The organism is Anaerobacillus sp. ABA4_114, from assembly GCF_056159065.1.
On record NZ_JBSWUM010000001.1, the window covers coordinates 3,505,724 to 3,563,394 of the forward strand.

Genomic DNA, 57,671 nt, shown 5'->3' on the forward strand with positions numbered 1-57,671 from the left:
TCTGCTATTATCTCCCTAGCTGCCTCATTACTTTTAATAGTAGGGGGCAGCGTGGGTTTTTATTATTTATATGACCATTATGACAGTACCACTGTCAACGCCACTTCTTCCTTAGGAGAGGAGTCTGAGACAGCAAGCTCTAAAGAAGATAGTGAGGATTTAAAAAGCATCATTCATGATACTCAGAAAAGCGTTGTGCAGATCAACGTTCAGTTGAAAGACGGAACTTCTTCTGGTTCTGGCTTTTTATATAACAATCTTGGTGATGTGATTACAAATGCGCATGTCGTTGAAGATGCTGAAAAAATCATCGTAAAAACATCCGATGCCAAACAATTCGAAGCGCAAGTAATCGGTATGGGTGAGACAATCGATATAGCTGTCTTACGGGTTCCTGGTCTGAAAGATGCAGAACCTTTACCTGTCGCAGAAAAAAGAATGGCTGAAGTAGGTGATGATATCATTGCTCTCGGGAGCCCACTTGGCTTACAAAACACCGTTACCACAGGAATCATCAGCGGCCTCGACAGAGAGTTCATTCTTGAACCGTATCGTTATGAGAACATTTACCAAATCTCCGCTCCCATTACAGACGGAAATAGCGGGGGTCCTCTTATTGATGCGAATACAGGTGAAGCGATCGCAATCAATTCAGCTGGTACTGAATCCGGAGCGATCGGGTTCAGTATTCCGATCAAGAATGTGATCGAACAGCTTACATCCTGGTCAAACGATCCAGTAAAAGTAACTGTCGACGATGAGAGCCAAGAGTCTGTCTCGACTCCACAAGGACTCACTGGCGAAGATTTTGAAGAAAATGCACAGTACTTAATCGGGTATTTTTACGAAAGCCTCGCGACACAAGATTATGTAACAGCCTACTCTCTTCTCGGCAGCCGCTGGCAAAACGAAATGCCTTACGAAACATTTAGAAGCGGGTATATTCGAACCCTCGATGTAGAAGTATCGAACATGGCGGGCACGCTGAATGAAAACAATGAAGAAGTAAAAGTAACGGCAACGATCGAAGCGCAAGAGCGGACTGATGATCAAAAAACAAAAACATCTATGTACAATGTGACCTATCAAGTGGGTTATGAGAACGATCATTTAAAGATTCTGAGTGGCACAGCGAAAAAGCTTAAATAAGAAATAAAAGCATGGGGTAAACCCCATGCTTAGCTTGTCGAGGAACCTATTTGCGGTGCTCCCGATACCGTAGTCGATGACGATCGCATGCTTTCCGCGGACGAACGTCCAAGCCCGAGGTGAAAACCACACCCCGGTCTCGGCCGCCCGTACGACCGCAGGAGTCCGCGATCGTCTCTCCTACTTGATGAGAGTTGATCCAAAACGAACGTTCCGTCCAATGGTTTAACAGACAGATATTTCACTATCCATCAACATTAATTAGAATGGAAATGATCAACTACTTTCATCTAAACACCGAGACTTTCTCTACACACTGAGCATGGGGCAAGCCCCATGCTTTTTAGTTTGGAGGATAGAATCCTTCTTGTGAAATGAAGATGTTTCCTTCACTAAACTTCTCTAACAAGCGATTCTTTATTTTTAGGTAGGTCTTCCGATCATACCAATCCCCTAAATTGTGTTCTTCAAACAATTTACGAATTCCGAGCTGTTCAGTCCTTTTTCCACCGCTTCCATCTCCCATAAAGAAATCATCGAGCGTAACTCGATTTACAGCACGATGCAGTTTCTCCGGGAAGTCCTCTGAACATGGTAATAACGGTGCGACTGCAGCTTGAACGGGTACACCTGCCTCTCGTAATTCTTTTAATGCCTTCAATCGCCCTCCTATCGGCGGCGCTTGAGGTGCGAAAATCTTCCTTACTGACTCTAAATCAGTCTCGACCGTGATGCTGACGAGAACTTGATTGCCAAGCTTTTTCAACAGGTCGATGTCCCTTGTCACAAGAGGTGACCTTGTTTGAAGAAACAGAAAATCTGGTGTCTCTTCAAGCATAGCTTCAAGAAGGCTTCTAGTTAATTCTGTTTTGTATTCAATCGGTTGATAAGGATCTGTAGAGGAGGACATAAAGATCGAGACTTTCCCTTTTTTCTTTGCTTTTGGAATCTCTTTCTTTAATAATGCGACTCCATTTTCTTTAATGTCCACCCACTCTCCCCAATCTTCCTCTCGAAACAAAGCGATCGGCATTCTCCTCACATAGCAATAGGAACAACCAAATGCACAGCCAGCGTAAGGATTCAGCGTATGACTATATCCATTTAAAAAACCGCTCCCCTTCGTCAAGATCGTTCGGGACGTACGGCTTTGAATGGAAGGCTTCATTCTATCCCTCCTTCTAGCAAGAACGTAGGTTCTTATCTCTATACATAAAAATCCCCGAAAATGGAGAATATAAACATCGAAAGGTGGTTACGTATTATGAAGATGATAGTACCTCTACTTCTAATGATGGGTATCCTAATCTCACCAAATGGAACAGAAGCAGCTCTCCCAGTTAAACTCCTTCAAGAGGAATGCCCTAATCTTCAGAAGGTGAATAACCCGAGCTCAATCCAAGAACTTCAGGCAAAACTACAGGTAGTCGTTCCATCACTTATGACCCAGGACCCAAATGCGAAAAGTTGGCGGGTGTTGTCCACAACAAAACTAAATCGTTCTTCTCCTTACTATAAACCGGCTGTAAAAGCATGTAGCAAAAAAACTGCCGATCAAAGCTACCTTGTCGATGTTCTTGTGACGAAGAAATCGACGAACTTCCCTGTTCATATTCACCTATTTGCAACGAATCAGGTTGAAAAAGGCTGGCAGCTTTGGGGATTGACGACGTATTGATGTAAACGTCCGATGGACAGTTTAACCCCGATCAGGAAACTGATCGGGTATTTTAATGCATATATCTTTCTAGGAACTCTTTAAATAGACTCGCTTCTCGTGAAATATGGTGATAGACCATATACGTATACACTGTCGGGAGCTTAATTTCACTCGTTTCCACTTCTAACATCCTTCCTTCAAGCAGCTCTCTTTGAACCGCAGACCTTGGCAGAAAAGAAAATCCAAGCCCCTCTTCAATAAAACGCTTGGTTACATGCACCTGAGAGACCACCATCGTCCGAATTCCTTCATACCTTGCACGTAGTTCGATCAATAGCTCTTCCCAATACCCTGGGTGAGAATACGTAAGCAATGTTGTATGGTTACAATACTCCTCAAGACTTAATGGCAAGCTCGTTTCGGCATCACCACCATCATGAGGAACGACGAGCACAATTGGATCTGGCCCCATTTTTTCTGAGGTGAGATGCTGCTGTATGGCAGCCATCCTCGATAACCCTAAGTCAGCTGATCCATCAGCTACACTATCTCCAATATCAGTAGACTCACTCACCTTTACCACAACTTCTATCGAAGGGTGCTGTTTCATAAACTGCTGCAGGACGTAAGGCAAAAGGGTCGCAGCTAGTAAAGGTGATACAGCGATCGTTATCTTCTTATCGTACCCTTGATTCCACCCTGACATATGTTGAAGGCTGCTATTATAGTGGTCGACCATTGTTTTTGCATAAGGTAGGAACTGTCTTCCTGCTTCAGATAGCACCACACGTCTCCCGTTCTTCACAAAGAGCTTACTGTTCAGCGCTTTTTCTAATTGTTGAATATGTACCGTTACAGTGGGTTGAGCGAGATATAACTTCTCAGAAGCTTCTCGGAAGTTTTCATAGGTGGCTGCAGCAACGAACGTTCGAAGCCAGTTCAGGTTCATTTCTTACCCCTCCAATCAATTACGATTCTCTATCAATAATACCATTATTATTTATTAGTCATAATGATAGCGAAACGATACACTGAAAACAAGAATATAGATTGGAGTTGATGATATGGTTCATGCTGGATTAAAGGGAATTGTTGCTGCTGAGTCAGAAATCAGTCTTGTTGACGGTGAAAGAGGCCAACTCGTCTATCGTGGGGAGTGGGCTTCCACTTTAGCAAAAGAAAAGTCGTTTGAGGAAGTCGTTTATTTCTTGTGGAATGGGTCATTTCCAAGTGAAAAGGCTCTTAAAGAATTTTCTACTAAACTTCTAGAAGCAAGATATCTCAAACCTTATCAAAAAGACATACTAGACCGACTACCTGATAGTATGGATATGATGGCTGTGATTCGAACAGTAGTTTCATCCATGGGTAACAAGGCGGACACGTTTCCTTCCACCGAACAAGAAGGAATCAAAATCGTGGGTCTCATTCCAACGATTATTGCGTATCGCTACAGATCATTGCAAGGAGATCCGATCATTGAACCAGATGCTTCGCTCTCGCATGTTGCAAACTTTTTGTACATGCTAAAAGGAAAAACGCCTGATGAAAATCATGTAAAAGCGCTGTCAGCTTATTTTGTCTTAACGATGGAACATGGTCTGAACGCTTCAACCTTTACTGCCCGTGTCATCGCCTCAACAGAAAGTGATCTCGTATCAGCGATTGCTGGTGCGATCGGTGCAATGAAAGGACCATTGCATGGTGGTGCTCCTACTGGAGTGATCGACTTACTTGAAGAGATCAAGAAAGAAGGAAGTGTAGATCGCGTCTTAAAAAGGAAGTTAGAAAATAAAGAAAAGCTAATGGGCTTCGGCCATCGAATCTATAAAACACGCGATCCAAGAGCTGCTGCGCTCAGTGACATCACTTCAAATTTCTATGATGATGAGGAATTTAAGCTAGCTCATGAAGTGGAGAACAAAGCTGTTGAACTACTAAAAGAGCATAAGCCAGGAAGAAACCTTTATGCGAATGTAGAATACTATGCAGCTGCTATCCTGCGCTCGATCGAGCTTCCAACAGAATTATTCACTCCGACCTTTACTGCAGCAAGATGTGCAGGCTGGGTCGCACATGTCTACGAACAAAACCAAAACAACAGCATCATCCGCCCTTCCTCCACCTATACTGGGGAAATCCCTGCGGAGTGACCTTCCGGAGTTACGTAGTGACAGGCACCGCCCGGTATTTGTCGAAAGGGAAACAAAAAGAAGCGCCAGCCCGGCGCTTCTTTTAATCTATTACCCTTTATAAGGAATCGGATCAGTTGAACCTGCTTCTTCAAATCCTTTTAATCGAAGACGACAGCTATCACATTCCCCACAAGCTTCTTCTTCTCCGTTGTAACAAGAAGTGGTCAACTCATAAGGCACTTCTAACCTTAACCCTTCTTTAACCGTTTCAGCTTTCGTTAAATCGATCAATGGCGTCTCGATCACCATGTTACTACCAGTTGCTCCTGCTTTTGTTGCAAGGTTTACCGTTTCATTCATACTCTCGATAAACTCAGGGCGACAATCCGGGTAACCGCTATAATCGACCGCTGACACCCCGATATAGATGGCCTCCGCTCCAATCACTTCAGCATATGCTGATGCTAGCGAAAGAAAGATCATATTCCTTGCAGGCACATACGTTGCAGGGATCTCATCTTCATCCATGTCAGTTGGAACATCGATCGACTGATCTGTTAGTGCACTCCCACCGATTTGGTTCAGAAAGCTAATGTTTACAATGCGGTGGTCTGGTGCTTCATAGTACTCAGTCACCTTCTTAGCCTGCTCGACTTCACGATTATGCTTTTGCCCATAGTGGAAGGAAATCGGATAAAGCTCATATCCTTTTTCCTTTGCCATTCCCATACAGGTCGTACTATCAAGTCCACCACTCAATACGATGACTGCTTTTTTACTCAATCTACACACCTCTTTTATTAGGATCCCAAATGATTTTATGAAGCTGCATGCTGAGTTTTACTCTACTCAGTCCAGCATCGAGTATCTTTTGAACGAGTTTATTCGGTGGCATCGTTTCCCACACAGGACTATAAAGAACCTGACCTTTATCATGATGCTCAGCCACAACCTCCGTCGCCACATCGAAATCTTCGTCAGACCCAATAACGAACTTGATTTCATCCTGTTCATCGAGCAGGGCGAAATTATCATGAAGCATACGATGCTGCTCACCGGAATCAGGAAGCTTATAGTCCATCACAAAGCGAACCTTGCTTTCCCACTCATCATTTTCACTTCTCACTTGTTCATATGGCGCAAGATCGATTGCACCGTTCGTTTCGATGTGAATATCTTCAATATGCGGAAGGTCTACCATCGCTTGTAAGAGAGCATAGGACTTTTCACGATGAATCAACGGTTCGCCGCCCGTAAAACAGATATGCCTGCTCTTATACTGCTTGATTTGATCGATAATATCTGAAATCGTGGCCGTGTACTCAGCCTTATCAGGTGCATAGCTATAAGGCGTATCACACCAAGTACAGCGAAGGTTACAATGAAACACTCTTACAAAAACAGTTGGAAATCCGGCCCTAGTCCCTTCTCCTTCTACTGTTTCAAACACTTCAACCATCGGAAGGTTCCAATTCATATATTCTGATCGTTCAGGTAATGTCCACTTCATCATTCTGATTCCATCCATTCTCGCTTCAATGTTGCGTAACTTGTCGGTGTTTCATACAGAACGAGCTCTTCGAGACGCTGGCCATTATCTCGCATTTCACGGCTATCAAGAGCAGTATCGAGCTGTTCCCAAATCCAAACGATCATGTTCTCCGCTGTTGTATTCATGTTTGGAAGAACTTCATTTAAATAATGGTGATCAAGCTTTGAATCGATCACATCTTTAAACAATGCTTTGATCTCACCGAAATCTACTGAAATACCGATTTCGTTGACATACCCGCTAATCGTAATAACTAATTTATACGTATGACCGTGCATACTTTTACACTTGCCTTCATAACAGTGTAGGTGGTGTGCTGCGTCAAACGTAAATTCCTTTGTGACAGCCACACGCTTATTGTGATATTTTAATTCGCTTTTTTGAATATCTTCTCCAAGCAACTCTACTTTCTTAGGAATCATAAAAGACATAAAAAAAGCTCCCTTCTTTTATTCATTAGAGGGAGACGCATGAAAAAACCTTCTTTCAACGAGAAGGCATACTACATTTCATGGGTCCCTAGTTTTGTTTTACGAGAGGAGGGAATTCCGAACTCTCCAACCTGATAATAATATCATAACACGTTTTTTGAGAAAAGCTTCTGGTAAATCTCTCCCTTATAAGAAATATAGCAGGTAAAAGCAATTGCATTACAAATGAATTTCAATCATGTAAACTTGTATTGGACGACTATCTATAGGAGGTGACATATCATGAACCAAAACCAAGGTATGATGGAAGGAATGGGTATCCTTTTCGGTTTATTCGGTTTCCTTTACATGGCAATTATTTTATTTATCGTGATCTTAACGATCGTCTTTATCTTTAAAGCAATGGGATTCATGAAACGAAAAACTGCTTCTGACCAGGAACAAAACGAACTACTTCGACAGCTCGTTTCAAAGCAAACGAAGACGCATGACCATGATTCAACAGGTCATTGATGTGAAAGCCCACCTTTAGATAAGGAGGCTTTGTTTGTCAAAAACAATAGTTAAAGCCGTCCTTATTGGACGGCTTTCGCTAATTGCTCGCGTATTTATCTACGAACCGCTCGATTCGTTTCACAGCTTCTTGAAGCGATTCAAGGGATGTTGCGTAAGAGCATCTGACATACCCTTCGCCTCCCTCTCCAAATACATGACCAGGTACAACCGCTACGCGTTCTTCATGCAGCAGTTTCTCCGCGAACTCATCCGAAGTCATCCCTGTTGATTGAATAGATGGAAATGCATAGAATGCACCTCCTGGCATGCGGCAAGATAACCCCATCCTGTTAAATGATTTCACAATAAAGTTCCTTCGCTGACGATAACTACGCTTCATACGCTCTAAATCTTCACGACCATTACGTAGTGCTTCAAGTGCGCCATGCTGCGCGATCGTTGGAGCACACATCATCGTATATTGATGAATCGTAAGCATTACCTTCAAAATTTCTTCAGGCCCAGTCACGTAACCAAGTCTCCAGCCGGTCATCGCAAAGGCTTTTGAAAACCCTGAAATCAAAATCGTTCTTTCTCTCATTCCAGGTATTCTAGCGATACTGTAATGTGGTTGATCATACGTAAGCTCAGCATAAATCTCATCAGATAACACGAGTAAGTCGTGATCTTCAATAACTTTGGCTACATCCTTCAATTCATCTTCTGTCATCGTTGCGCCTGTTGGGTTACTTGGGAAACAGATGAGCACTGCCTTCGTCCGCTCTGTAATCGCTGACTTCAACTTCTCAGGTGTAAGCTTAAATTCATCTTCCTCCACCGTTTCAAGAGGCACAGGTGTCCCTCCTGCAAGGGTAACTGCAGGTGAATACGCAACGAATCCAGGCTCCACGATAATTACCTCATCGCCAGCGTCCAGTATGGAACGAAATGCTAAATCGATTGCCTGACTTGCCCCAACCGTGCAGATGATTTCTGACTCAGCAGAATACGAAAGTGCGAACTGTTCTTTTAAGTAAGACGAAATCTCTTGACGTAAATTCAACAAACCCGCATTAGGGGTATAAGCCGTATAGCCATTTTCTAAGGAAGCATAGCCAGCTTCACAAACATTCCATGGTGTTACAAAATCTGGCTCACCAACACCAAGAGAAATGACATTATCCATTTGAGATGCGAGATCAAAGAACTTACGAATGCCAGAAGGTTTTAGCTTCGCAGCATTTTTTGAAACATAGTCGCTTTGAACCTGACTCATGGTGACACCACAATCCGCTTATCTTTCTGTTCAGGCTCAAAAATAACACCATCATGCTTATATTTTTTCAACAGAAAATGAGTCGTGGTCGAAAGAACAGAATCAAGCGTAGACAGCTTATTTGAAACAAAGAACGCTACTTCTTTCATCGTTTTCCCTTCGATTTGAACGGAAAGATCATAAGCACCCGACATCAAGTAGACAGTCTTCACTTCAGGAAAACGATAAATACGTTCAGCTACATCATCGAACCCAACGTCTCTTTTTGGCGTTACCTTGACATCAATCATCGCAACAACACCATCTTTTCCTGCCGCTTTATCCCAATTGATAACGGATGAATAGTTTAAAATAATGTCTTGTTCCTCTAGAGAAAGAATACTCTTTTCCACTTCCTCTACGGGTAAGTCAACCATATCAGCAAGCACCTCCAACGGGATGCGAGCATTATCTTCAAGAATTTCTAGGATTTCAATTTCTTTTTCATTCACGTTAGTTCCCCCAGTTCACTGCATTTTTTCTACTATATCATGCTTGAAAGGTAATTTCATCAGTGATGCAATGCGTTAAATCCATAAGCATGACGGTTAATCAATAACACCTGACTCTAAGATTTCGACGTTTGGTTTAACTTTGATAGTGAGACCTGGATACTGATCTTCCCAATTGGAAAAGTTAAACTTCCTCGTTTGGCTCCGTGCTCGGTCCCCAAGTGCGAGCGGGTCGATCTCTAACTCTTGAAATTTCTTAATTAGCTTCAAACCATCTTGTTCAATTTTCTCTTCAAACTCTTTCGCTATCATCTTCTTAATTTTGTCGTCTAGTTTTTCTCCAGTATACTGAGCAATATTGGCTTTTATATTCACTTTGATCGACACGTCAGGTGAAGTGTTTCCATCATCAATTTTATAAACCACTTTAGACTTCACTTTATGAAGCGTAGCATAATTCCCATCTGAAAGAGAAACTTCAAACAAACCTGCTTTATGGTTTTTATTAATTAAGGTAAACATAAACATTTCTTCTAGGTTTAGCTTCCCAACCATCTTTTCCCCTTTAAATAAAGCTAAACCAGAAATAAAGATTTCTTCTTCATTCCTCTCTAGAAGTGGCATGTAAGGGTCCATCCCTTTTCCATAGTATTTATAATCAAATAGATGAAGATTGTTCTGTGGCATATTTCCATATTCAATCGATTGTCTGATTAAGATTTGTAGGAATGGTCCGATTCCTTGAAGGTATTCATACTCATCTTTAATTAAGTCTCCCGCGCTTCCTTCAACTACTCCTATATACGTTAAACGCCCAGAGGCAGGATCGCGGAGAAAACTATCTAGCACTCTTAAAACACCATTCTCTGCTTGTTCTTCTCCAAATAACATTACAGCCATCTTTCCAATTGTAAGCGGCTTTGGAACCCCGCTCAATTGGTTTCGAAGTCCTTTTGACGTATGTGCTTCTGCCTGAAACGTTCTCGTTTCCACTTCCTGATTTGGTTTAAACCTTTGAAGAGATATGGTCCCTTTAATCTTTCCTTCGCTCCCTTTATCATATCCAGCAATGAACACGACAGGTACTTCATCGATAATTTCAGTTGAAACACAAGCCGTTAGGAGCAGACACATCATGAGTAACACAATTAACCTCTTTTTCACCTCGTCACCTTCCTTCGAATGACACTAAACAAGAAGATGACTGGAATATAAATATAGAAAAAATACGTACCGATTGAGGCGGTGAGCGTATTTAGCATGTCGATCTGTTCACGGGTAGCAATCACGACACAAGCTATGAAAACGATTAGCAGCAAGACAATTGAAAAGTGCTTTTGCTTAATATGTAACGTTTTCTTACCGATTCTTGTTGCTGCCCAAATGTTGAGACAGATGTTAGGAAAAATAACAAAGCACCAAAACGTAATGCCGATATACTCAAACCGCTCAACAAAAGGAAGTTCAACTACTTTCCAAGAAATTAACGTAGACCAAATCGTTTGTTGAAGCTGCTCACCACTATAAAAAGCAATGGAGATCACCATCACGATGAGGTAAATGATTGTAGTCCCCATGATCCCAATATGAGCCCAGACCTTCGATTTTTTAGGATCCTTAAGAAAAGGGTAAGCAAACAATAACATTTCAGCTCCTAGAAAGCTCAATGTCATTTGCTTTGTTCCCATTGCAAATTCCTTCAAAGAGTGATCAAAAACCGGCAGCAAATTCGTAAAAGATGAGAACTTCGCTGGTGACATCGCTGTGAAAATTAACCACAAAGGAAAGATCACTCCAAAAAAAGAAACGCCGACTACTGTCCGAAATCCACCCGCAAGCACATAGTATGTTAACAACAAATACATAATCGCTGGAATCCACGTTTGTAGCTCAGGAAACATCCATGCCTGAATGACTTCAATAAAGGTTCTTAGGATGATAACAGCTCCAAGTAATAAATAAAACATTAGCAGTAGATTCAAGAATCCTCCAATCCAACTCCCAAACCACTTCTTCTGTAAATCGATTATGTCCTCAGTACCCTCACCTAAAATGACGTACATCATCCACACAAATAAATGAAAAATCAGCCCGGTTATAAGAACGACAATCCATGCATCTTGCTCTGTATATTGAGTGATGTACCTTGGAAAGCCAAGAATACCGACGCCAACCTGATTGCTATGAATAATAAACATCACTAGAAAAGAGGAAACAAGAAGATCTTTTTTACGGTTATTTTCCAAAATTCTCACCCTCTACTGCTCATCGAAGTCAAGTGAATTCCGCTTTTTTTCCTTCTTATCAAAAAACCTTGAAACTTTTTCTGTTCGAAAGAAATGAGCCCTCTTTTTTTGCATTACATAAGGTAAGCGAAAGAACGAATCATACCAATCCATAAGCCTCGGCGGATATAGCGGAGCAAGATATGGACTTCCGAATGAAGTAAGTCTAATCAGATGAACCAGAACAAATAAACCGAATAAAGCAATTCCTATCAAACCAAGAAACTGTGCAAATAGAATTAATGGGTACCTTAAGAATCTAATCGTATTCGTCATTCGATATACAGGGGTTGTAAATGACGCAAGCGCAGACAGCGCTACAATAATAAGAAGGATATTACTTGTAAGGGATGCTTCTACGGCAGCCGTCCCAATGACGATACCTCCCACGATACCGAGAGTCTGTCCGACTTTAGAAGGCATTCTCGCTCCTGCTTCACGCAAGAGGTCGATGGTGATCTCAAGGAATAGCACCTCGATAACAGGGATAAATGGAATGTCACTTCTTGAAGAAATCAACGTTGCAAGAAGTTTAGAAGGGAACAATTCAAAATGGTACGTTAACACAGCTACATACAAAGGGGTTGCAACGATCGACATTATAATAGAAAACATTCTGATAATCCTAAAGAATGATGCAATGTTCCATCCTAAATAATAATCCTCGAATGATACTAGAAGTTGTCCAAAATTAATCGGACCGATCAATGCATTGGATGATCCCTCTGCAAGAATCGTAATTGCTCCGTAATTCAGGTGCCCAGTTATTCTGTCTGTCCGTTCCGTATCGATCATTTGTGGAAAAACGGAAAAAGAGTTGTCTTCTAACATTTGTCCAAGGAAGGATGAGTCTGCTATTATATCGAAATCTATATCCTCAAGTCGTTGCATGACTGTATTCACATTTTGTTCTGATGCAATATCTTCAATGTAGATAACAATTACTTTGGTCTTTGAAACAGTTCCAATCGTTACCTGCTTCATTCTTAGTTTGGGATGAGGGATTCGTCTCCTAATCAAGTTCATATTCGTTTGAAGGTCTTCGATTAAGCCCTCTTTTGGTCCCATGACACTGAACTCGATCTCAGGAGCAGATAAGTCTCTAGATTTTGTAAGACTTAAATCCATCAACAATACATTTGAATCGTTGGATAAGCGTACAGCTAAATAACCATTCATCAAGCGCTCTTGTATTTTTTTTGCATCCGATGTGATCTCTAGGTTCTGGATTGGAATCTTAGACTCTAGCTCTTCAAGTGATTTCATCTCGCATTCATTAAGCTTCGGCAGCACATTTCGATGAAGCTGTGCTGGATCAATAATGGAAGCAAAATAAATGATCGTATAAGAAATTGCACTCCTCTTGTTATGATAAGTCACAAAATCCGAAGACTTACTTAGGTCCTCTAACATTTCATCTAATGTCATCTCTTTTTTGAATGATGCTTTCTGAAACCACTTCACGTCGATCAGCTCCGCTGCTAAGTCTCTATTAGGTAGCATGCGCATTTCTATCTACGTTATCCAAATACAAAAGCCAGGCACTTAAGTGCCTGGCTCAAGAAAGTTCTTTATAAACTGCTAAAACTTTTTTTCTTTGCTCTTTATGATCCACCGATGGCTCTGGATAGTCTTTGCCAATCATGCAGTTACTTTCAACCTGCTCCTCATGAGACATCTTTGATGGGTTATGAATATAAGCCGAGGGAACATCTCTTAACTCTTCGACATATTTCTTAATAAACGTTCCATCCGGATCAAAACGCTCACCTTGTGTAGTCGGATTAAACACTCTGAAGTAAGGAACAGCATCGGTTCCAGTCGATGCTGCCCACTGCCAGCCGCCTGCATTTGAAGACTCATCATGATCGATCAGTTTCATTTCAAAATGCTGATCTCCAAGTCTCCAGTCGATCATATAATCTTTGGTTAGAAACGAAGCCGTTATCATCCGAAGACGATTGTGCATCCATCCTTCATTGTTTAATTGCCTCATACCAGCATCAACGATCGGAAAACCAGTTTTCCCTTCTTTCCATTTTTGAAGGCGTTCTTCATCATTATTATTCCAAGGAAGGTCACGATATTTTGAATGAAACTCTTCTTCTCGTAACGTAGGAAAGTGATAATGAACCATCCCATAAAAGTCTCTCCATGCAAGCTCTTGTATATATGCTTCTACTCCTGTATTATCTTTTTCTGCAACTAAGTGATATAACGTTCGTATCGAAAGACAACCTGTTTTTAAATAAGGAGATAGTCTACTCGTACCAACCACATAAGGAAGGTCCCGATTGTTGTCATAATCCTTTAATCGATCACTTACAAACGCCTCGGCACGCTTCCGAGCGTTTTCTTCCCCTATGCCCTGCCACTCTCGGTCGCATTGACTCAGCAAGGAAGAAAACTCTTCTGAAGACTTTTCATCAAGTTCCTCATTAAATGATCGTGCATACTTCTTCAGCATTTCTCCGTCGATTTTTACGACCTCAGGTTTCTTCTGCTTACTCCATTGTTTGTAATAAGGGGAGAAAACCTTATACATCGTCCCGTCATCCTTCTTAACTTCCTCTCCTGCATGCAAGTGATAGTCCTGAAAATCATGCGCCTCAATCCCTTCACTCTCAAGCCATTCTCTCACCTTTTCATCTCTCTTTGCTCCATAGCCCACATCATCTCGATTGAAGAAAACAGCTTTTACCTCTTTTAACTCGTTCGTTACTTTTTTGAATACATCAACTGCCTCTCCATACACAACCTGAAATGGCAGCTTCATATCTAAACAGCGTTCTTGAAATTGCTTCACCGTCTGGAAAAAATAATCATGATGCGAGTCGATCGTCTGAGTAAAATGAGGATCCAATTGAAACACCCCAACCCAACGTGCATCATGTTCCTCACAATATTCGATCGCTCTATGTAATGCTGTATTGTCCTCTAATCTAAAATCCCGTCGAAACCAAACGATCACGATATCCTTCATCTTCTCACCTCTCTTTGTTATCGTACCGTTTTTATTCCCTAAAAGTGAAATTCTAATAGGCTTTGTGTGCTTTTGCGTGTGAATGTGAAGGGGTATGGTGGAATTGTGTTATTGAGATGGGGGATTTTTAGCGGATATCAGCGAAATATTTGATTTATCGGCGAAATCGGGGGGAGATATCAGCGAATTTTTCGTTTTATCAGCGAAACAGGGACATTAATCAGCGAAATTTTGATTTTATCAGCGAAGCGTTGTTTGTAACTTTTGATTAGTCAAAAGCACAATCAGATAAAATCTTTTGGGGGCTGAAATCGGGGCGATATCCGCGAATTTTTCGTTTTATCCGCGAAAAGGATAGATATATCCGCGCTTTTCAATTTATATCCGCGAAATCGGGCCATTTATCCTCGATTCTGAGAATATATCCGCGAAACCCCTTTTCAAGAACCCCTGATGACTCAACACCACATTCAGACAAAACAAAAAAGCCAGAGCTCTATGCTCTGACTTCTCTCTTGCCTAGCGACGTCCTACTCTTGCAGGGGGAGAGCCCCCAACTACCATCGGCGCGCGAGCTTAACTTCCGTGTTCTCATACGGGGCGCGATAAGCGGCGAACTTCTTCGTCAGCTGCGCGATGCTGGATCCTCATAGATCTCCGAATATCTACTCCGGTCCAGCCTCACTTGCTTCCTCGAATTTCTTGCTTCTCCCACCCCTACGAAGCTTTCGAAGATGCCCTTTTCTGTCTTCTCAATGAAGGCACTCACCTTACGGTCCGCGATACAAACCAAAAAAGCCAGAGCTCAATGCTCTGACTTCTCTACTTGCCTAGCGACGTCCTACTCTTGCAGGGGGAGAGCCCCCAACTACCATCGGCGCTGAAGAGCTTAACTTCCGTGTTCGGCATGGGAACGGGTGTGACCTCTTCGCCTTCATCACTAGACTATTCAGGTATTCCCTGAAAACTAGATAGCACGCAACATCGTATTCCAATTTTTTAGGTTAAGCCCTCGATCGATTAGTATTCGTCAGCTCCACGTGTCGCCACGCTTCCACCCCGAACCTATCAACCTCATCATCTCTGAGGGATCTTACCAGCTTGACGCTGTGGGAAATCTCATCTCGAGGGGGGCTTCATGCTTAGATGCTTTCAGCACTTATCCCTTCCACACGTAGCTACCCAGCTATGCTCCTGGCGGAACAACTGGTACACCAGCGGTGTGTCCATCCCGGTCCTCTCGTACTAAGGACAGCTCCTCTCAAATTTCCTGCGCCCGCGACGGATAGGGACCGAACTGTCTCACGACGTTCTGAACCCAGCTCGCGTACCGCTTTAATGGGCGAACAGCCCAACCCTTGGGACCTACTTCAGCCCCAGGATGCGATGAGCCGACATCGAGGTGCCAAACCTCCCCGTCGATGTGGACTCTTGGGGGAGATAAGCCTGTTATCCCCAGGGTAGCTTTTATCCGTTGAGCGATGGCCCTTCCATGCGGAACCACCGGATCACTAAGCCCGACTTTCGTCCCTGCTCGACTTGTAGGTCTCGCAGTCAAGCTCCCTTGTGCCTTTACACTCTGCGAATGATTTCCAACCATTCTGAGGGAACCTTTGGGCGCCTCCGTTACTCTTTAGGAGGCGACCGCCCCAGTCAAACTGCCCACCTGACACTGTCTCCGCACCGGATCACGGTGCTGGGTTAGAATGTCAGTACAGCCAGGGTAGTATCCCACCGACGCCTCCACCGAACCTAGCGGTCCGGCTTCTATGGCTCCTACCTATCCTGTACAAGCTGTACCAAAATCCAATATCAGGCTACAGTAAAGCTCCATGGGGTCTTTCCGTCCTGTCGCGGGTAACCTGCATCTTCACAGGTACTATAATTTCACCGGGTCTCTCGTTGAGACAGTATCCAAGTCGTTGCACCTTTCGTGCGGGTCGGAACTTACCCGACAAGGAATTTCGCTACCTTAGGACCGTTATAGTTACGGCCGCCGTTTACTGGGGCTTCGATTCAGAGCTTCTCCCGTAAGGGATAACCCCTCCTCTTAACCTTCCAGCACCGGGCAGGTGTCAGCCCCTATACATCGCCTTGCGGCTTGGCAGAGACCTGTGTTTTTGCTAAACAGTCGCTTGGATCTTTTCACTGCGGCTCCCCTGGGCTATTCACCCGAGGAAGCACCCCTTCTCCCGAAGTTACGGGGTCATTTTGCCGAGTTCCTTAACGAGAGTTCTCCCGATCGTCTTAGGATTCTCTCCTCGCCTACCTGTGTCGGTTTGCGGTACGGGCACCTCTTTCCTCACTAGAGGCTTTTCTTGGCAGTGTAGAATCAGGGACTTCGGTACTTAAATTCCCTCGCCATCACGACTCAGCCTTCACGGTGAACGGATTTGCCTATTCACCAGCCTAATCGCTTGGACGCGCATATCCAGCAGCGCGCTCTCCCTATCTTTCTGCGTCCCCCCGTCGTTCAAACGGAAAGGAGGTGGTACAGGAATATCAACCTGTTATCCATCGCCTACGCCTTTCGGCCTCGGCTTAGGTCCCGACTAACCCTGAGCGGACGAGCCTTCCTCAGGAAACCTTGGGCTTTCGACGGACAAGATTCTCACTTGTCTTTCGCTACTCATACCGGCATTCTCACTTCTAAGCGCTCCACCAGTCCTTTCGGTCTGACTTCGCAGCCCTTAGAACGCTCTCCTACCATTGTCGTAAGACAATCCACAGCTTCGGTGATACGTTTAGCCCCGGTACATTTTCGGCGCAGCGTCACTCGACCAGTGAGCTATTACGCACTCTTTAAATGATGGCTGCTTCTAAGCCAACATCCTGGTTGTCTAAGCAACGCCACATCCTTTTCCACTTAACGTATACTTTGGGACCTTAGCTGGTGGTCTGGGCTGTTTCCCTCTCGACTACGGATCTTATCACTCGCAGTCTGACTCCCGCGGATAAATCGTTGGCATTCGGAGTTTGACTGGATTCGGTAATCCGGTAGGGACCCCTAGTCCAATCAGTGCTCTACCTCCAAGATTCTTGCCGCGAGGCTAGCCCTAAAGCTATTTCGGAGAGAACCAGCTATCTCCGGGTTCGATTGGCATTTCACCGCTACCCACACCTCATCCCCGCATTTTTCAACATGCGTGGGTTCGGGCCTCCATTCAGTGTTACCTGAACTTCACCCTGGACATGGGTAGATCACCCGGTTTCGGGTCTACGACCACGTACTCCTTCGCCCTATTCAGACTCGCTTTCGCTGCGGCTCCGCCTTCTCGGCTTAACCTTGCACGGGATCGTAACTCGCCGGTTCATTCTACAAAAGGCACGCTGTCACCCATTAACGGGCTCCAACTAGTTGTAGGCACACGGTTTCAGGTTCTCTTTCACTCCCCTTCCGGGGTGCTTTTCACCTTTCCCTCACGGTACTGGTTCACTATCGGTCACTAGAGAGTATTTAGCCTTGGGAGATGGTCCTCCCGGATTCCGACGGGGTTTCACGTGTCCCGCCGTACTCAGGATCCGTCTCGGAGGGCAGCGGATTTTGACTACAGGATTGTTACCTTCTCTGATGGACCTTTCCAGGTCGCTTCGTCTATCCGTGCCTTTGTAACTCCAATGAGACGTCCTACAACCCCAGAGGGCAAGCCCTCTGGTTTGGGCTGTTTCCGTTTCGCTCGCCGCTACTCAGGAAATCGCGATTGCTTTCTCTTCCTCCGGGTACTGAGATGTTTCAGTTCCCCGGGTATGCCTTTTACTTCCTATGTATTCAGAAGTAAATACCATCCCATTACGGATGGTGGGTTCCCCCATTCGGAAATCTCCGGATCAAAGCGTACTTACTGCTCCCCGAAGCATATCGGTGTTCGTCCCGTCCTTCATCGGCTTCTAGTGCCAAGGCATCCACCGTGCGCCCTTAGTAGCTTAACCTTAGATTTCGCTAGAAACAGTGTTCTAACGTCATCGATGCACATCGTTAGATGTGACTAACTAAGTTATAACGCAAAAAATAATAATTATTGGATGTCGTTGTTTGTGCTATCTAGTTTTCAAGGAACATGAAAGAATACAATCATTCTTTCAAAACTAAACGAAACGCTCATGCAAGTTTGGCAACCAATGTTGCCTCGTAATTCTCCATAGAAAGGAGGTGATCCAGCCGCACCTTCCGATACGGCTACCTTGTTACGACTTCACCCCAATCATTTGTCCCACCTTCGGCGGCTGGCTCCAAAAGGTTACCTCACCGACTTCGGGTGTTACAAACTCTCGTGGTGTGACGGGCGGTGTGTACAAGGCCCGGGAACGTATTCACCGCGGCATGCTGATCCGCGATTACTAGCAATTCCGGCTTCATGCAGGCGAGTTGCAGCCTGCAATCCGAACTGAGAACGGCTTTATGGGATTCGCTTCACCTCGCGGTGTCGCTGCCCTTTGTACCGTCCATTGTAGCACGTGTGTAGCCCAGGTCATAAGGGGCATGATGATTTGACGTCGTCCCCACCTTCCTCCGGTTTGTCACCGGCAGTCACCTTAGAGTGCCCAACTGAATGCTGGCAACTAAGATCAAGGGTTGCGCTCGTTGCGGGACTTAACCCAACATCTCACGACACGAGCTGACGACAACCATGCACCACCTGTCACTCTGTCCCCCGAAGGGGAACGTCCTATCTCTAGGAGTGGCAGAGGATGTCAAGACCTGGTAAGGTTCTTCGCGTTGCTTCGAATTAAACCACATGCTCCACTGCTTGTGCGGGCCCCCGTCAATTCCTTTGAGTTTCAACCTTGCGGTCGTACTCCCCAGGCGGAGTGCTTAATGTGTTAACTTCAGCACTGAGGGTGGAACCCCCCAACACCTAGCACTCATCGTTTACGGCGTGGACTACCAGGGTATCTAATCCTGTTTGCTCCCCACGCTTTCGCGCCTCAGCGTCAGTTACAGACCAGAGAGCCGCCTTCGCCACTGGTGTTCCTCCACATATCTACGCATTTCACCGCTACACGTGGAATTCCACTCTCCTCTTCTGCACTCAAGTCCCCCAGTTTCCAATGGCCCTCCACGGTTGAGCCGTGGGCTTTCACATCAGACTTAAGAGACCGCCTGCGCGCGCTTTACGCCCAATAATTCCGGACAACGCTTGCCACCTACGTATTACCGCGGCTGCTGGCACGTAGTTAGCCGTGGCTTTCTGGTTAGGTACCGTCAAGGTACCGCCCTGTTCGAACGGTACTTGTTCTTCCCTAACAACAGAGCTTTACGACCCGAAGGCCTTCGTCACTCACGCGGCGTTGCTCCGTCAGACTTTCGTCCATTGCGGAAGATTCCCTACTGCTGCCTCCCGTAGGAGTCTGGGCCGTGTCTCAGTCCCAGTGTGGCCGATCACCCTCTCAGGTCGGCTACGCATCGTGGCCTTGGTAAGCCGTTACCTTACCAACTAGCTAATGCGCCGCGGGCCCATCCTACAGTGTTAGCCAGAGGCCAACTTTCAACGTTGCATCATGCGATGCTACGTGTTACCCGGTATTAGCTCCGGTTTCCCGGAGTTATCCCAGTCTGTAGGGCAGGTTGCCCACGTGTTACTCACCCGTCCGCCGCTGAGAAATGGGAGCAAGCTCCCATTTCTCCGCTCGACTTGCATGTATTAGGCACGCCGCCAGCGTTCGTCCTGAGCCAGGATCAAACTCTCCGATAGAAAAGTTCAATCTAGCTTTAAAACAATGTTTGTTTCCGTAGAAACAATTTCTTGCATGGCGTTTCGTTCAGTTTTCAAAGATCGATTGTCATTCTATTAAACTTCCATTTTGTCTATCTCGTTTGTTTCAGCGAGTGACAACTTCTACTTTAACAGTAGTGTCGGAATGTGTCAACACTTTTTTATAAGTAATAAAAAAGGTTGATGTCGTTTTTCGAAGTGACAAGATATATCTTATCATCCCCTGCAAGCTTCGTCAATAACTTATTCCAAAAAAATATCTCCCTCATATAGGGAGGTGCTCTTGCCTGTGAGTGGGTGGTCTTCCTTTCTATCAAGAAACAGTTTCATTACAGCCTTCTTCTATATTATCAATGCTATCGTAATCTAAAAGTCTATTAACTACTAGACTTGAAAATATAAATGATGGTGAAGAGAACACTTATCGTTAAATGCTGATCCACAAGATGGACAGCTTGAGTTAGATGTAAGGTATTGATTAATTGTAAGCTCAGTCTTACAACTTCCGCATAGCACTGCGAATTCGTTCCATTTGTTCACTGGCCATAACTGTATATCATGAGATACGGTTTCTTCATGGCATTTAAAACATGGGAAATACGAATCGCAGCAATAAAACTTAATCGCCACGATGTCTTTCTCACTTTGATAATGTACGCATCTTGTTTCATTGTCTAAGGGCTTTCCCTTTATCTCCGTTTCTTTCAAAGTAACCCACTACTCCTTTTCTATAATCGCTATTCCAAAAGAATATTTCGTTCCTTCTCGCGGCGGCTCGAAAATGACACCACGCTGGTAATAATAGTCTACTTTCTTATATGGAGAGAGTAGTTCCCTGAACTCCTCCTCTGTCAACTGATGGATATGGAAGGGTTCGTTCGTCGGCTTCCCTCTTCCTCTTCCAAAAGGTGTAGAGACAATTAATGTTCCACCGGTCTTCAACATCTTCATTAGATTTTGTAAAAACTGCCGGTCATCTTCTACGTGTTCTAATGTTTCAAAGCTTACGATCGAATCAAACTGGCCAAGCTTAGAAGGTAGTTTGGGATCTAGCGCATCTGCACACTCATACGTCACGAGGGGATGATGATAACGACCTCTGGCATATGTTATTGCTTCGATGCTTCGATCAGCCCCAACCAACTCAGTAATGATAGACTTGTTTTTCTTTGCCAGATACTGACTTCCATAACCACTTCCGGATGCAATATCCAACGTCCTTCCTTTCACAAATTCGCTTGCAAAATAATACCTGGCTAGATGTTCGAGCAGCATCCCGTTAGTCGGCTTCATCGTATCAGGAATAATTCGTTCCCCAGTATTCTCTAACAACATGACACCCCCTTCTTAGTTTGATCTTGAGTGAAACTCTTTGTTTATTTTTTCCACAACGGGGTACGGTATAAAGTGAATTATACCCCGTACGCGCGTCATAAAATATAGCTACATGCTTTACACTTCTAAAGATAACCCTCAACTAGTGCTTAAAATCGAAAGTTAGCTCGTTTTCACTAGACTATATCATCCTTTAATTGAAAGCAATCGCTCATCTTCATTTATCATTTTGTATTTATGAAAGGGTATTTTCATAAATTGTGGAACTTACCAATTAAGGAAAACAAAATCATTAAGATAAATGGGGGATTTGAAATGGAAAAAGAAAGCGGTCTAGATACAAACAACCTCAAGCTTATCTTTCGCCATCTATCAGATCTTATTTTTCTTATCCGTGTTGTTGATTTACAACACTTTGAGATCGAAGCCATTAATGAGGGGTACCTAGCAAACTACCAAACGACGAAAGAAGATATTTCAGGAAAACGAATCGAAGAATTTTTAGGTATGGATCAGGGCATTAAAGCGATTCGGCGTTTTCAAGAAGTCATCATTCGAAAAGAAACGCTGCACTTCGAAGAAGCCTATACCTTTCCTGAGCAAGGATACCGTATGTTCGATATCACGCTCGTTCCTATCATTGAAGGAAATACGGTCGCGAACCTTATTGGAACAGCAAAAGATATTACAGAAAGGCGATTAAATGAAGAGCAGCTTGCTCAATCCGAGAAACTATCCGTTGTTGGTCAGCTAGCCGCTGGAATTGCACACGAGCTGAAGAACCCCCTCACATCATTGAAGGGTTTTTTAAAATTAATCGAATTCCAGAACAAAAATCAAGATGTTGAGCGTTATATTAAAGTAATGGACACAGAGTTTAATCGGATCGAACAAATCATCGAGGAATTCTTAATGTTAGCGAAGCCTAACAAGGTCAATTTCAGCTACTATCATATTGACCACATTATTGAAGAAGTGATCGAACTATTAAATGCACAGGCAAACATGGAATCGATCATCTTAACGACAGAGTATCCTGACAGTCTTCCACCTGTTTATTGTGAGAATAACCAGCTGAAGCAAGTGTTTATCAATATTATAAAAAATGCGATCGAAGCGAGTAACGATGGTGAAAGGGTGGTCATTAGCGTAGCCACTTTTGATGATCATATCGAAGTATGTGTTAAAGATTTTGGCGGAGGGATCCCAGAAGAGGATATCAAGAAAATAGGTTCACCATTTTACACAACAAAAAAACAAGGAACTGGCCTAGGTCTTGCTATTTGTAAACGAATCATAGACAAACATAACGGAAAATTTTCGATAGACAGTGCAACCGGCCAAGGGACGAAAATAACTGTCTGCCTACCCATTCACCATACTTAAAACACCACCTTGCCGTCATCGACATAGGTGGTGTTTTTCTAATGCATTCGTTTCTAGTGTGAACGTGGAGAACTTTCAATAGAAGAAAGGTCTTCCTGAGCAGCAAACCAACCCCGAATTTCGTTTACTACTTCCTCTGGCTTTTGCCAGTGAAGAACATGCCCCGCATCTTTAATGGCGGTTATTCTACATTCACTTTTTATCGCGCTTCTCATGGAATCTACTGCATCCACCCTAACCGCTTCTCCTTCTTCTGGTAACGTTCCTCTTAACAAGTAAACCGGAACAGAAATGGTATCGAATACTTTACTAGAAGGTTCATTATAGAGCGCTTTCATAATAGCTCTTGCTGTTTGCTCAGTTGTTCTCATCCGAACGCCATCGGTATCAGACGTCATGTCTGCATGGACCATTCTTTGTAGTGCTTCTGACCATCTTCCAACTTCCACTTTCTTATTATCTTCGTATTCTTCAATCGATCGAAAATGAGAACCATTGATCCAATCAGACATGCGTTGTAAGTGCTCATCGAGATCTGCAGATGGTTCATCTGACGGAGAAAGATATCCTCCATCCAGCATGACAAGTCCTTTCACATCCTCTTGATACAACCTTGCATAATGAACAGCGATCGCAGCCCCCCATGAATGTCCAAGCAAATAAAACGGTCTATGGGACACTTTTTCAATGACCGCCTTCAGCCACTCTGTAAAGGGTGTGGATAGGTAGGCGTCATCTTCCATGAAAGCATCAGTTTTACCATGACCAGGTAAGTCAAATGATATCAAATGAAATTGATCCTTCAACTCTTCTGCCAACTCGATAAACCCTAAAGCATTGTTCGTTAATCCATGCAGACAAATGATCGGAGGATTTTCTGGATTCCCCCACTTATAACCATGAATCGATTGGCCTTCTACGTTTATCTCGAATTCTTTCATCTATACCTTCCTTTCATACTTCCCTTGCTAACCATAATTCGACTGGAAGGGAATCATCCCCTCTACGTAGAAAACAAATTAAGAAGAATGCACTACTCGATGTTTACACTATTGGGGGACAATTATGAGGATACGAAAAGCATTTGTTGAAGATTCGACTGATATTGCAAGGGTTCACGTAAACAGTTGGCGTACAACTTATCAGGGAATAGTACCTAGCTTATTTCTTGATTCACTCGATATGAAAGTGCGAGAAGCGCGCTGGAAGAAAGGGTTAGAAGACGGAAAGAGTATATTTGTAGCAGTCAATGACAAGGACGAAATCGTCGGCTTTGCAAATGGCGGTAAGAATAGGAGCGAAGATCTCCCTTATGATGGTGAACTATACGCGATCTATTTATTAGAAAGTGCACACCGTAAAGGAGCTGGTAAAAAACTCCTATGTCATGTAGCGAAGGAACTAAAAGACGAAGGACATCAATCTATGCTTGTTTGGGTACTTAACGGAAACCCTGCTGACCAGTTTTACCTTCATTTTGGCCCAAGCTATGTGATGGAGAAAGACATTACGATTGGAGGAGAAGAGCTTCTTGAAACCGCCTATGGCTGGAGTGATATAGATGATATTTTGTCCGTGTGTTCGTAACTGTAAAAAGGTCGCAAAGCATGCGACCTTTTTAACAGAGCTAAAACAAATCTAGTTTTTCAATACGACTGACCGCTTCTCTCAACCTGTCTTCTGAGGTCAACAGACCAGCTCTAACATACCCTTCACCATATGTTCCAAACCCATTTCCTGGTGCTACAACTACTTTAGCTTCTTCTAATAGGTAGTCAGCAAATGTCTCTGAAGTAAACGATTCAGGAACTTTTAACCAGGTAAAGAAAGAACCAGCTGGCGCCTTTACATTCCAACCTATGTCCTTTAGCCCTTCGATCAACACACTTCTTCGGCTTTCATACATGTGATTCAAATCTTCCACACATTTCTGTGAGCCTAAAAGGGCTTCTGCAGCTGCCTCTTGAATTCCACTGAACAAACTAACATAGAGGTGATCTTGTAATAAGTTGATGCTCTGGATAACGGATGGATTTCCGATCGCAAAGCCTACTCGCCAGCCTGCCATATTGTACGTTTTGGACATCGTGTAGATTTCAATCCCGACGTCTTTTGCACCGTCTACTTCAAGAAAACTTATCGGTTTCTTCCCATCGAAGCCAATCGCTCCATAAGCAAAATCATGAACGACACAAATATCATGCTCATTTGCACGCTTAATCGTATCCTCAAAAAAAGACTCTGTTGCTTGTGCAGCAGTCGGGTTATTAGGATAGTTTAGAAACATCAGTTTTGCTTTACGAAAATCTTCTTCTGAAATCGCTTCATAATCTGGTAAAAAATCATTTTCCTCTAATAGAGGCATGGGATGCATCTCTGCCTCGGCCATCGCGACTCCTGACCAGTAATCCGGATAACCTGGATCAGGCATCAATGCTTTGTCTCCTTTATTCAATAAGCATTGACTCACTTCTACCAAGCCTGCTTTTCCACCAAACAAAACAGCTACTTCCTGTTCAGGATCAATCGTCACATCAAATTCCCTTTTATAAAATTCAGCAATAGCTTGCTTTAGAAAAGGTTGTCCTCTGAACGGTGGGTATTTATGATATTCAGGTTTTTCAGCAGACGACTGCAGTGTTTGAATAATGTGCTGTGGCGTTGGTTGGTCAGGATTACCTTGTCCTAAATTAATGATATCGTGTCCTTCTTCTTTATACCGGTTCACTTTAGCGGCTAGTTTTGCAAAGAATTGTTCTGGTAATCTCTTTAATGCGTCCGATTGCTCAAACTGTTTCAAACAACTCACATCCCATTTATAATTTTCTATAAATTCTAGTAATTTATGTTATCTTGAATCTTCGCTTCTGTAAAGTCATGACGTAGGATTCCCTATAGGGATGGTTCATAAGACATAAAAAAACAGAGGCAAACCTCGCCTCTTTACCAATTAGTAGGATAGTACCCTAAAGGCTTACTCGTTCCCCCAAAAAATGCATGCTCGTGTTCAGTATGGGAAAAAGTTTCCCCATCAAATTCATGATAATGTCCTCCACCAGGTAACGGGATAGGAGGTCCAGTTTTTATACTGAAACGATGCTGATGATGATTTTGCATCGTCACCCCTTCTAATCTATGAACGTGCTCATCACGATCATTTCCACTCGCAGGGAAACTAAAGCCAACGACATGATGATCGTGATCCTCTTTCTCAGTCGTTTTCGTCTTAAAATGATGGGTATGTGCAAAAGGAAGCTGCATTCCTTTGTTCATCTTTCGACCACCTTTTTATCATTATTCGTTTTGGCTAAAAGGAAACAAGCCTCTTGAATAGAAAAAGAAGTTAAGTACAGCTATCATATGAAAAGGAAGAGGTGACTTATGCGTTCATCCCTAATGGTTTATGGTCATCGGGGCTCAGCCGGTACTCACCCAGAGAATACACTCGTCTCGTTTAAAGCTGCAGAGAAAGCAGGCGTTCACGGGATTGAGCTTGATGTGCAATTAACGAAGGATGGCGTTCCAGTCGTGATTCACGACGAGAAGGTAGATCGAACAACAAATGGTGTGGGATGGGTGAAAGATTACCAATACGAGGAATTATGTAAGCTTGATGCTGGCGGGACTTACTCAAAGCGATTTCAAGGTGAACCCATTCCAAGTCTAGATGACGTGTTAGCTTGGATTAAGCCGACTTCTTTACGGTTAAACATTGAATTAAAGACCGGTTATCTGCCATATCCAGGAATAGAAAACAAAGTCATCTCTCTTTTACACCATCATCAGCTAACCGATCGAACCGTTCTTTCATCGTTCAATCACTATAGCATTCAACGTATTAATCAACAGGAGGATAGCATTGAAACAGCGATTCTCCTCTCAGATAAACTTGTTCACCCATGGGAATATATGAAAAGGACGGGAGCAAAAAGCATTCATATCGAATACCATGCTTTGGATGAATACCTAATGGAACATACAACAAAGCTACAGATTCCTGTAAGAGTTTATACGATCAATTCAATCGATAGAATGAGTAAGATTGAATCCATGGGATGTGAAGCTATGTTCACTGATTATCCTGCAGTTGCTATTCATCGTAACGATTAGGGCTAATTCACTAAAAATGTGCGATAGCCTACTTCCGATTCACCCAGTCACGACATAGGTTATTACTGAACCAAAGAAAACAACGAAGGGGTCGTTTTATATGGGTGGATATGGATACAACCAGGGATTTGCTCTAATCGTCGTGCTGTTTATTTTGCTAATCATCATCGGAGCTTCTTGGCTATACTAAAAAAACAAGCCGGCTAAACGCTGGCTTGTTTTTTTAGTTATTTTACGTTTGGATTTGCCGTGACATTTCCAGGTGTGCGTGATTCACTTCCTGGAACGGTTGTTTGTTCATCAGTATCCGTTACTTCTTGACCTGCTTCCTTTACTTTCGAACCTATTTCTTGTAATCCCTCGCCAGCTTCTTTCGCAGATGAAATCACTTCACTAGAATCCTCTTTCACTTGGTTTACTTGATCCACAACCTCATCGTTCACTTTCTCATAAAGCGTTTGAGCATCATTAACAGCTTCCTTCAACACTTCTGATGCTGACTGGATACGGTCCATCCAATCATTCTTAAATTCAGATGGGTTTTCCTTTACGTTCGTGTACAACCCTTTAGAAGAATCGACCGCATTACTCGTTGCTCTCTTCACCTTTTGGCGTGTAGTGGAATCTAGCATCGCAACCGCTCCTCCAACGATCGCTCCTACTACGATACCTTTCATTAGTTTACTATTCTTTTCTTCATTTACAGTGGTCGTTTGCATGGGTTCTTCCTCCTGTATAAATAGATTGTTATCTACTAACTCTAATTTCTCTCTTTCCCTTTCCTTCAAAAGCTAAACTAAATTGTGGAAGACAAAAATCACTTCGCTTTCCTAAAATCCTCTGTTATAATAGACTGCGTTGTATGAGAGCAGTTCGAAACCTTCCTGCTATAACAAAACTAAGGAGGAATTTTTTTATGAATAGTATGGATAAAGCCTGGCTACCTTCTTCTGGTCCTATGCCAAGACCAGAAAGTGTAGAACAAGCTCGTGAAGTAATAAAGAACGAATCGTTCGATGCCCCGAATGTACAAGAGATCACATTCAACGCACTCGAATTTACAGCTGTTTGCCCGAAAACTGGACAACCTGACTTTGGTAGAGTTGAAATCTCTTACGTACCAGATAAAAAGTGTATCGAATCTAAGTCGTTAAAATTTTATCTTTGGTCGTATCGAGATGAAGGAAGCTTCTGTGAAACATTAGCTGCTCGTATCGCTGATGACGTGGTTTACGCGATCGATCCTCTTAAAGTTACGATTACAGTGTACCAATCAGCTCGCGGTGGTATCGAATTGAAAACTACTGCAGTAAGAGAGAAGGCTGACGCTTAATATGAAGCCTCAGCAAATCGACCGCAGTCTTGTCCTGTTCAATGTGCTATTTGCAACCTCAATCGTAATTGCGAATGTACTAGCAGGAAAAGTCGTCATGATAGGAAGTTTTGTTATTCCTGCTGCAGTCGTAATGTATGCATTCTCTTTCCTTTTCACTGACATTATTCACGAACGATTTGGGCAGGAAGAAGCTAAGCGGACCATCCGCTATGGATTCGCTGCCCAAATCTTTGCCAGCATCATGATTTTCATCGGCATGTTGCTCCCTGTCGCACCGTTTGCTTCAGATACACAAGCTGCCTATGAAATTTTACTCGGACAAAATTATCGGTTCGTACTCGCTAGTCTTGCTGCATATCTTGTATCTCAGCACGTTGATGTATATATTTTCTCTGAAATCAAGAAACGGACTGCGAACCGACACAAGTGGATCCGAAACAACGCAAGTACAGCTGCTTCTCAGCTGATCGATACAACGATTTTTATAACGATTGCTTTTGTAGGTACCGTGCCAAATATTTGGGTCATGATACTATCACAATTCGCTATAAAGATGGCTCTTGCACTTCTTGATACTCCGATTTTTTATGCGTTAACGAAGATCGATTCAAGAAGAGAAGAAAGGTTTCATTCAGAAAAGCCTCTAGATGTTTAATCATCTAGAGGCTTTTTTTATAGTGCTTTTTGGTTTGCTAAGGTCATCGTTGTGGTTTGAAGTTCACCGTCACGAAAATAAGTGACTTCCATTTCATCTCCAACTTCTTTATTAGAATATAGATACTTTCTTAGTTCTGCAGAGCTTGTAATGTCTTGATCATCAAGTTTCACGATGACGTCTCGCTCCTGTAAACCAGCTTCAGATGCAGGAGATGATGGAGATATGCCCATCAGTACAACTCCGCCCTTCACATCTTCAGGAAGGTTAAGTGTACCCGTCCAATGTTGCTTCGGAACTTCAGCTAATGACGCCGGCGTCACTCCCATTACAGGTCTCTTTACTTCCCCTGTCTTTTCAAGCTGTTCAATAATCGGTTCAGCGACATTGATAGGAATCGCAAAACCTATTCCTTCTACTTGTGTTTGAGCGATTTTCGATGAGTTGATACCGATAAGCTGTCCTTGAATATTAATCAATGCGCCCCCGCTATTACCAGGGTTGATAGAGGCATCAGTCTGTATGACGTCTGCTGAATAATCCGGCTGACCGTTGTTATCGAGATCGACCGGAATCGATCGGTTCGTATTACTGATGATTCCCTGAGTTACGGACCCTTCCAGAAAACCGAGCGGATTACCTAAAGCGATCGCAGGTTCTCCTGTCTTCAAGTTTTCAGACGACCCAAACTCTGCTACGGTATCTACTTTGCTGCCATCGATTTCAAGCACGGCAAGATCTAAGAGAGGATCTGCTCCCAATAGTTTTGCATCGAGCTTTTCTTCATTATTCAACGTCACTTCAAGCGAAGATGCACCTTCAATTACATGGTTATTTGTTACAACGAATGCACTACCGCCTTCTTTTTTATAAATGACCCCTGACCCAGAACCAGCCGCTTGACCTTCCTGACCATCCCCGCTATCAAGAGAAAAGCCATCTTCATACTTTGTAATACTAACGACAGAACCTTGTGTTTTTTCTACCGCTTTTGTAATATCCGTTGAAACATCATACGAAACGTTAGAAGTAGCGGACTGTTCTTCAGTGTTTTGCACAGAAGGTTGGCTCATTGTTGGTACGTCAGAATTAGTAAACAGTGGTGCTGCCACAAGCATTACAGAAGCCCCGATTACGGCACCGAACGTGCTAGGCAAAAACCAGCTCATGCCTCCCTTAGCCTTCCTTACCTTTCTTGTTTGATTATGATCATCATAGTATCCCATTACTATGTCACCCTTTCTCCCCTTTGAACTGTTTATATACACATTGTAACGACTAGTCATACTTCTGTAGGGAATATGAGAGCTTTTTCATATTCTTTGATATTTGTCGTATTTTTGTATATATTTCCCGGGAGATTATGGGTGAAAACGTCGAAACTAGTAAACCCCTTACTGTTTATTCAGCAGGGATCGGGACCAGGTGAATAGTAGCAATCCGACTCCAATAACAAGCTGTAAAAGGATTACGAAACCATCCCAAAAATACATCGTTTGAATTGGGTGAGTCAGGTGTTCTAGACTTGTCTTTACGACGTAATATAGCTGTGGAATAACATAGAAAGTCAACAACAATATGGATAACCCTACCCCACCGAAATAAATGAGCCTATAAAAACGAAATGTAACCTGTTCCCGTTTTGACTGGTCAGCTTTATTTTTCTGATTAAGAAAACTTTTGCTCCTCTCCATTAAGTTGTAGCAACCTGTAGCATTTTCTAGTACATAATAAAAGTCCGTTTTCATATAAACACAGCATTGGTATACAAACTTAATAAATAAATCCAACATTATGAGAGAAGCAACAGCTTGTAACAGAGGATTTTGCGAAAACAATTGAATCATTATGGCAACGAAAACCAAAGCAGTATCAAAACAGATTCCAGAGAGGTAAAGCAGATTTCTTTCTTGTTTATTTAATCGCCAAGCATGCGTCATATCTGTTTCGATTACAACTAGGAAAAGCCTGTGATTTATGGAAAGACCTGTCGAAAGTCCCTTCGATCGCACTGCCAATACGTGTCCCATTTCATGAATAACGATTAAAGTGAGCGAGACGAACAAGTAAGTTAATGTTGAAACTGCTAAACTATCAGAAACAAATAAATCATCAAAATGAGGAAATAATTCTGGGTGTATAAGTAATAGTGTGACATTCGTGAGGAAAAGAAGTAAATACATCTTATGTGTACTAGGATTAAAGAAAATTTTTGCAACTTCTGGAGAAATACGATTTAGTAAAGACTGCTTTCTTGAACTACTCATTTCACCTTTCTCATTACCTGAAACGAAGTTCAACTGAGTTAACTGCTGTGCAAATTCATATACATCGATGTCGTCTTGAGGAAACTTCTCCAACAAGATCCTCTCAACTTCATCTAATGTCTTACCTTGATCGAGTAATTTTAAGGCTACTACTGCAGATTCATTCATCTCATAATACTCTGCAGATTTTACGTTTTCGACAATATACTCGTTTTGATTACTATGTATTTGAAACTCGTTTAACTGTAATGACGATTCATTATCCATACAGAACTCCTTTCAAAAAAAGAGGGTGCAAAAAACGCACCCTTCCTTACCAACCTGGCGGTAACCAGTTACACCACCAGCAAGTCGTTTTCACCTTATTGAGTTTGCGAATTTTCATGTTTGTTTTCACCTCCTTTAATCCTAGGTTTTTCTAATGACGTAGCATGTTTTTGCTGATAAGCAGACCATTCAGGAAATACCCTTTTAAATAGCTCCACCATTTCAGGATCAAATTGAGTACCCTTACCTTCAATTATTTGATTGTAAGCTTCATCAGGTGACATCGCTGGCCGGTAAGATCGTGAAGAAGTCATAGCATCAAAGGCATCTGCAACCGCCGTTATGCGTGCTAAGATCGGAGTTTCTTCTCCTTTTAAACCTTCCGGATACCCTTTTCCATCCCATCTTTCATGGTGGTATTTTACAACATCTAGACAACTTTCAAGTCCCTTTATGCCAGAAAGTGCTTCTGCTCCAACTGTAGGATGGCTTTTGATAACTTGGTACTCCTCGTTATTCAATCGCGTCGGCTTCATTAAAATGCTGTCTGGAATATTCACTTTACCTACGTCATGAAGCAAACATGAATAGTTATAAGTGATGAGCTGTTCTGTTGTAAAACGTCCCATATTTTTAGCTAGAATCGTTGAGTAAGCAGCTACCCGTTGACTATGACCACGAGTATAAGGATCTTTCAACTCTAGTGTAGCTACCACACCCTTTACTATTCCTTCAAGTTGATCGTCAAAAGTCGTTTGTATAGCTTGTACATATGACAAAAAACGTCTTAGTAGAATATAAGCAATTAAAACGACTACAACTAGTATGAGAATAGGAAGAAAGATGGTTTGATCATTTAATATTAGACCTATCAGTAGATACTTAATAAGTGTCCCAACTGAAACAAACCAAAAATACGTTTTGTTTACAAAAATAGGACTGAGCAATACGATTAATAGTTCACCAATATTCCCACTCCTATATGGGTAATCATTTCCATAATAAATCATTAAATCATTTACTAAGTTAATGATTGTAAAACCTACGAAGATCATATATTTAATGCGATATGCCAATTCACCTTTTAAATAGTAGATAATGAATGGAATGAATGATAATTCAATGATGAAATACCATATCCCTAGACCTTCATGTAATGTGTCTGGTGTATCAACATTTACAAGTTGACTCAAGATAACACTATTAAACAAATCATATGATAGTGAAACTATGTAAAAGAGCCAAACGAACAGTATGACCGCTCGTTTTTCCTCTGATAATAATGTTGAGTTTACAAATTTCCTCATAATCGCTACCCCATTTTTCAGTTTGTCGAAGGTAAATATATATGGAATGTTGTCCCTACGTCCGGTAAGCTTTCTACCTCAATTCTTCCGTTGTGTTCCTCAATAATTCGATAGCTTACCATCAATCCCAAGCCTGTACCATTTTCTTTTGTAGAAAAAAACGGTTCGTGTAGTCTTTCTATATACTCATGCGGGATTCCATTGCCTTCATCACTGAAAGATAGTTTAATTTCACTCTCACTATAATTATCGGCAGTAATGTTGATTATTCCACCATGAGACATCGCATCTATAGAATTTCTAATTATATTTATAAAGACTTGCTTTAATCTATTATCATCACAACATACAGTGGGTAGAGTATTCTTTACGTTCACATTGAATGTTACATTACTAGCTTCCGCTTGATTCATTGTAAGTTTTACAACATAATCGATAATTTTTTCGACCTTCATTTCTTTAAATGACAATGCGTTAGGCTTCCCAAGAAATAATAGATCGTTAACAATTAAATTGATCCTTTCAAGTTCATCCATCATGATAGAAGAATGCTCTGCATCAATATCTTTTTGGTACTGTTGCAATTGTAAAAACCCTTTAATAGACGTTAAAGGATTTCTAATTTCATGCGCAATACCAGTTGCAACCTGTCCCATAAAGGCTAATTTCTCATGATGAGCCAATTTTTCATAAGCGCTTTCAATCGAATACACAAAAGACAGGGATCGATTTAAATATACATATGTAATGATTGATATTAACCCTAGTAATGTAATCGGGTAAATAATCTCTAAAGCCAACACGATGCTACCAACGATTAAGTATTTTAAAATTAACCCGATAGTAACCCACCAGAAATATGTTCTATTTAAAAAAATGGGAGTGAAAAACACAAAGAAAATCTCCATTACTCCACCACTAGAGTATGGGATGTCGTAAATTGAATAAATTATAATTTCAGTCATAAGCGTTACACTTATATAAGCTATAAAAAATACATACTTAACGGTGTAACTTTTACTAATCTTAATTAAATAAAAGCCTACTATTATTAAAACGACTTCCGTTAGAATATAAATCCACTCATCGATATCGACACTAGGAGTGCCTGGGTTAGTAGGGAGATTTGGTTCGATAGCAAATTTATACACTCCAGTAACAAGGGTTACCAATGTAAATAAATATAAAAATAGTTTAGTAGCCTTCCTATCTTGTTCTGCTACGATTTCTCTTAATGATGCTGCTTTCATAACTACTCCTAACACTGCATTCAAGGCAGTACCAATGTATCTCAAACACTCTTGATTATAGCATATTATTCGACAATAATTACCAAATCCCTATTTAAATTTCATATTCTATTTGTAAATTTACAGTGCTGAAATGTACTGTGTTGTGGGATCGACGACAAATAAAAAACCCCACTAACGGGTGGGGTTTGACGTTCAAATATATTTATTCTTCTTAATGAATTTCTCTTCGGTTATTTTATCTTTCGCAATATTTTGTTGAACCTTTAGTCTTGATAAGCCTAAGCGTCTCATCACTGAATCGATATTCTCAGATTCAGGATGTTCTTCTTTAGATTTATCAGAAAAGACCCAGCTTACAAGAGCATTCGCCATTTCAACAGCATAGCCTTTATTGCGATAATCTGGTATCAAGTGGTATCCAACTTCTAGATTTCCTGATGCGTCGCCAGTATTCTTGAATCCCATCGTTCCTATTACTTTTTCATCAGACGTATGAATAAGGATTCCTTCCCACTTGCAGTTTACCTTGGATAAATCAGAATCATCCAGGTGAAATGGTAGAAAGTCTTCAAACTGAACGTTTTCAAATTCTCTAGGAACTTCAACGTGTAATAATTTCTCTAGTTCTTTCTTATTCGCCATCGCTTTAATAAGATCAAAGGAAAATGGAATAATGGTCAGACGATCGGTCTGAAGGTAAGGCATTTTATTTCAAAAGTCCTCCTTGTGAGTTATTTTCAATGAAAGTGAAAATGACTTTTATCACTATACCTTACAGATTTACTTACTGTAAACCATACCCTTACAAATCCTTAATAAACGAAATTTTCTCTATTTATGTTGTCCTTTCTCTTATAGGTTATGCAGGACAAACAAAAAAGCTGCCACAAAAGTGCGGCAGCCTAGTTAGATTTCTTGGAGTCTTTCAACGTATCATCTTCTTCGATGTTAGCCAGGTCATTGTTTAAGATTTCTTTGTACTTTTCGGCCACTTCGATCGAGATGATTTCATCTTGCTCTAGTTCTGTAATTCGTGCATGCTGTGCGTATAAAGAATGTTTCTTCAGAGTGATAAGCTGACTCTTTTTAAGATGAGTATGTTCTTCTAAAAGGCGATCAAGGTTATCGTGAATCTCATCGATTTCTTTTTCATAGGTAGAAAGCATTTCTCCATAGACAGGCTCAGGAATGAAGAGCTGTGATTTTATCTTTTGAATTTCAGAAATCCCCGCTTCATGTCTATGTAGGTTTGCAACGATATCTTCGTATTCTTTTGAGCCGCTGTGCTTGGCGCGCAATCCAAAATAATTGATCAACGGCTTGATCGTAATTCCTTGAACGACTAGAGAGAATAGCACGATGCTAAAGGTAAGGATCAAGATGGTTTCTCTTCCATCGAAATCACCTGGCAAACTTAAGACTAGAGCGATGGATAATGATCCTTTTAACCCACCCCAGTTAAGAACGTGTCGCCAAGATGCCGGTAATCCTTTTACAAACATCGTACTTCCATAAACTGCGATGCTTCTACCGACTAATACGATTAAAAGCGCGAGGCCAATGGTTCCCCATTTATCCGCAAATTCAATTCGCGTAATTTCAAGTCCGACCATTAAAAAGACGATTGAATTCGCAAGCAATGCTGCAACATCCCAGAAGTTATTAATATTTAACCTTGTCGTTGGACTCATTCCAACTTTTGAACCAAAATTTCCAAAAGTGAGTGCTGCTATAACCACGGCAATAACACCTGAGACGTGGATACTCTCTGCTGCAATATAGGCACCATAGAATAAGATCACGCTAAAAATAATCTCGAGGGGATAGTCGTCAAAGTACTTTGTGAGGATTGAAACTGCATATCCAAACCCTCCACCGATCAATAGACCACCAGCTACAACTTTCACAAACTCTAACACACCACTAGTCAGTCCACCCCAGCCCATATCCATATAAGCTAGAAGAGAAAATGCAGAGATTTTGAACAACACAACCGCAAGTCCATCGTTAAATAAGCTTTCGCCTTCAATCGTTGTAGAGAGTTTATGATTTACACCCATACTTTTAAAAATGGAAAGCACGCTCACCGGATCTGTCGCGCTCATTAATGCCGCAAATACAAATGCAACAGGAATGGGTAGATCCAGAAGATAGTGCGTTGAAAACCCGATAACGAGGAAGGAAAGAAATGTCCCTCCGAATGCAAGGGCAAGAATAGGCTTCTTGTTTTCGTTCAAATGAGAAAAAGGAAGCTTTAATGCAGCCTCACCGAGCAATGCTGGTAAAAAGATCGTTAGAATAACAAAATTAAAAATATCCCCCTCCGTAATGAACATCTTTAACGGTTCAAGTACAGGAATATTCAATAAGCCAATTAACGTTCCGATTATAACCAGGGCGATCGGATAAGGCTGTTTTAGTTTTTTTGCAACTGCTGTTATTCCAGCTGCCATAATCACGAGAATCAGGCCAAGTTCAAAAATATGATGCAAGTCTAAATGTTCCATATCTTCCCTCCGATTCTTTATTCTGTTTATATTATAACCAAATCATATGTAGTATGGAAAATCACGGAAGATTTCACCAATGGTATTCTTCCCACCTAATGATGAATTCACACAAAAGAAGAGCCCCACTTCGGGACTCTTCCTTCCATCACTCTTTTTAATTCACACCAACTTGAGACCAAGCACTTGCTACTGAGTTATACGTTGAGCCAGTTCCATAAAGATCAGATGTTGCTTGAAGCAATGCAGAACGAGCATCACTAAAGTCAGTAGATGGAGTCATGTATAAGCTAAGCGCACGATAGTAAATTTTTTCTGCTTTAGTTTTTCCAATGCTTTGGATTGTTAGATAAGCCGCTTTGTTTGGAATCCCACTGTTCGTATGAACTCCTCCGTGATCAGAAGAAGTATAGTAGTAGTCATCCATGTGAGACGGCTGGCCATATGCCTCTGGATTAGACATACTTCTTAGTGCATCTCCTGGTGTTCCAGGTGTATAAACATCCTCACCCATCAGAAAATCTTCTGGTTCAACGAAGTAACCGAAAACATCGGACATGGATTCGTTAAGTGCACCAGATTGATCTTGATAGATTAGACCAGCCGTTCTTTCAGTGACTGCGTGAGTAATTTCGTGCGCTACGATATCGAGTCCGCCTGAAAGTGGATCAAACGTTTGGCCATCGCCATCACCATATACCATCTGAGAACCGTTCCAGAATGCGTTATTGTAGTTCGAGCCGTAATGAACCGTGGAACGGATCGTGGCACCATTGTTGTCATAGCTGTTTCGGTTATGAGTATTCTCAAAATAATCATAAACTACACCAGCGTTATAATGCGCACTAACATCTGCACCTTGAGAGTTAGCTGTGAAAGCATTATTACTATCTACAGAATAGCTACCCGGGAGTGAAGTGCGATAATTCGCAGTTCTCGTCTCAATCACACCGCTCATAGGCTTTGTTACATCGTATAGATAGTACGTCCCGTTAGCATAGTACGTATTTAAAGATTTATATTTTCCAAGGACATCATAACCATATCCACTTGTAGCGCCTTCAGTTACAGCGTTATAAGCATCTACAACTGAGCCATCTCGAGCATCAACGAAGATTTGCCAGTTCGCTGGGTAAGGATCGATAAACTGAAGTTGCACTTTATAAGTAAGGTAGTACTTATCGTCCTTCTCAACAACAACTTTCTCGCTCTTTTCTATTTGATCTGATACTTTGGACTTTCTAACAAAACTAGGGTTTTCACTTACAACATTACTAGGTTTGACATCGATGTGATCCCAAGCCTTTGCAATCGCTTGTTTATCAGAAAGCTTTGCCTTACTACTACCTTTAAAATTCTTTTCAGCATTAGGATGTAAATCGCCGTTAATCGCTACAATATTATCGTTTTTATCCGTATGTACGATAAATTTCGCTCCGTCAATTTCTTCTCCCTTAACAGTTTGAACATATTCATAATGCGTCATGCCCAAGTCATCTGTAGATTCGTTAATCAACTTTAAATTCTTTTGATTAACATTGAATAGCCCTTCGTTAGATTTTAAAAACGCTTTGACTGCTTTTTCATTCCCTACTTTGTCTTTTGATAGTTTACCAGATAGAAATGAAGGTACGTTCCTTTCCTTTTCCCACGTTTGTTTCACATTCTCCATTTTTTGAAGTGCGTTTTTTTGATCTAGACTAAGATCCTTATCAGAAGCTGCTGAAGCGGTTGGAAGCGCTGATCCAAAAGCAAGTCCAGTGGCGAGTGCTACTACCATTCCTTTTTTCATACTGCTTTCCTCCAATTCAAAATGTTTAGAATTTTTATTACATTAGTAGAATATCACAGATATTTTTACGTTTGTATTGGGAAATATATAGAAAAACACAGGAATATTACCGATGTTTCCATTCACATTTCCCAATAACATTCATCAACACTTGGTGATATAATAAATCTACAGCTCTCCCGCACTGGAAAAATTTAACTTTTAAACACACAAAAAAGACGAGCTTATTGCTCGTCCATAATTTATCAGGAATATTTCCTCTACATACTAGGTAACTCTATTCCACTTGTTTGTAATAAATAGGTTTCTACATCCTTACCTGGAAGCGGTCTACTGTAGTAATACCCTTGAACATCGAAGCACTCTAACCGTTTCAGCACGTCAATCTGTTCTTTTGTTTCTACGCCCTCGGCAATAATCTCTAAGTTTAAATGTCTCGCTAAAGAGATGATCGTTGTGACGATACCTAAACTACTAGAATTATCAATCAACCCTTTGATAAATGATTGGTCGATTTTCACCCTGTTGATAGGTAATCGCGTTATGTAATGCAAAGAGCTATACCCTGTACCGAAGTCATCCATACTTACGCCAACGCCTATCTTCCTTAGCTTCTGTAGCTTTTGAATCGTGGTGTGCTCATTAAACATCGCCATACTTTCTGTGATTTCAATTTCAAGCGATTCTGGTGAAATGCCTGCGTCTTCTAGGTTTTTCATGATTGTACAGACGACGTCCTCCTGATAGAAATGACGCTGAGATATATTCACTGACATGGTATACCTCTCGCAGTATTGCGTTTGCCATACTTTTAACTGTTCACAGGCATTTTTTATAACGATTTTTTCAATAGGAACAATCAATCCCGTTTCTTCCGCTGCCTGGATGAATTCATTCGGAGCAATCAACCCGATCTTAGGATGAAGCCACCTAACGAGTGCTTCGAAGCCAATGACGCTGCCTGTCACTGTATTCACTTTCGGTTGATAGTAGACGATCAACTCATCTTGTTCAATAGCCTTTCGAAGATCGTTCTCTAACATGATTTTATGAAGCGTTTGATTACTCATCTCTTCTTGATAAAACGCATAGTTGTTCATATCCTGTTCCTTAACATGATACATCGCCATATCAGCGTATTTGAGCAACTCTGCCCCTTTCTTTCCGTGAGTCGGATAAAGAGCGATCCCGATGCTTGCCGTCAACAAGCATTCTTGATTCTCTATCATTAGAGGAGATTGAAATGCATGTAAGATAGAAGCTGCGACTCGTTCGACATCTTCCTTCTTACTATAACGCGGAAGAATGATGGTAAATTCATCTCCACCTAATCTTGCCACAAACAAACTTTCATCTAATACTTCTTCCAACCGTTTTCCGATGGACTGGATAACCAGATCCCCGAAATCGTGACCGAACAAGTCGTTGATCCGCTTAAATCTATCAAAATCGATTAACATTATAGCGAATGGTGAGGGAGCCTTCTGATTTAGGAGAGACGTAAGCTTTTCGTTGAAATAACGCCTATTCGGTAACCCCGTTAATTCATCATGATATGCAAGGAAATGTATGGTTTTTTCAGCACGCTTTTTCTCTGTAATATCCTTTGCGATGCCGTACACACCTACTATTTCCCCTCCAACATTAATTGGTACGGTCGAGATATGTAACTCTTTAATCTTATTTCGTTTTGACTTTATTTTGATATCGAATTGGTGGACTTCACCTTGCAGTGAACGGCCGAACATCCCCTTAGCAAGATGAACCTCATCCCTGACTACGACTTCATGAAAGAACTTTGTTTTTAACTCTGGAATCGAATACCCTGTGTACTCAGCAGCTACATAGTTTACACTCGCAAATTTCCCATTCTTATCGATTGAAAACACAGCATCTGGATTGTGATGAAAAAGCGTTTTAAACTGCTGTTCGTTTTGTACTAGCCGATCGGTTTGTTCTATTTGTCTAGCGATTCCGTATCGATCTGGAACATATACTAGAATTCCTAAACAGATGTAATTAAAAGCGAGCGCTATCAGATACGGTCCAAATGAATTCTCTTCTTTAAGGTATAAACTTTGATCGACCATCCCAAAAAACAACAGGTATGGTAAACAAGAAAATACGATACTTGCAGCGAAACTCCCTGCAAATAACCAAATGCGATAATACCGCTGATTACCATTTAGGTTCAACAATAATAAGAAACGTACGATACATAGCGAAAAAGCAAATGTAATGATAATAAATAAGATGATATGGATCGACTGAATGGAAAGCGACTCCGAAAAGAAGACAAGGTTGCCAAGGATCAATGTGGTTAGGATCGCACTAGTAATCATCATAGAGCCAATCAAATGATACTTAGGATTCATCTTTTTGTTGATGAACAGTTTGATAACAAGATAAGAAAACAATGAGCTCAACAAGATCGATAGAATGGCATGATACAAATAGACTTGTACAGAACCCGGGATTGAAATGGATAAGTTGAATAGAAGGTTGATCATATACTGTGATAACCCGAGTATGACGGACGCAAGCACAACGGTTTTTCTAGTTTTTCGTATAGGCTTTTTATTGTAGTTCAGAAATAGAAAAACACCGCCATAAATGATCAAGAATGAAATCATAAAACCTGCAATGTATAATGCGTATTCGATCGTATATAGTTCGATTATTGAGAACATGAGGACCCCCGACAGTCTGCTGGCAACTAGGCAGCATTTTCTTTTCTGGTAATTAACAAACACGTAATGAAAATCTTTCTGAAAACATACATATTAAAACAACCCTGAACAAGCAGGTGATCGCACCATGCTAAAGAAAATAGTAGCTGTTTTTGTTGGAAGTATAATGGTCGGAGTAGGAGTCAATGGGTTTCTTGTCCCTAACCATCTAATCGATGGGGGTATGATTGGAATTGGGTTAATCTTTAAATATATATGGGGGTTCGAAACGGGACTCACGATTATATGTTTAAGTATTCCACTTTATGTATATGCCTTCCTTTATTTTCGCCCTTACTTTTATAATAGCCTACACGGACTATTACTCTCCTCTTTCTTTATCGACGTCCTTTCTCCCATGCGCCATTCCTTTCAATACCCTTCTTTAATAAGTGCTATGATAGGAGGGTTTTTTGTAGGTTCAGGAATTGGGATCATGCTTAGATTTGACACAAGCACAGGCGGGACGGACCTTTTAGCACAGTTTATATCCAAAATTTCATCTCTAAATGTAGGAGTCATTATTTTCCTTATCGATGGTCTCGTTATTATTATCGGCTCAAAAACGATCGGTTTGAACTCTACGATGTATTCTGCTATCGCTATTTTGTTTGTTGGAATCGCTACAAGCTTACTCACAATAAAAAAAGAAGCTACATAAAAGCGCTGACTCCATTAGGAGCCAGCGCTTTTTTACTTAATTACTAACTTTTAAAACACTCCAGTAGTGCTCACTAAGAACGTCTGCTATGGCTTCAACTGTGCGACTTAGTTCTTCGAGGTTGTTATCTACTCCTCCCATTTCAATCAGCATCGCGTTAGGAGAAATGTCCTGGTTATACACACCATCTACACGCTGACCTTTCTTTCCGATTACGCCTCTGCTTAAGCCAGGGTACTTTTCCTTCAGAGAATTATGAAGCTCTTTTGCAAGCTTTAGGTTCTTTTCATAGTTTGGGTTCTCTTCACCGATGACAAAAACCGTTCTAGCATATTTCTCATTATTGATGGTGACCGTCGTATCATCCTTCCGTAGAGCATCTCTATGGATATCGATAAACATATCAAAATCTGAATTACTACTCATAGCAGATTGAACGATGGTTCTCGACACATCGTACGCTTTACCGTGCTGCCAGCCTTTTTCATTCAATAATGCACCTATATTCGACTCATCGACTACTGTACCGATCCCTCTGTTTTCAAGCGCTTCTCCTAGCATTTTTCCTACGAGAGTTATGTTTGTTTTCCCGTCGTTTGCAAGGTCTCCATTCTTATTGCCTTCGAGGCCTAGCAATGGTAAATATGACTCGTAACTATGGGAATGATAAATGAATGCGACATCCTTACCGTTCGTCGTTTGAACAGGAGGTGTTACAGGTTCCTTCGGATCTTGGATCGTAAGTTTGTCAGATGGGACATCCCTTTCTATAAGCAGATCATTAAGGGGGGGTACTGACTCAACAGGTAAGTTAGCAAAGCTCGTCCCTTCTCCTGCCACGTGAATCTTCGCATCATACAAAGCAAAACCCGGAAGCTCACTACCAAGGAGACTTCGGATGTCGCCTGGTTTGATGCTCGTGATAAACTGAAACGCAACAAGGGATAATGCTGGCGGTTCACTTCCTTCGGGCAGTACTTGCGTTAAATAATGATTTTCCGTTCCCATCGCATAAATGATCGCCTCATTTGAGAAGCTCGTTACCCAATCGTGCATCATCGATGAAGAAAATCGATATTTTGTTTCGGACGAAGAGATAAACCCTGCAACGATAAATAAGCTGATTAAGCTAATGATCATAAGGAATGAAAGTGTTCTAAGCATACTGTTACTAGGATTCTGAAAAAGTTTAGCATTTTGTTTCATACGCTCTCTCCCCCACCGTCTTCTTACTCTATGTCTATGAAATCACCAATTACATTAGAAGATTTTTTTACTAGTAATAGTAGAAACGTATATGTTTCAAAATAGATGCAAAATATATTTGATAATTGAATGTGCGAAAAGTATGATTAAGATAGGATAGGGGAGGTGAACAGAATGGGAAAATCATCGGCGTACATTGCTTCGACAATTTTGTTCCTAGCGATCGTTGTAGGCTTTACATACTGGCTAACAACAACGGAAGAACATGCCGGCTCTGAAGGCGGTCATGGCGAGAAAACGGAAGAATCTGCTGGGGAAGATTCAGCAGGAGGAGAAGCAGAGAAAATCTACTCTCAGAACTGTGCTTCCTGTCACGGTGGAGACCTTGGTGGAGGAGCAGGTCCTGCACTTAATGCTGTAGGTGGCAAGTATTCTAAGGACGAAATCCTCGACATCATCAAGAATGGTAAAGGTGGCGGAATGCCAGCTGGTTTGATTCAAGGTGAAGAAGCTGAGATGGTTGCCGCATGGCTAGCCGAAAAAAAATAGTATTGTAATAAAAAGCTTTCTGTTTCTTCAACAGAGAGCTTTTTATCATTTCTATACGATGTTGTGATCAAGCCATTTTGAAAGCGCTATTATAGAATAGCTTGAATTCAAGATGTTTTTGTTGAGTTATCAGCTCTCGCCGTGTATAATAAAGCTGTAAAACATTATACGAACTATCTTCGGGGCAGGGTGCAATTCCCGACCGGCGGTGAAGGAGCAATTTCCTTAAGCCCGCGAGCCTGTTTTTTGGGCAGGATCTGGTGAAAATCCAGAGCCGACAGTACAGTCTGGATGGGAGAAGATGGTGGAGTAGCAAGCTTTCTATTGAAAAAATAGACGATAAGCTTGCTTATTTCCCCATGCCGACTACCATGAGCCCCATACTCATGGTTTTTTTCGTGCATAGGGCCACATCTCCTTTTCGATGGTTCAAAAATCAAAGGAGCAATGTCATATGAAAACTGTATCAAAGACACAGCGCATGATTGTTGTCGCAATGTTCAGTAGTATCTCCTATCTATTGATGCTACTAGATTTTCCGCTACCTGGATTTCCTGTTTTCCTACAGATCGATTTCAGCGATATTCCAGCACTCTTTGTGGCGATCCTTTATGGACCTGCCGCAGGTATACTAGTTGAAGCCATAAAGAACCTTATTCATTACGGTATACAAGGAAGTTTCACTGGTGTCCCTGTAGGTCAACTCGCTAACTTTATCGCAGGTGTATTCTTTATCGTACCGACTTCCATTGTATTCAGGAAGTTTAATCAGACTCAGAAAGGACTTACGATTGGGCTTATTCTAGGTACTCTATTGATGTCAGCAATGATGGGATTGTTGAACTATCTCTTGATCCTACCGGCCTATACGTGGTTCATGGGGTTTGAGGCGATGTCTGACTCAGCTCGTCAAGCACTGGTTCTAAAAGGAATTACGCCGTTTAACCTTATAAAAGGTTTCATTGTAGCTAGCATATTCATCGCATTCTTTATTAAGTTAAAACCCTGGTTTGCAAAACAAACGAGGCTTGCCTAATAAATTCGAGCGCGTATCCACACCGGATACGCGTTTTTATTTTGACCTATTTTCCAATTGAAGGAAAACTCCTTTCGTTTGTTGAATACGTAAAAAAAGTAGAAAAGGAGGCTCCTACTATGGTAACCATCGATTGGCTTGAAAAGTCGACCATTTTAGATTTACAACAAGCGATGTTTGAAGGGACGATAACATCCTACGAGCTTGTTTGTTTATACTTAGAACAAATCTCAACGTACAATTCCGAAATTAATGCAGTGTTGGAAATGAACCCTGATGCCTTATTCATTGCAGAAGGACTTGATCGGGAACGACATATACAGGGACCAAGAAGCCTCTTACACGGAATCCCTATCCTACTGAAAGATAACATCAATACAGGTGACAACATGCATACAAGTGCAGGTTCTTCCCTCCTTTCCAATTCATTCGGGAGAGATGATGCGTTTCTTGTTAAGAAACTAAGACGTGCGGGAGCGGTTATCATTGGGAAGACCAACATGACCGAGTGGGCAAACTTCATGAGTGACTCGATGCCGAATGGATATAGCTCGAGAGGCGGTCAAGTTTTAAATCCATATGGACCAGGATCCTTGGACGTTGGAGGTTCGAGCTCTGGCTCAGCGGCTGCAGTTGCATGCCATTTCGCAACTGCTTCTATCGGTACTGAAACAAATGGATCGATCCTTAACCCTGCAAGCTCAAACTCAACTGTTGGGATTAAACCAACTGTTGGATTGGTGAGTAGACAAGGAATCATTCCGATCTCATCATCTCAAGATACTGCAGGACCCATTACGAGAAACGTTACCGATGCTGCAATTCTATTAGGTATTTTAGCAGGACAAGATGAGAAAGATCCTTCTACTCTTAGTGCACCCTCTCAAAGTGACTATACGCCTTATCTTTTCAAACCTACCTTTGAAACCATCAAGCTTGGCGTAATAAAGAATGGATACTATGACGAAATGCATCCTGAAGAACAAGAGCAGTTTGATTTTGCTATTAAAGCATTACAAGAAGCAGGTTGTTCTGTCTCCGAATTTAAAGAGATCGTTTCCGATCAAGAAAAACTAGAAAATGACTACAACGTGCTTTTATATGAATTTAAAGCAGGTATCAATGCATACCTTGCTAACGAAACAAGATCTGAAACCAAGCTCAACTTAAATACAATCGTAGACTACAATAATAAGAATGAACAGACAATGAAATATGGTCAGTCACTCTTACTCGAGGCAAACGAAACGAGTGGCACATTAACAGAACCGGATTATTTAAAAAGTAGACTTAAAGACATTAAACAAGCAAAAGAAATGGGCCTAGATGCATTGTTTAATAACGAAGGTTTGGATGCGATAGTATTCGGCGGCAGCTATGGATCTACACTCCCTGCAAAAGCAGGTTATCCATCCATCACTGTTCCAGGCGGGTTTACTTCAAACGGCAAACCGTTTGGGATTACCTTCACAGGACCATCCTTTAGTGAACCTCAACTTATTAAACTCGCTTACACATTTGAACAACTTACAAAGCACCGTGAAGCACCAAAAACAATTACCAAACCTGTTAGCAACTAAAAAAAGAGTCGGGCAGCAGCCCGACTCTTCTTTCGTTTACTATTCGATCGTTACCCACTTAAGTGTAGAATCTGCACCAAATTTGTGGATATGGTAGTTCTTAACATGTTCTTTCATCAAGATTGCGCCACCGCGCTGGTAAGTAGGAACAATTGCCGTATCTTCTTCGATAAGGATACGCTCAGCTTCCTGCATCATTTCCCAACGCTTCTGCTGATCCGTTTCAACTTTAGCATCTGAAACGAGCTTGTCATACTGTTCGCTAGAGTAATCCATACGGTTGTATGCTCCGTCAGTTTCAAACATGTAAACGTAAGTCATTGGATCTGGATAGTCTGGTCCCCAACCACCAGTTGAGATATCGAAGTCACCTGCATCTTCAAGATCAAGGAACTGCTTCCAAGGCTGTTTGTTGATTGTAATTGTAAGTCCATCTAACTTAGACTCAAACTGCTCTTTTGCGTATTCAGCAATTTTAGAAGCAAGCTCTGAATCAGTTGTTAGGAATTCAAGATCAACTGAATCTTGTCCAATCGCTTCTAGACCTTTCTTCCAGTATTCAGCAGCGTCATCTGCTGTTTTGTCAGCAAGGTAGCCCTCTGGAGCTGGTGCTCTGAAATCTTCACCATCTTTGAATAAGAAATCTTTTGGAACAAGGTAACGAGCAGCAATTGAACCGTTGTTTAGTAAAACGTTTACTAGACCATCACGGTCATATGCAAGGAATAGTGCCTTACGAATGTCATTGTTCGCTAGCGCTTCATTCTTTTGGTTCATACGAAGGAAGAAGATCGCTGTATCAAGAATTGTAGAGAAATCTTCTCTTCCCTGGAACTGATCAACAAAGTCTGCACTTAGACTAGCACGATCGATTTTTCCAGTTTCGTAAAGGTTAACGCGTGTAGCTTCATCTTTAACGATTTTATAGTTTGCTTCTTCAAGCTTTACAGTGTCAGCATCCCAATAGCCATCGTTCTTAGCAAGCTTCCAACCTTCACCATGGTTCCACTCAGCAAGAGTAAATGGTCCGTTGTAAAGCATAGTATCTGCTTCTAGAGCATAGTTTTCACCTTGCTCTTCAGCAAATTTAGAAGGCTGTGGATAGAATGAAGCAAATGTTAGAAGGTCGAAGAAGTAAGGAACCTTCTGAGTAACAGTAACTTCAAGAGTCTTCTCATCTACTGCTTTAACTCCAAGTTCTTCAACTTTACCGTAAAGCGGGTCACCTTCAGTTACGATTTCATTTCCATTTTTGACACCAGCTGTTCCTAGCATTGAAGCGTATCCGCCCAATGTATCAGGGTGAATGATCTTCTGCCAAGAGTAAACGAAATCTTCAGCTGTTACCGGTGTACCATCAGACCAATTCGCATCGTCACGAATCGTAAATGTATAAACCGTTTCCCCATCCTTTTCTTCAACCTTAGGCTCTTCAGCAGCCATACCAAGGACAGGTTTATTATCCTTATCTAAACGATATAGACCTTCAAATACCTGGTTCATTACGTTGAATGCTACAGTGTCAGTTGCCTGTGTAGTATCCATCGTTGGGATATCCTGTGTATCCGTAAGATTCAATACCTGTTCTTTGCTTGTTTCTTCAGTGCTTTCTGAATCTCCTGATGCTTTTCCTTCACTGTTTGTATTTCCAGAAGTACTGGAATTACCAGAACAAGCTGCAAGGAAAAGGCTTAACAACATGATGACTGAAAGCAGTAGAGAAAACTTCTTTTTCATTGTTTTACCCCCTATTTGTTTTGCCATCCAGGTAATTGGCTTGATTTCTTTCTTTTCAATATGGAAAAAGGAACGATAATGAGTGCAATAACAGGGAGGTCACCTCACTCATTGCTATGTACGCCTAAACCCACTTCAAAGAATGAAATCCGACTAGTTACCTGAATGTTTAAACTTATTGTAAATTTCAAAAAACTTTCTGTAACCATCCAATTTAGTCAAATTGACACCAACCAATTTGTAAATTTATGTTATAAATTCATGCAAATGGCTTATTCTCCTTATATATCAAGGACTTTTGAGCTAAAAAGTTTTTTAAAAATTTATACAATTTTCTTTAAATTTCTCTATAATAGTGTATGAGGTGATAAAAAATGGCGAGACTCATCCTAGATTTTGATAGTAAGAAGCCACTTTACAAACAAATTGTAGAATACTATCAGAATGCCATCCTGAATGGCTACTTGATACCAGGTACTCTTCTTCCTACTGAACGCGAACTTGCGATACAACTGGAGGTAAACCGGAGCACGATCACGACTGCTTACGCAGAATTAAGAGCGAATGGTTTAATCACTTCTAAGCAAGGTAGCGGTACGCGCGTAAGCGAAGAAGCTGAAGATCTTCTCCCCAATCACTCGATCACTTGGAACAAATTACGTAATCATCACTTAAACGAAGACAGCGTTGTTTTTAGACAAGTGTACCAATATATGAATGAACCCTCATTTATTAATTTGATGTCAGGCACTGCCGCCTCTGATCTTTGTTTAGCAAAAGAAACAAAGGAATTAATTCCTTTTACAATGAGAGAGAGCAATGGACGATCCGTGACTTCAAGTATTACAAGCTCTTTATGTCAATTCATCAAAAATGAAGCTAACCCGGAAAACATGGTTCTTACTTCGAGCATCGAGCAGTCCATACTCATCGCACTCAAATGTCTACTCACACCAGGCGACACTATTGCTGTCGAAGCCCCCGCTAAATTTTCACACATTAATATGTTATTGACTTCAGGTATAAAAGTGATATGGTTCTCAAATGACAACCCTTTGACAGAGCAGCTGTTACGAAAAGAAAAACTTAAACTCGTCATAACGAGCCCACTATACAATCAGAGTAACAAAGCATCGACGAGCAAAAAGCGAACGGATCTATTGCAGTTATGTGAAAGAGCGACTATTCCGATGGTGGAAATTATTGAAGCACCACTACTCATCCATTCTAAAATCAGTTCTATCCCTACTTATTATGAACTAGCTAGTGATCGTAAATTTGTCATACAGATTGGCCATTTCACTGGGATTGCTCCTGGGATTAGCATCGGATGGATCATAGGACCATCTAATGTGAAGCTACGTCTTCAAGAGGTTCAAATGCAGCTCGGTCTTATCCCCCCTCCTGTTCTATTGGAACTTGTCGATAATATTTTGAGTTCAGAAGTGATGATGTCCCATCTCGATGATGTTTTAAAAGAATTGAATGATCGAAGACACCACCTCCTATCGATAATCGAGCCGTTCTCAGAAAATATTACGATTGTGGAAAAAGGTGATCCTACTTCCTTGTGGATCGATATAAAAACCCAGGTGCCTGACAAAGAAATTGTTAAAGTATTTCTAGAAGAGCGTTTGCTGATTCTTCCGCATGCTGGAGCCAACGATACCGTACGAATCAAAGTACCCCTCTTCTATGTAGACCGAGAACCATTACTTGAAGGTGCCAGAAGATTGGTTGCTAGTATGAACAAAATTCTTAGGCGAGAGTTGGTACAAGCTTAAGCATTCTTTCACAATAAAAAAGTGTGTTGCTTTTACGCAACACACTTTTTGCTATTTCTTTTTCTTCTTCCTCTTGGAATCTTGCGGCTCGCCTAACTCGATACCAGTTCCCTGTCCTTCAGGCTGAGAAGAAGGAAGGCCTGTTGTAGATGGATTTGCTTTTCGCTTTGCCATACGACTCACCTCCACTCATAGCATGTCCGGAGGAGTGGTCTCTTATGAAAGAAGACTATGGAATTCTATGCCCTGTTCGTTCATAAAAACCTCGATTTGGAGTTTATGATGATGATCATGTTCAACAAGTCCTTTTATATAGCTCGTTAAACATAATGGATAATTATCGATATAAAAGGTATGTTCCCATTCTTCGAGCGTAAATTCATTTAACTTTGCTACAACGTTACGACGTTCTAGAATACATTCCTCAATCAAATCGTCCATTGACTTACCTGACTTCGCATACTTTGAGGCTTTTAAATTGACCGATTCAGCACTAACTGATGATTTTTTTAACCTCTCTTCTTTCTGAATATATGGGAGTCGCTCTTCTAACAGGTACGTGTCCCATACACGAAGGTGGGCTACAATTTCTGCAACCGACCACTTATTCGGCTTAATCGGCGTGAAAAATGTATCATCACTTAACGTCTTGACCGTTTGAATTAACCAGTCTGGTAAAGAAGCATATTGAGCTAAAACAGAACGTTCAACATCCATCATTTTGCTCCTCTCAGCATAAGATTACCTGCGGTGTTGCCTTGTACGATCTCCAGCTACTTTCTTCCATTTCTTTCGTTCTTCGATTTGAGCCCTCTTATCCGTTTGCCTTTCCAAATAAGCGAGTTCCCGCTCAAATTTCTTGTAATTGTCGAACCGCCTTTGCTCGAGACTTCCTTCTTCAATTGCAGAAAGTACTGCGCACTTTGGTTCCCCGGTATGTGTGCAATCTCTAAAGAAACAGTTTTCGGAAAGTGCTTCTATATCTTGAAAGCTGTTCGTCATGCTGCTCGCATCCCAAAGCTGGAGTTCTCTCATTCCGGGGGTGTCGATCAGTATTCCGCCTGTTTCAAGAACGATTAACTCCCTGCTGGTCGTCGTATGTCTCCCCTTTCCATCATCGTCTCTGATTCCCTGAACTAGCTGAATGTCACTACCATATAACTTATTGATTAATGTTGATTTTCCTGCTCCAGAAGATCCAAGTAATGCAACGGTTTTCCCGTCACTCACATATGGTTCTAGTGCTTCAAGCCCTTCACCGGTCGATGAACTAACAATGTGAACAGGCACTCCGATTGCAATTCCCTCAACAGAATCTGCTTTTGTGTCAGCATCATCACATAAATCAGATTTACTTAAAACAATGACTGGGTTAGCCCCACTTTCCCACGCCATGACAAGGTAGCGCTCGATTCTTGCTAAGTTAAAATCTTGATTTAGCGCATTTACAAGAAACACAGTATCGATATTAGCCGCTACGATTTGTTCGTCTGTTGTGTTCCCTGCAGCTTTTCTTGAGAATTTTGTCTTTCTTGGTATTAAATCGTGAATAATTGCTCTCTTTTCTTCAAGTAAAAGCGTCGCCATCACCCAATCTCCAACCGCAGGTAAATCATCTCGCTGAGCTGCTTCATAACGGTATTTTCCTGATAGGTCTGCCCGAAACACAGTATCCCCGTTTGAAACCTCATATGAGCCTCGATGCTCCTCGATCACTCTTACTGGTTCTCTTCCTTCAACACGTTTCTCATTAAGCATAGCTTCAAAATAATCGTTCCATCCTAAATTCGTTAACTTCATTAAAATCCTCCTGATTAATAAAAGTATTAAAAAAAAGCCGTTGTTAATCACGGCTTTTCACACATCCCTACACGTGTGGGATAAAAAAACCATGGACATGTACGCACACAGTCCATGGCCTTATTAATCAAAAGGATCTTCTGAATTATTTTGGCGATCGATTGGACTGTGCACAATATGAAATTACAATGCTCATTTTGTGATTTAACATAATACACAGCCCCTTTCCGTTAGTAATACACTCATTATATGTTACTTATAATTAATTGTAAATGTTTTCTGAAAGATTAGACCATTTCTACAACGACTGCGATTCCCTGACCCCCACCAATACAAAGTGAAGCTACACCATACTTACCATTTCTTCGTTTCAGCTCTTTCGTCATTGTATATAGCACTCTCGTCCCGCTTGCTCCAACAGGATGACCAAGGGCAATTGCCCCTCCGTTCACATTAACGATCGACCTGTCGAGCTCTAACTCCTTTTCCACAGCTAAATACTGTGCAGCAAACGCTTCATTCACTTCGACTAAGTCCATATCTTGCATGGTTAAGTTAGCATTTTTTAATGCCGTTTGAATAGCAGGTACTGGTCCAATCCCCATTATGGAAGGGTCTACTCCAGCGATGCCCCATGAAACGATGCGTGCTAGCGGGGATAAAGAATGAGAAGATACATATTCCTCTCCTGCTAATACGACCGCTGCTGCCCCATCATTAATTCCGCTCGCATTTCCACCAGTAACGGTCCCATCCTTTTTAAATGCTGGTTTTAACGTGCTTAGCTTTTCTGTTGTTGTACCTTCACGAATATGCTCATCCTCAGTAACGGTTGTACCCTTTTTCCCTTGAATTTCAACTGGTGCTATTTCTTCAGAGAATTTACCTTGTGCTCTTGCAAGTGAAGCTCTTTCTTGACTTTGTGCTGCGAATGCATCCTGGTCTTCTCGCGTTATCCCATACTTTTCAGCTAAGTTTTCACCAGTCACACCCATTCCAAAACCTGTGTATTCATCGGTTAACGTAGCCCATAACATGTCGTCCACTTTTGGTGCACCTAGTTTTGTGCCAAAACGGCTACCTCTTAAGACGTGAGGCGATAGACTCATGTTATCGGCACCACCGGCGAGAGCTGTTTCCCCTTCTCCCATCATGATCGACTGTGCCGCGGATATGACTGCTTGCAGTCCTGACCCGCATAATCTATTCACGGTTAAAGCAGGACTAGAGATTGGAACACCAGACTTTAATGCAATATGACGAGCAAGATAAGATGCATTGGAAGTTGAATGAATAACATTTCCAATGACAGATAAGTCAATCTCTTCTGCATTGATCTTACTTTTTTTCAGCGCCTCTTTACTAGCTGTTACGCCTAGATCTGTTGGCGACACGTCTTTTAGTGAACCACCGAATGTCCCGAATGGCGTTCGAGCTCCTTCTAAAATAAACACATCTTTCACACTATCTCCTCCATTCCTCATCTCTATTTTACAAAGGAAGGAAAACGTTTACAAATATTATTGAGCCGTATACCCTCCATCGATTACAGCAGCTTGGCCTGTGATTCCTTTCGCTTGGTCACTTGCCAGAAACATCGTATAATCCGCAATCTCTTGAACCGATAACAAGCGTTTTTGCGGAACTAGAGGATAAATGACATCTTCTAATACTCGCTCAAGTGGAACATTCCGGCTCTCTGCAAGGTCCTCTAGTTGACCACGAACTAATGGGGTATCGACATATCCTGGACACACAGCGTTAACGGTGATGCCGTGCTCAGCACCTTCGAGAGCAGCAACTTTCGTCAGGCCAATAACGCCATGCTTCGCACTGTTGTATGCTGACTTTCCTGAGAATCCAACTAACCCGTTGATCGACGACATATTGATGATGCGCCCTGTACCCTGTTTCTTCATGATAGGAAAAACGAGTTTAGTCGCAATAAAAGGTGCAACGAGCATCACTTTTGTAAGGAGTTCAAACTTTTCAGTTGGAAAGTCCTCCAAATTGGATACGTGCTGAAGCCCAGCATTATTGATCAGTACATCCACTCGATCAAATTGTTCTATCGTTTGGTCGAGCATCGCCTGAACTTCATCTTCCTTCGTTACATCGCATCGAATTCCAAGCGTTACAGCACCTTCTCCACGAATTGCTTCTGCAGCTTCCTTTACCTTCTCCTCATTCAGATCACTTAGAACAACGTTTGCTCCGTGATCAGAAAACACTTTTGCTAATTCTTTACCGATGCCACTTGCTGCTCCTGTGATCACGACTACCTTGTCTTTTACAAACAACTGACTTCCTCCTTTGAACCCTTATATTCCTAATCCAAGACTAAATAAAATGATGGCAATCGCTAAGCCGATCAACGGAACGATTACAGTCAATGCTCCAACTGCACCGTATGCATCCTGGTGTGATTCTCCACATATCGCTCTGATCGTTGTAACCACATAACCATTGTGTGGAAGAGAATCGAGTGCACCAGAAGAAATCGCGATCGTACGGTGAAGTGCTTCAGGATTGACACCAGCGTCAATATAATGCGGCGCAAGGATCGGTAATGCAATGACTTGTCCACCAGAAGCTGATCCTGTTAATCCCGCGATAACACTTACCGCAATAGCTCCTCCAATCAAAGGACTACCTGGGATACCAGTCATAAAACCAACAGCCGTTTCAAAAGCTGGAACTGCCTTTGCTACTCCTCCAAAGCCAACAACTGCAGCCGTATTACCAATCGCGATCAAAGCACCGAGGGTACCATCTGAAACAGCTCGGCCGAAGTTCGCAAAATATTTTCTGTTCAACAAATATGTAGCGATGATTCCACCTAGCAGCGCGATGATCAAAGCTGACTGCTTCAAACTATCGTGGAAGATAAACGAGATGATCAATACGATTACAAGAGGAACTAACCCCATGAGTGGATGTGGTAGCGGACGGTCTTCAACCTCAGGATCTTCATCTCTTGCAACGAACTTTTCGCCGTTAGCAACAGCTTTCGAGATCATGCGCTTTAACCACCAGTACCCAAACCCTGCCATAAACAATGCTACGATTAAACTGACTTCCCAGCCTGCATATGGACTTGTATCTAAATATTCGATTGGAATCCAGTTTTGAATCTCAGGTGAACCAGCAGATGTCATCGTGAATGTTACCGATCCAAAAGCAAGAGCTGCAGGAATGAATCGACGAGGCAAATCTGCTTGTTTAAATAAACTTACTGCCATCGGATAAACGGAAAACGCTACAACGAACAAGCTTACGCCTCCGTACGTTAAGATCGCACACGCTAGCACGATCGCGAGTACTGCCTGTTTGATCCCAAGCTTTGCTACGACCCATTTTGATACACTGTCAGCTGCTCCACTGTCTTCCATCACCTTCCCAAAGATCGCTCCTAGTAGGAACATCGGGAACCAAGATGATACGAATCCTGCGAATCCTCCCATATAGTTGCCAACGAAATTCGCAGCACCCTCCTCAACGAGTTGAGGAAACAATGGGAGAGCACTCATGATTGCTACAAACAATGCACATAGAGGCGCTACTACTAACAGGTTCATTCCTTTCATCGTAAGGTAGATGAGTAGCAAAAGCCCCCCAATCAATCCAATCATACTTAACATTCTTGTTCCTCCTTCTTAAAATGCGTCATACGCAATATCTGACGCCACTACAAGATCTGTTCCGGTTGAATTCTTAATATCATCTAACGTATAACCTTTTGCTATTTCCTTTAACACGAGCCCCTCTTCAGTTACATCGATTACAGCTCGTTCAGTGATAATTCGATCGACGACACCTTTGCCTGTTAAAGGCAGTGAACATGATTCAACGATTTTCGGTGCGCCATCTCTGTTCACGTGTTCCATAATGACCGCGATTTTCTTTGCACCATGTACAAGATCCATCGCGCCGCCCATACCTTTAATCATTTTGCCTGGAATCATCCAGTTCGCTAAATCACCAGTCTTGGAAACTTCCATTCCTCCTAGAATCGCTAAATCGATGTGGCCGCCGCGAATCATTCCGAATGATTCAGCACTATCAAAAAACGAAGCACCTGTTATCGCTGTAACCGTTTCTTTACCAGCATTGATCAAATCAGGATCGACTTCTCCTTCTTTAGGATAAGCGCCGATACCGAGCAGCCCATTCTCTGATTGAAGAACAACCTCTTTATTATCTGAAATGTGATTGGCAACTAGCGTAGGCATGCCGATACCTAGATTGACATAGAAACCGCTTTCAATTTCTTGTTCAGCTCTTCTAGCGATACGTTCTCTTACATTCGTCTTTGTTGTACTCATTTCATCACCCCTTGCTCTTCACGTACAGTGCGACGCTCTATACGTTTTTCTTGCTCTGCCTCTAACAATGCTTGAACATAAATACCTGGCGTATGGATTTGATCCGGATCAAGTTCGCCTGTCGGTACGATTTGTTCTACTTCTGCAAACGTAACCTTTCCTGCAGCTGCGATCATAGGGTTAAAGTTCCTTGCTGTTTTGTTGAACACAAGGTTCCCCATCTCATCTGCTATACTCGCTCGTACAAGGCTGTAATCCGCATGCAGAGCATGTTCAAGGACATATTCCTTATCATCGAATATCCTTGTTTCTTTCCCTCTTGCTACTTCAGTTCCTACTCCAGCCGGTGTATAAAACGCTGGGATCCCTGCACCTCCAGCTCGAATCCGTTCAGCTAGCGTCCCCTGTGGAATCAGTTCTACCTCAAGCTCCCCAGAGAGAACTTGACGTTCGAACTCCTTGTTTTCTCCTACATAGGAACCGATCATTTTCTTAATCTGCTTTTTCTTTAACAAGAGACCAAGTCCCCACTCGTCTACACCACAATTATTTGAGATTACCGTAAGATCTTTAACACCAGATTCCACTAAACCAAGAATCATCTGTTCTGGTATCCCTACGAGACCAAATCCTCCTACCATAATCGTGGAACCGTCTTTAATATCCTTTATTGCTTCATAGCCACTGCCATACTGTTTCTTCATGACTCCAACTCCTTTCCCATTCACATAAACCGTTGCAAGTATCGTGCCAACTTTTATTTTTCGAAAAATACTGACAGCTCTTACTTTAAAGCATTCGATCCAATTATACGTTTCCGCTTTTTCGGAATTTTAGAGCATACGCATTGAGAAAAATGCATCAAACCCCATCTATATCTGTCAAAATAGAAAAATTCCGCAAAACCGGAATTATTTCCGGTTCTGCGGAATCGCTTAAAGATCGTATTTTTTTATCTTGTCATATAAGCTCGTTTTCCCTATTCCTAGAATTTTTGCTGCTTCGATCTTATTATCGGAACATTTCACAAGCGTCTTTCGAATCGCTTCCCTCTCTGCTTCTTCTAGTACATCCTTTAATTTTCGACCAGCTGACACGATCGTTTTTTCTTCTGTTAAATAATCTGGTAGAGCATCCACATCGAGCGTTTCATTTCTTGTTAAGTGAACAGCTGCTTCAAGAGCATTCTCAAGTTCCCGAGCGTTACCGGGCCAGTTATGTTGAAGAAGAAACCTCATCGCTTCTTCCTCTATCCCAAGTACTCGCTTCCCAGTTTTTATCGAGATCTTCTTTACGAACAATTCTGCAAGAGGCGTTACATCCTTAAGTCGATCTCGTAAAGGAGGAATAAATAGCTGGATAACATTGATTCGATAAAACAGATCTTCTCGAAACCTGCGTTCTTCTACCATCGCTTCGAGGGGGCGATTCGTCGCTGCGATTATTCTTACATCCACTTTCTTTGAGCGGAGACTACCAACTCGCTCCACTTCTCGATCTTGAAGAACCCTTAATAATTTCACCTGCATATTTACAGGCATATCACCGATCTCATCAAGGAAGATCGTTCCGTTATTCGCAAGTTCAAACTTGCCTGGCTTCCCGCCTTTTTTCGCTCCAGTAAATGCCCCTTCTTCATAACCGAAAAGCTCTGATTCAAGAAGCTGATCTGGAATCGCTCCACAGTTCACTTTAACAAAAGGGCGATTGCTTCGTTCGCTTAGCTGGTGGATACTGTGAGCGAAGAGTTCTTTACCAGTTCCACTTTCCCCGCGTATGAGCACAGACACGTTTCCACTCGCAATTTGCTTAACTTTGTCCTTTAAGCTTTGTATGGAGTCAGAAACGCCTGCAATATCTGAAAGAGAATAGCTTGCA

At 41.8% G+C, this 57,671-nt stretch carries 51 protein-coding genes, 3 rRNA genes and 1 riboswitch (2 of these 55 running past the window's edge); of the genes, 15 read left to right on the forward strand and 39 right to left on the reverse strand.

Annotated elements, in window-relative coordinates:
• Positions 1 to 1,149 carry the 3' portion of a S1C family serine protease gene (locus ACXAEY_RS18095; RefSeq protein WP_474814002.1) on the forward strand. The gene continues 12 nt to the left of window position 1, outside the view, so only the last 1,149 of its 1,161 coding nucleotides appear in the window; its start codon lies off the left edge, out of view; it ends in the stop codon at positions 1,147 to 1,149.
• A gap of 343 nt (positions 1,150 to 1,492) precedes the next feature.
• Here ACXAEY_RS18095 and ACXAEY_RS18100 read toward each other — a convergent pair whose 3' ends face one another.
• The gene (locus ACXAEY_RS18100) at positions 1,493 to 2,317 is read right to left on the reverse strand and encodes an SPL family radical SAM protein (RefSeq protein ID WP_474814003.1); all 825 of its coding nucleotides are present in this window, start codon (positions 2,315 to 2,317) and stop codon (positions 1,493 to 1,495) included.
• Between the two features lie 96 nt (positions 2,318 to 2,413).
• Here ACXAEY_RS18100 and ACXAEY_RS18105 point away from each other — a divergent pair, with 96 nt between their 5' ends.
• A complete protein-coding gene (locus ACXAEY_RS18105) occupies positions 2,414 to 2,827 on the forward strand; it encodes a hypothetical protein (RefSeq protein ID WP_474814005.1) in 414 nt (137 codons plus the stop codon).
• A 52-nt stretch (positions 2,828 to 2,879) separates the two neighbouring features.
• Here the strand turns inward: ACXAEY_RS18105 and ACXAEY_RS18110 are convergent, their stop codons facing one another.
• Positions 2,880 to 3,758 (reverse strand): LysR family transcriptional regulator, encoded by an 879-nt coding sequence (locus tag ACXAEY_RS18110; protein WP_270180661.1) that lies wholly within the window; start codon positions 3,756 to 3,758, stop codon positions 2,880 to 2,882.
• A gap of 115 nt (positions 3,759 to 3,873) precedes the next feature.
• On the opposite strand from ACXAEY_RS18110, the gene ACXAEY_RS18115 reads away from it, so the two are divergent.
• Positions 3,874 to 4,962 (forward strand): citrate synthase, encoded by a 1,089-nt coding sequence (locus tag ACXAEY_RS18115; RefSeq protein WP_474814008.1) that lies wholly within the window; start codon positions 3,874 to 3,876, stop codon positions 4,960 to 4,962.
• A 90-nt stretch (positions 4,963 to 5,052) separates the two neighbouring features.
• On the opposite strand, the gene queC is transcribed toward ACXAEY_RS18115, so the two are convergent.
• From queC to queD, 3 genes are read right to left on the reverse strand one after another with little or no spacing between them, the layout of a single operon-like run.
• Positions 5,053 to 5,727 carry a 7-cyano-7-deazaguanine synthase QueC gene (gene queC / locus ACXAEY_RS18120; RefSeq protein WP_474814010.1) on the reverse strand — a complete coding sequence of 225 codons (675 nt, stop codon included), beginning with the start codon at positions 5,725 to 5,727 and terminating at the stop codon, positions 5,053 to 5,055.
• A gap of 1 nt (position 5,728) precedes the next feature.
• A complete protein-coding gene (locus ACXAEY_RS18125) occupies positions 5,729 to 6,457 on the reverse strand; it encodes a 7-carboxy-7-deazaguanine synthase QueE (RefSeq protein ID WP_474814012.1) in 729 nt (242 codons plus the stop codon).
• A complete protein-coding gene (gene queD, locus ACXAEY_RS18130; RefSeq protein ID WP_270180657.1) occupies positions 6,454 to 6,927 on the reverse strand; it encodes a 6-carboxytetrahydropterin synthase QueD in 474 nt (157 codons plus the stop codon). Before queD ends, ACXAEY_RS18125 begins: the two co-directional genes overlap by 4 nt.
• A gap of 282 nt (positions 6,928 to 7,209) precedes the next feature.
• Between queD and ACXAEY_RS18135 the strand changes: the two genes are divergently transcribed.
• Positions 7,210 to 7,440 (forward strand): hypothetical protein, encoded by a 231-nt coding sequence (locus ACXAEY_RS18135; protein ID WP_474814014.1) that lies wholly within the window; start codon positions 7,210 to 7,212, stop codon positions 7,438 to 7,440.
• A gap of 79 nt (positions 7,441 to 7,519) precedes the next feature.
• Here ACXAEY_RS18135 and ACXAEY_RS18140 read toward each other — a convergent pair whose 3' ends face one another.
• From ACXAEY_RS18140 to ACXAEY_RS18190, 11 genes are all read right to left on the reverse strand, one after another.
• Entirely contained in the window at positions 7,520 to 8,698 is a 1,179-nt protein-coding gene (locus ACXAEY_RS18140; protein ID WP_474814016.1) for an aminotransferase, read from the reverse strand.
• Positions 8,695 to 9,189, reverse strand: coding sequence for an Lrp/AsnC family transcriptional regulator (locus tag ACXAEY_RS18145; protein ID WP_270180654.1), 495 nt, complete (start codon positions 9,187 to 9,189; stop codon positions 8,695 to 8,697). The genes ACXAEY_RS18140 and ACXAEY_RS18145 overlap by 4 nt, the downstream gene beginning before the upstream one ends.
• A 96-nt stretch (positions 9,190 to 9,285) precedes the next feature.
• The gene (locus ACXAEY_RS18150; protein WP_474814017.1) at positions 9,286 to 10,353 is read right to left on the reverse strand and encodes a Ger(x)C family spore germination protein; all 1,068 of its coding nucleotides are present in this window, start codon (positions 10,351 to 10,353) and stop codon (positions 9,286 to 9,288) included.
• A complete protein-coding gene (locus tag ACXAEY_RS18155; protein ID WP_474814018.1) occupies positions 10,350 to 11,435 on the reverse strand; it encodes a GerAB/ArcD/ProY family transporter in 1,086 nt (361 codons plus the stop codon). Before ACXAEY_RS18155 ends, ACXAEY_RS18150 begins: the two co-directional genes overlap by 4 nt.
• Positions 11,436 to 11,447: 12 nt before the next feature.
• Positions 11,448 to 12,983 (reverse strand): spore germination protein, encoded by a 1,536-nt coding sequence (locus tag ACXAEY_RS18160; RefSeq protein WP_474814019.1) that lies wholly within the window; start codon positions 12,981 to 12,983, stop codon positions 11,448 to 11,450.
• A gap of 49 nt (positions 12,984 to 13,032) precedes the next feature.
• The gene (locus tag ACXAEY_RS18165; RefSeq protein WP_474814021.1) at positions 13,033 to 14,457 is read right to left on the reverse strand and encodes a cryptochrome/photolyase family protein; all 1,425 of its coding nucleotides are present in this window, start codon (positions 14,455 to 14,457) and stop codon (positions 13,033 to 13,035) included.
• Between the two features lie 828 nt (positions 14,458 to 15,285).
• A 5S ribosomal RNA gene (gene rrf / locus ACXAEY_RS18170) occupies positions 15,286 to 15,402 on the reverse strand.
• Positions 15,403 to 15,457: 55 nt separating this feature from the next.
• Positions 15,458 to 18,387, reverse strand: a 23S ribosomal RNA gene (locus ACXAEY_RS18175).
• Positions 18,388 to 18,600: 213 nt separating this feature from the next.
• A 16S ribosomal RNA gene (locus ACXAEY_RS18180) occupies positions 18,601 to 20,150 on the reverse strand.
• The 16S, 23S and 5S rRNA genes sit together here, the layout of an rRNA operon.
• Before the next feature lie 405 nt (positions 20,151 to 20,555).
• Complete coding sequence (locus tag ACXAEY_RS18185) at positions 20,556 to 20,879, reverse strand: CHY zinc finger protein (RefSeq protein ID WP_474814023.1); 324 nt, start codon at positions 20,877 to 20,879, stop codon at positions 20,556 to 20,558.
• A gap of 9 nt (positions 20,880 to 20,888) precedes the next feature.
• Positions 20,889 to 21,506, reverse strand: coding sequence for a class I SAM-dependent methyltransferase (locus tag ACXAEY_RS18190; RefSeq protein WP_474814025.1), 618 nt, complete (start codon positions 21,504 to 21,506; stop codon positions 20,889 to 20,891).
• A 315-nt stretch (positions 21,507 to 21,821) separates the two neighbouring features.
• Between ACXAEY_RS18190 and ACXAEY_RS18195 the strand changes: the two genes are divergently transcribed.
• A complete protein-coding gene (locus ACXAEY_RS18195; protein ID WP_474814027.1) occupies positions 21,822 to 22,892 on the forward strand; it encodes an ATP-binding protein in 1,071 nt (356 codons plus the stop codon).
• Positions 22,893 to 22,945: 53 nt separating this feature from the next.
• Here ACXAEY_RS18195 and ACXAEY_RS18200 read toward each other — a convergent pair whose 3' ends face one another.
• Entirely contained in the window at positions 22,946 to 23,833 is an 888-nt protein-coding gene (locus ACXAEY_RS18200) for an alpha/beta fold hydrolase (RefSeq protein ID WP_474814028.1), read from the reverse strand.
• A 124-nt stretch (positions 23,834 to 23,957) separates the two neighbouring features.
• Here ACXAEY_RS18200 and ACXAEY_RS18205 point away from each other — a divergent pair, with 124 nt between their 5' ends.
• Positions 23,958 to 24,479: a GNAT family N-acetyltransferase gene (locus ACXAEY_RS18205; protein ID WP_270182597.1), complete on the forward strand. Its 522-nt coding sequence runs from the start codon at positions 23,958 to 23,960 to the stop codon at positions 24,477 to 24,479.
• 40 nt (positions 24,480 to 24,519) lie between these two features.
• Here ACXAEY_RS18205 and ACXAEY_RS18210 read toward each other — a convergent pair whose 3' ends face one another.
• Positions 24,520 to 25,692, reverse strand: a complete 1,173-nt coding sequence (locus ACXAEY_RS18210; RefSeq protein WP_474814031.1) for an aminotransferase class I/II-fold pyridoxal phosphate-dependent enzyme — start codon at positions 25,690 to 25,692, stop codon at positions 24,520 to 24,522.
• 143 nt (positions 25,693 to 25,835) lie between these two features.
• The gene (locus tag ACXAEY_RS18215) at positions 25,836 to 26,165 is read right to left on the reverse strand and encodes a YmaF family protein (protein WP_474814033.1); all 330 of its coding nucleotides are present in this window, start codon (positions 26,163 to 26,165) and stop codon (positions 25,836 to 25,838) included.
• 108 nt (positions 26,166 to 26,273) lie between these two features.
• Here ACXAEY_RS18215 and ACXAEY_RS18220 point away from each other — a divergent pair, with 108 nt between their 5' ends.
• A complete protein-coding gene (locus ACXAEY_RS18220; protein WP_474814034.1) occupies positions 26,274 to 27,002 on the forward strand; it encodes a glycerophosphodiester phosphodiesterase in 729 nt (242 codons plus the stop codon).
• A 100-nt stretch (positions 27,003 to 27,102) separates the two neighbouring features.
• A complete protein-coding gene (locus ACXAEY_RS18225; RefSeq protein WP_224884444.1) occupies positions 27,103 to 27,192 on the forward strand; it encodes a YjcZ family sporulation protein in 90 nt (29 codons plus the stop codon).
• Positions 27,193 to 27,229: 37 nt separating this feature from the next.
• Here ACXAEY_RS18225 and ACXAEY_RS18230 read toward each other — a convergent pair whose 3' ends face one another.
• A complete protein-coding gene (locus ACXAEY_RS18230; protein ID WP_270182593.1) occupies positions 27,230 to 27,721 on the reverse strand; it encodes a YtxH domain-containing protein in 492 nt (163 codons plus the stop codon).
• 197 nt (positions 27,722 to 27,918) lie between these two features.
• Here ACXAEY_RS18230 and queF point away from each other — a divergent pair, with 197 nt between their 5' ends.
• Both queF and ACXAEY_RS18240 read left to right on the forward strand, forming a co-directional pair.
• Positions 27,919 to 28,335, forward strand: coding sequence for a preQ(1) synthase (queF, locus tag ACXAEY_RS18235; RefSeq protein ID WP_270182592.1), 417 nt, complete (start codon positions 27,919 to 27,921; stop codon positions 28,333 to 28,335).
• A 1-nt stretch (position 28,336) separates the two neighbouring features.
• Positions 28,337 to 28,993, forward strand: coding sequence for a queuosine precursor transporter (locus tag ACXAEY_RS18240; protein WP_474814038.1), 657 nt, complete (start codon positions 28,337 to 28,339; stop codon positions 28,991 to 28,993).
• 17 nt (positions 28,994 to 29,010) lie between these two features.
• Here ACXAEY_RS18240 and ACXAEY_RS18245 read toward each other — a convergent pair whose 3' ends face one another.
• The 8 genes from ACXAEY_RS18245 to ACXAEY_RS18280 all read right to left on the reverse strand — a co-directional run bounded on the left by ACXAEY_RS18245 (position 29,011) and on the right by ACXAEY_RS18280 (position 41,076).
• Positions 29,011 to 30,219 (reverse strand): S1C family serine protease, encoded by a 1,209-nt coding sequence (locus ACXAEY_RS18245; protein WP_474814040.1) that lies wholly within the window; start codon positions 30,217 to 30,219, stop codon positions 29,011 to 29,013.
• A 168-nt stretch (positions 30,220 to 30,387) separates the two neighbouring features.
• Positions 30,388 to 31,527 carry a PqqD family protein gene (locus tag ACXAEY_RS18250; protein ID WP_474814042.1) on the reverse strand — a complete coding sequence of 380 codons (1,140 nt, stop codon included), beginning with the start codon at positions 31,525 to 31,527 and terminating at the stop codon, positions 30,388 to 30,390.
• Between the two features lie 95 nt (positions 31,528 to 31,622).
• Entirely contained in the window at positions 31,623 to 32,834 is a 1,212-nt protein-coding gene (locus tag ACXAEY_RS18255; RefSeq protein WP_474814044.1) for an HD-GYP domain-containing protein, read from the reverse strand.
• A gap of 17 nt (positions 32,835 to 32,851) precedes the next feature.
• Positions 32,852 to 34,084 (reverse strand): ATP-binding protein, encoded by a 1,233-nt coding sequence (locus ACXAEY_RS18260; RefSeq protein ID WP_474814046.1) that lies wholly within the window; start codon positions 34,082 to 34,084, stop codon positions 32,852 to 32,854.
• A 195-nt stretch (positions 34,085 to 34,279) separates the two neighbouring features.
• Positions 34,280 to 34,792, reverse strand: a complete 513-nt coding sequence (locus ACXAEY_RS18265) for a GNAT family N-acetyltransferase (protein WP_270182586.1) — start codon at positions 34,790 to 34,792, stop codon at positions 34,280 to 34,282.
• Positions 34,793 to 34,989: 197 nt separating this feature from the next.
• A complete protein-coding gene (locus tag ACXAEY_RS18270; RefSeq protein WP_474814050.1) occupies positions 34,990 to 36,594 on the reverse strand; it encodes a cation:proton antiporter in 1,605 nt (534 codons plus the stop codon).
• Positions 36,595 to 36,751: 157 nt separating this feature from the next.
• On the reverse strand, positions 36,752 to 38,386 hold the full coding sequence (locus ACXAEY_RS18275) for a M4 family metallopeptidase (protein ID WP_474814052.1): 1,635 nt from the start codon (positions 38,384 to 38,386) through the stop codon (positions 36,752 to 36,754).
• A gap of 260 nt (positions 38,387 to 38,646) precedes the next feature.
• Positions 38,647 to 41,076 (reverse strand): putative bifunctional diguanylate cyclase/phosphodiesterase, encoded by a 2,430-nt coding sequence (locus ACXAEY_RS18280; RefSeq protein WP_474814054.1) that lies wholly within the window; start codon positions 41,074 to 41,076, stop codon positions 38,647 to 38,649.
• Positions 41,077 to 41,203: 127 nt separating this feature from the next.
• On the opposite strand from ACXAEY_RS18280, the gene ACXAEY_RS18285 reads away from it, so the two are divergent.
• Positions 41,204 to 41,776: a YitT family protein gene (locus ACXAEY_RS18285; protein WP_474814055.1), complete on the forward strand. Its 573-nt coding sequence runs from the start codon at positions 41,204 to 41,206 to the stop codon at positions 41,774 to 41,776.
• 36 nt (positions 41,777 to 41,812) lie between these two features.
• On the opposite strand, the gene spoIIP is transcribed toward ACXAEY_RS18285, so the two are convergent.
• Positions 41,813 to 42,982 (reverse strand): stage II sporulation protein P, encoded by a 1,170-nt coding sequence (spoIIP, locus tag ACXAEY_RS18290; RefSeq protein WP_474814057.1) that lies wholly within the window; start codon positions 42,980 to 42,982, stop codon positions 41,813 to 41,815.
• Positions 42,983 to 43,156: 174 nt separating this feature from the next.
• On the opposite strand from spoIIP, the gene ACXAEY_RS18295 reads away from it, so the two are divergent.
• From ACXAEY_RS18295 to ACXAEY_RS18305, 3 genes are all read left to right on the forward strand, one after another.
• Complete coding sequence (locus tag ACXAEY_RS18295; RefSeq protein WP_474814059.1) at positions 43,157 to 43,531, forward strand: c-type cytochrome; 375 nt, start codon at positions 43,157 to 43,159, stop codon at positions 43,529 to 43,531.
• A gap of 171 nt (positions 43,532 to 43,702) precedes the next feature.
• A riboswitch (FMN riboswitch) is annotated at positions 43,703 to 43,838 on the forward strand.
• 147 nt (positions 43,839 to 43,985) lie between these two features.
• The gene (locus tag ACXAEY_RS18300; protein WP_270182579.1) at positions 43,986 to 44,567 is read left to right on the forward strand and encodes an ECF transporter S component; all 582 of its coding nucleotides are present in this window, start codon (positions 43,986 to 43,988) and stop codon (positions 44,565 to 44,567) included.
• 119 nt (positions 44,568 to 44,686) lie between these two features.
• Entirely contained in the window at positions 44,687 to 46,147 is a 1,461-nt protein-coding gene (locus tag ACXAEY_RS18305) for an amidase family protein (protein WP_474814061.1), read from the forward strand.
• Between the two features lie 39 nt (positions 46,148 to 46,186).
• Here the strand turns inward: ACXAEY_RS18305 and ACXAEY_RS18310 are convergent, their stop codons facing one another.
• Positions 46,187 to 47,884 (reverse strand): peptide ABC transporter substrate-binding protein, encoded by a 1,698-nt coding sequence (locus ACXAEY_RS18310; RefSeq protein ID WP_270182577.1) that lies wholly within the window; start codon positions 47,882 to 47,884, stop codon positions 46,187 to 46,189.
• Positions 47,885 to 48,258: 374 nt separating this feature from the next.
• On the opposite strand from ACXAEY_RS18310, the gene ACXAEY_RS18315 reads away from it, so the two are divergent.
• A complete protein-coding gene (locus ACXAEY_RS18315) occupies positions 48,259 to 49,668 on the forward strand; it encodes an aminotransferase class I/II-fold pyridoxal phosphate-dependent enzyme (RefSeq protein ID WP_474814062.1) in 1,410 nt (469 codons plus the stop codon).
• A gap of 51 nt (positions 49,669 to 49,719) precedes the next feature.
• Here the strand turns inward: ACXAEY_RS18315 and ACXAEY_RS18320 are convergent, their stop codons facing one another.
• From ACXAEY_RS18320 to ACXAEY_RS18360, 9 genes are all read right to left on the reverse strand, one after another.
• Positions 49,720 to 49,842: a YuzL family protein gene (locus tag ACXAEY_RS18320; RefSeq protein ID WP_270182575.1), complete on the reverse strand. Its 123-nt coding sequence runs from the start codon at positions 49,840 to 49,842 to the stop codon at positions 49,720 to 49,722.
• A gap of 42 nt (positions 49,843 to 49,884) precedes the next feature.
• A complete protein-coding gene (locus tag ACXAEY_RS18325; RefSeq protein WP_474814065.1) occupies positions 49,885 to 50,385 on the reverse strand; it encodes a DinB family protein in 501 nt (166 codons plus the stop codon).
• Positions 50,386 to 50,409: 24 nt separating this feature from the next.
• The gene (rsgA, locus tag ACXAEY_RS18330; RefSeq protein ID WP_270182573.1) at positions 50,410 to 51,468 is read right to left on the reverse strand and encodes a ribosome small subunit-dependent GTPase A; all 1,059 of its coding nucleotides are present in this window, start codon (positions 51,466 to 51,468) and stop codon (positions 50,410 to 50,412) included.
• A 287-nt stretch (positions 51,469 to 51,755) separates the two neighbouring features.
• Complete coding sequence (locus ACXAEY_RS18335) at positions 51,756 to 52,931, reverse strand: acetyl-CoA C-acetyltransferase (RefSeq protein ID WP_474814067.1); 1,176 nt, start codon at positions 52,929 to 52,931, stop codon at positions 51,756 to 51,758.
• Positions 52,932 to 52,988: 57 nt separating this feature from the next.
• Entirely contained in the window at positions 52,989 to 53,768 is a 780-nt protein-coding gene (locus ACXAEY_RS18340; protein ID WP_474814069.1) for a 3-hydroxybutyrate dehydrogenase, read from the reverse strand.
• 21 nt (positions 53,769 to 53,789) lie between these two features.
• Entirely contained in the window at positions 53,790 to 55,109 is a 1,320-nt protein-coding gene (locus ACXAEY_RS18345) for a GntP family permease (RefSeq protein WP_474814071.1), read from the reverse strand.
• 15 nt (positions 55,110 to 55,124) lie between these two features.
• Entirely contained in the window at positions 55,125 to 55,793 is a 669-nt protein-coding gene (locus tag ACXAEY_RS18350; protein ID WP_270182569.1) for a CoA transferase subunit B, read from the reverse strand.
• Complete coding sequence (locus ACXAEY_RS18355; protein ID WP_474814073.1) at positions 55,790 to 56,497, reverse strand: CoA transferase subunit A; 708 nt, start codon at positions 56,495 to 56,497, stop codon at positions 55,790 to 55,792. The genes ACXAEY_RS18350 and ACXAEY_RS18355 overlap by 4 nt, the downstream gene beginning before the upstream one ends.
• A 231-nt stretch (positions 56,498 to 56,728) precedes the next feature.
• Positions 56,729 to 57,671 carry the 3' portion of a sigma-54 interaction domain-containing protein gene (locus ACXAEY_RS18360; protein ID WP_474814882.1) on the reverse strand. The gene runs 422 nt beyond the window's last position, so the window shows 943 of its 1,365 coding nt (coding positions 423–1,365); its start codon lies off the right edge, out of view; the stop codon is at positions 56,729 to 56,731.

Bases quoted from the DNA above. Each gene is read 5' to 3' on its own strand.
- ACXAEY_RS18100 (WP_474814003.1), bottom strand. From the start codon at position 2,317: ATGAAGCCTTCCATTCAAAGCCGTACGTCCCGAACGATCTTGACGAAG.
- ACXAEY_RS18105 (WP_474814005.1), top strand. From the start codon at position 2,414: ATGAAGATGATAGTACCTCTACTTCTAATGATGGGTATCCTAATCTCA.
- ACXAEY_RS18110 (WP_270180661.1), bottom strand. From the start codon at position 3,758: ATGAACCTGAACTGGCTTCGAACGTTCGTTGCTGCAGCCACCTATGAA.
- ACXAEY_RS18115 (WP_474814008.1), top strand. From the start codon at position 3,874: ATGGTTCATGCTGGATTAAAGGGAATTGTTGCTGCTGAGTCAGAAATC.
- ACXAEY_RS18125 (WP_474814012.1), bottom strand. From the start codon at position 6,457: ATGATGAAGTGGACATTACCTGAACGATCAGAATATATGAATTGGAAC.
- queD (WP_270180657.1), bottom strand. From the start codon at position 6,927: ATGTCTTTTATGATTCCTAAGAAAGTAGAGTTGCTTGGAGAAGATATT.
- ACXAEY_RS18135 (WP_474814014.1), top strand. From the start codon at position 7,210: ATGAACCAAAACCAAGGTATGATGGAAGGAATGGGTATCCTTTTCGGT.
- ACXAEY_RS18140 (WP_474814016.1), bottom strand. From the start codon at position 8,698: ATGAGTCAGGTTCAAAGCGACTATGTTTCAAAAAATGCTGCGAAGCTA.
- ACXAEY_RS18160 (WP_474814019.1), bottom strand. From the start codon at position 12,983: ATGCGCATGCTACCTAATAGAGACTTAGCAGCGGAGCTGATCGACGTG.
- ACXAEY_RS18165 (WP_474814021.1), bottom strand. From the start codon at position 14,457: ATGAAGGATATCGTGATCGTTTGGTTTCGACGGGATTTTAGATTAGAG.
- ACXAEY_RS18190 (WP_474814025.1), bottom strand. From the start codon at position 21,506: ATGTTGTTAGAGAATACTGGGGAACGAATTATTCCTGATACGATGAAG.
- ACXAEY_RS18195 (WP_474814027.1), top strand. From the start codon at position 21,822: ATGGAAAAAGAAAGCGGTCTAGATACAAACAACCTCAAGCTTATCTTT.
- ACXAEY_RS18200 (WP_474814028.1), bottom strand. From the start codon at position 23,833: ATGAAAGAATTCGAGATAAACGTAGAAGGCCAATCGATTCATGGTTAT.
- ACXAEY_RS18205 (WP_270182597.1), top strand. From the start codon at position 23,958: ATGAGGATACGAAAAGCATTTGTTGAAGATTCGACTGATATTGCAAGG.
- ACXAEY_RS18215 (WP_474814033.1), bottom strand. From the start codon at position 26,165: ATGAACAAAGGAATGCAGCTTCCTTTTGCACATACCCATCATTTTAAG.
- ACXAEY_RS18220 (WP_474814034.1), top strand. From the start codon at position 26,274: ATGCGTTCATCCCTAATGGTTTATGGTCATCGGGGCTCAGCCGGTACT.
- ACXAEY_RS18225 (WP_224884444.1), top strand. From the start codon at position 27,103: ATGGGTGGATATGGATACAACCAGGGATTTGCTCTAATCGTCGTGCTG.
- ACXAEY_RS18230 (WP_270182593.1), bottom strand. From the start codon at position 27,721: ATGCAAACGACCACTGTAAATGAAGAAAAGAATAGTAAACTAATGAAA.
- queF (WP_270182592.1), top strand. From the start codon at position 27,919: ATGAATAGTATGGATAAAGCCTGGCTACCTTCTTCTGGTCCTATGCCA.
- ACXAEY_RS18240 (WP_474814038.1), top strand. From the start codon at position 28,337: ATGAAGCCTCAGCAAATCGACCGCAGTCTTGTCCTGTTCAATGTGCTA.
- ACXAEY_RS18245 (WP_474814040.1), bottom strand. From the start codon at position 30,219: ATGGGATACTATGATGATCATAATCAAACAAGAAAGGTAAGGAAGGCT.
- ACXAEY_RS18250 (WP_474814042.1), bottom strand. From the start codon at position 31,527: ATGGATAATGAATCGTCATTACAGTTAAACGAGTTTCAAATACATAGT.
- ACXAEY_RS18255 (WP_474814044.1), bottom strand. From the start codon at position 32,834: ATGAGGAAATTTGTAAACTCAACATTATTATCAGAGGAAAAACGAGCG.
- ACXAEY_RS18260 (WP_474814046.1), bottom strand. From the start codon at position 34,084: ATGAAAGCAGCATCATTAAGAGAAATCGTAGCAGAACAAGATAGGAAG.
- ACXAEY_RS18265 (WP_270182586.1), bottom strand. From the start codon at position 34,792: ATGCCTTACCTTCAGACCGATCGTCTGACCATTATTCCATTTTCCTTT.
- ACXAEY_RS18270 (WP_474814050.1), bottom strand. From the start codon at position 36,594: ATGGAACATTTAGACTTGCATCATATTTTTGAACTTGGCCTGATTCTC.
- ACXAEY_RS18275 (WP_474814052.1), bottom strand. From the start codon at position 38,386: ATGAAAAAAGGAATGGTAGTAGCACTCGCCACTGGACTTGCTTTTGGA.
- ACXAEY_RS18280 (WP_474814054.1), bottom strand. From the start codon at position 41,076: ATGTTCTCAATAATCGAACTATATACGATCGAATACGCATTATACATT.
- ACXAEY_RS18285 (WP_474814055.1), top strand. From the start codon at position 41,204: ATGCTAAAGAAAATAGTAGCTGTTTTTGTTGGAAGTATAATGGTCGGA.
- spoIIP (WP_474814057.1), bottom strand. From the start codon at position 42,982: ATGAAACAAAATGCTAAACTTTTTCAGAATCCTAGTAACAGTATGCTT.
- ACXAEY_RS18295 (WP_474814059.1), top strand. From the start codon at position 43,157: ATGGGAAAATCATCGGCGTACATTGCTTCGACAATTTTGTTCCTAGCG.
- ACXAEY_RS18300 (WP_270182579.1), top strand. From the start codon at position 43,986: ATGAAAACTGTATCAAAGACACAGCGCATGATTGTTGTCGCAATGTTC.
- ACXAEY_RS18305 (WP_474814061.1), top strand. From the start codon at position 44,687: ATGGTAACCATCGATTGGCTTGAAAAGTCGACCATTTTAGATTTACAA.
- ACXAEY_RS18310 (WP_270182577.1), bottom strand. From the start codon at position 47,884: ATGAAAAAGAAGTTTTCTCTACTGCTTTCAGTCATCATGTTGTTAAGC.
- ACXAEY_RS18315 (WP_474814062.1), top strand. From the start codon at position 48,259: ATGGCGAGACTCATCCTAGATTTTGATAGTAAGAAGCCACTTTACAAA.
- ACXAEY_RS18320 (WP_270182575.1), bottom strand. From the start codon at position 49,842: ATGGCAAAGCGAAAAGCAAATCCATCTACAACAGGCCTTCCTTCTTCT.
- ACXAEY_RS18325 (WP_474814065.1), bottom strand. From the start codon at position 50,385: ATGGATGTTGAACGTTCTGTTTTAGCTCAATATGCTTCTTTACCAGAC.
- rsgA (WP_270182573.1), bottom strand. From the start codon at position 51,468: ATGAAGTTAACGAATTTAGGATGGAACGATTATTTTGAAGCTATGCTT.
- ACXAEY_RS18345 (WP_474814071.1), bottom strand. From the start codon at position 55,109: ATGTTAAGTATGATTGGATTGATTGGGGGGCTTTTGCTACTCATCTAC.
- ACXAEY_RS18350 (WP_270182569.1), bottom strand. From the start codon at position 55,793: ATGAGTACAACAAAGACGAATGTAAGAGAACGTATCGCTAGAAGAGCT.
- ACXAEY_RS18355 (WP_474814073.1), bottom strand. From the start codon at position 56,497: ATGAAGAAACAGTATGGCAGTGGCTATGAAGCAATAAAGGATATTAAA.